Source organism: Streptomyces sp. NPDC030820 (assembly GCF_055572075.1).
The window spans coordinates 125,547-181,890 of sequence record NZ_JBVIEB010000017.1 but is presented as its reverse complement, the minus strand read 5'-3'; the positions used below and the strand labels follow the sequence as shown (position 1 = coordinate 181,890).

Sequence of the window (56,344 nt, the reverse complement as noted above, 5' to 3'; positions counted from 1 at the left end):
AGCCATCAAGGGCAGCCAGCATGAAAACCATCCCTGCCCCACCCGCGCAGTCCCAGAGTCGCGAACTCGCGGGACGCACTCAAGAAGGTAGGGCCACATGAGGGACTCTCGGGCACGCGTACGGGTTGTGGTGGGTGATGATCATCCGCTGTTCCGCGAGGGCGTGGTGCCGCGCCTTGAACAACAGCGGCTACACCGAGGTGGTAGCCGAGGTCGGGGATGGCCGGGCAGCTCTGGAAGCAATCCGCGAGCACCGGCCGGACGTCGCGCTGCTGGACTATCGCATGCCAGAGATCGACGGGCTCGGCGTGGCCCATGCGGTCGTCCGCGATCAGCTTCCCACCCGTGTCCTGGTGCTGTCGGCGTTCACCGACAGTCCCACGGTCTACCAGGCACTGCAGGAAGGTGCCGCCGGTTTCCTGACCAAGGAGGCCGACCGCGACCAGATCGTGGAAGGCGTCCTGGCCTGCTCCCGTGGAGACCACGTGCTGCCCGCCGAACTCGCCGCCGGCCTGGCAGGGGAGATCCATCGGCAGGCCCGTCGCCAGGCACCGCTGCTGACCGAACGCGAGACCAGCGTGCTCCGGATGATCGCGCAGGGCGAGTCCGTGCCCTCCATGGCCCGCAAGCTGTTCCTGTCGCCCACGACGGTGAAGATGCACGTGCAGCACCTGTACGAAAAGCTCGGCGTCTCCGGGGACCGGCAAGGTGACCTCCGCGATGGTGCCGGTGGGGTGGCGGGGACGGATGGTCAGGCTGCCGCCCGCCTCCTCGACCCGGACCCGGTGGGAGGCGATGCCGATGTGACCGCCCGCCATGGCCACGGCCTGCGGTGTCACCGCCGTTCCGACGCCGTCGTCGATCACCTGCAGCCGGGCCAGGCCCGATTCGACGTGGAGCCGGATCTCGGCGGTGCCGACACGCGCGTGCTTGACGACGTTGGTGAGGAACTCCCGGGCGACTCGGTACAGCAGTCGGTCCGCCGTGCCTGCGGTCGGTGCGTCGCAGCGGACGGTGACGGTCATCCCCGTGCGCTGCGACGCCGCCGGCTCCGGCACCGTGATACTCGCGCCCCACTGCACGTACACCCTTGACGTCCCGCGCGACGCGGACCGCGACGGCCTGCCCGTCGTCACCGGCACCGTCACTGTCATCGGGAACTCCGCCACCATCACCCGCGCACCGGCGGCCACCCCGTTCCGCATCCTGAAGGTGGCCAGGCACAGCCGTCTGACCCTGGTGGACACCACCATCAGCGGCGGCAGGGCGGCCTCCCGCCCTGGTCGGGAGAGCCTCGGCGGCGGCATCGCCAACGACGGCCGCCTGGTGCTGCGCTTCAGCACCATCACCGGCAACACCGCCGACCGGGGCGCCGGCCTCCACAACGGTCCGCACGCCCACGCCACCGTCGAAGGGACCACCATCACGGCGAACGACGCCGCCATCGCGGGCGGCGGGATCACGAACCTCGGCACCGTCACGGCGGACCGATGCGTCCTCAGCGACAACAAGGCCGTCGTCGGAGGCGGACTGTTCATCGCCGACCGGACCGCGGCGGTCACCGGTGCGGGCAGGACATCCATGACCCGCTGCCGAGTCACCGGCAACACGGCCCGGGTGCTCGGCGGTGGCCTGTACAGCACCGGCAGCCGCAGCCGGCTGAGCGTCGCGTCCACGACCCTCAGTGGCAACGTATCCGGAGGCGGCGCGGGAGGAGTCTTCGTGTCCGCCGGAAGGGCCGTCCTGAGCCGCTCGATCGTCACCGGCAACACCGCTGGGGCCACCGGCGGAGGCCTGTCCGACAACTTCGCGTCGGTGGCGCTCCTCTCGTCCAGGGTCCTCGGGAACCGCGCACAGAAAGGCGGGGGGATCTACGCCCCACCGGGCGCCACAGTCACCCTGACGGCGTCCCGGGTACGGGACGACACCCCGGACGACTGCGCCCCGCCCGGCAGCATCACCGGCTGCCGGGCCATCGGCCCCCGGCCGCCTCACCTCCCCGCAGCGGCGGGCGTCCGCGGCGCCGTCGTATGCCTGTCACGGCTGCCCCACGAGGCGATCGCGGCCGTCCGGCTCATCCGGCGCCACGGCCCCTTCCCCTCCCCGCAGGACGGGGCGGTCTTCGGCAACTTCGAGGACTTTCTCCCCTATGCACCCAGCGGCTACTACCACGAATACACCGTCATGACGCCCGGCTCCCGCGACCGCGGAGCCCGCCGCATCGTGACCGGCGGCCACGGCGAGGAGTACTACAGCGACAACCACTACGCCTCCTTCCACCGCGTGCTCCCCGCCTGCTGACCCGGCGACGCTCCGCAGCAGGCGCAGCTGGCGGCATGGTCGAGGGATCTCCACCACCGGCCTCCGGAATCCGTGCACGGTCAGGCCGTAGTCCACATGCTGGACCGCGCCTGATCCTGCAGGACGCGCCAGGGGCGACCTGGTGGGCTGCCGGACGCTCGCCGCGTTCTTCTGGGGCGACGCACCCTGCGCGACGTACCCTGCGCCCAGGCAGGCGCCGGACACGGGTGATGCTCCGGGCAACAGTCCGAGTCGGCCAGCCACAGCTTCGGCCAGTCGGTAGGCGACATGGCCCGGCTGCGCGGAGTACGAGGGCGGCCCACAGGTGCGCATCGTGACCACTGGCACGGAAGACACGGAGGCGGTCCAGGCGGCCGGCCAGTGGCGGGCGGAACTTACGGGTCCGCCTGGCCTGCACGTTCATCGGAGGCGGCTGGGAGACCGCCCAGCGGCTGCACGAAGACGGCGTCAGCCCGCGGCTCTGCCGAGACGAGGGATCACACCCCACCGAGCCCGGAATTCCCGGTCAGGGTGAATGACACGCAATCCGTAGCCGTTGTTGAAGGCGTTGGATGCGCAGGTGTAGGGCTCGATGGCCAGTCCCCTTCGTCGACGTGCCTGGTCAGGCAGTGTGTCTCCGGTGTACAGCTGCAGGAAGCCGTGCTGCCGGTCGAGCCACACCGTGAGGGAGACCGGAGAGTGCGGTGAGGTCATCCGCACCCGTGCCTCACCGCTGCCATCGCGGGTCAGATCGGCGAAACCGGTGTCCAGGACCGTGCCTCCGAGGCGCCGCGGCCTCTGGAAGTCGAAGAGGGTACCGGCGACGGGAACAGGCGGCGGCAGAGGGATGGCACGGCTGCTGGTCCGGAAGTAAGACCTGGCGGGCACCGTGAGAACGACGTCGTTGATGAATTCCGTGCCGAGGGTGAAATACGGATGCATTCCCACCCCGTAGGGAACGGGGCCGTCGCCGAGGTTGCGTACCTCGTTGGTGACCACGAGGCCCCGCTCGCTCAGTTCGTACGTCTGACGCAGGCGCAGGACGAAGGGATAGCCCGGCTGGGCGTGCAGCGTCAGCCCCATCACGAGCCGAGAGCCGCGGTGTTCCTCCGCCCGCCAGTTCATCCACCGCGTCAGACCGTGGATGGCGTTCTGCATGGCCGGTTCGCTCCACGGCAGTTCCTGGGTGACGCCCTCGAACACGTACTTTCCGTGATCGATCCTGTTAGGCCATGGGATGAGCAGTTGACCGTATGAGGCCGCTGTGGGATAGGAGTCCGGGGGAAAGGTGTCCAGAAGCTCGCGTCTGCCCAGCCGGTACGACCTCAAGCCCGCGCCAAGCTCGGTGACCACAACTCTCTGGCGGCCCTGCGCAATTTCGTACTGCTTGCCGGACAGTCCCCCGGCCGTGCGACGGTCCGGAGCTGCGTGAGCGGAGGACGTGACGGTGGGCAGCAAGCCCACACCTGCACAGGTCCCGGCTGCCAGAACCGCGCGACGGCTCGGCTCCAGGCGATCGTGTCGGCCGTGTCGCACAGTCATCCCGTTCCCTTCTCGCCGCCTCGCGGCACGCAGGCACGCAGGCACGTCGATTCTGCAAGCTCCACCGGACCATCGCACGCCACGGCCAAGGGCTCTCCCACAAGGCCGGGGCGGCCGACCCGGGGCCGGACGAACAGCTCCAACGCGTGTCAGTGATGCGCTTGACGTGCCAGAACTGCTGGCCGGCGAACCGCCACCTCGCGCCGGGTTGTGCACGGGGAGCCGCGGCTTTGCACGGCTCTACCACACCGGTGCGCCGTGGCCGGAGCCACGGTCTCATGGGGTCGCGTACCACGGCCGCGTTGATCACCGTGTTGCGCTGCTGATGGCGGCGCTCGTGGCTCGGCCTTTTGGATGACGGTCTGGCGCTGCTGACATGCCGCGGCGGCAACGGTTGCGGCAGGAACTGCTGGGACCGGAGTGCCATGCCGCCTGGTGACCTTCCCGCCTTCCCAAGGCAGCGCCACAGAAGATGGTGTCCCGCCGAGTGGTGTGGGCGCTCAGGCGTCGGGAACGCGCTGGTGTCTGCCTGGGCGTACATCCACGGTTGGTGACTGCGCGGTGGCACGGTGAGGATCCCTGTCCGGCGGATGCGGCCGGACAGGGATCCTCGGTGCCGTCAGGGCCGACGTCCCCCGGCCGGCCTCCTGACGGGCGACGCCGGCAGCCCACGATGCCGTGCGAGCCCTGGCCAGCCGCCCCGCTCACCCATACACGCCACAACACGCTCCTGCGCCCTCAACCGGCAGCAGCTCCGAACCCCTCCCGGAGCCGGGCTGGGTCCGGCCGTGCGGTGACCGGCCGTGGGCCCGGCCGTAATCCGCTTGACCTGGCCACGGGGTCAACGCTGCACTGTGGCGGGACACCACGAGTCGTGGTGTCACCATCCCGGGGAGGCAGCGGTGGCAATGGAGATCCGTCACACGACCGGCGAGGACCTCGACGTGTTCGTCGACACACTCCATGCCGCGTTCGGGCGCTTCCCGGAAACTCCGACCGAGGGCGGCGGGGTCTGGTGGTCGGCGCTCGAAATGGACCGCAACCTACTCGCGATGACGGCGGACGGGCGGCCTGTCGGCACCGCCGGTGCGTACTCCTTCGAACTCACCCTGCCCGGTGAGATCCTCGTCCCGGCGAGCGGGGTGACCGCCGTCGGCGTCCTGCCCTCGCACCGACGCCAGGGCGTTCTCAGCGCGATGATGCGGCGTCAGCTCACCGAGCTGCGCGCCCGAGGGGAGTTCCTCTCCGTACTGCTGGCCTCCGAGGCCGTGATCTACCGCAGGTTCGGCTACGGACCGGCCACCTACACGCAGCGGCTGACGGTGCCGCGCCACAAGGCCGCCCTCGCCCTTCCCCGGGCGCGAGGAACGGCCGACGCCCCAGCGACCGGCTCGGACACCGGCACGATCGAGCTGCTGCGGCGTGCCGAGTGCGGCAAGATCCTCGAAGAGGTCTACGACCGCTACCGCCGCGCACAACCCGGCGCGCTGTCCCGGCCGCAGAGCTGGTGGGCATTGGGCGCGGGGCAGCCCCCGGTGTCTCCGGCGCCGCGCTACGTCGCCGTCCACCGTGACGCCGACGGCGTCCCGGACGGGTACGCCAGCTATTCGGTCGAGGGCGACACCTTGACGGTCGACGAGACCATCGCCGCCGACGACGCCGTCTTCACGGCCCTGGCCCGGTTCGTGCTCGGACACGACCTGGTCACTCAGGTCGTATTCAAACACTTCCCGCCCGAGCACCCACTGCGCTGGCAGTTTGCGGACTTCCGCGCCGGCGAGGTGAGCGGCGACACCGACTGGCTCTGGGTGCGGCTGCTGGACGTCCCGCGTGCACTGACCGCGCGTGGCTGGTTCGTGGACGGCGAGCTCGTTCTCGACGTCAACGACCCGTTCCTCGGCGAGCACGGCCGCTACCTGCTGACCGTCCGGGACAGCAAGGCCGAGTGCGTCCCGACGGACCGGGAGCCTGATCTGTCTCTGGACGTAAGCGACCTGGGCTCGGTCTACCTCGGCGGCACCGCCCCGAGCACGCTCGTGCGTGCCGGACACATCCGGGCCCACCACCCGGGCGCGGCCACCCTCGCTGACGCCCTCTTCCGCGCCGAGCGCTCCCCGCACTGCCTGCACTGGTTCTGACCGCGCTCGCCGACCCTGCACACAAGTCTCGTTGCAGGTCGTTTTCTCCCGATGTTTCATCCCGGAATTGGTGTTTGTACCCGCGGTGTGTCGGGGTGCGCCAGGAGATGCCGGCTTCGCCGGTGAGGCGGCGGGCCATCAGATCGGTCATGGTCAGGTGGATCACGGCCGCGGAGCGGGCAGGCACCTACGTCGTCGCCTTCCTTGCCTGACTGACCTAGTGCCGTGTCAGGCAACGTTCGCCCTGTCGACGACGGCGCGTAGGCGCCGCTCGTCGGCATGGCGGTTTCGCCAGATGATGTAGCGGCGGATCATGCTGCCCTGCTCTTTGTGGGTGGCGTGGTCAGTGCCGTCGAGGGTGAAATACCGCAGGGCGGTGAACTGGGCCTCGATGCGGTTGAGCCAGGAGGAGTTCGTCGGGGTGTAGGCGATCTCGACGTTGTTCGCGGCGGCCCAGGTACCGACGCGCTGGCACTTCTTCGTGGTCAAATGCGGGGAGAAGTTGTCGCAGACGATCGCGATGCGGACTTCGGGCCGGTAGAGACTGCGCAGGTAGCGACAGAATTCCAGGAACTGTGTCCGCCTCTTGGCCGGTTTGATGTGGCCGTAGAACCTGTCGCGGGTGAGGTCCAGGGTGGCGAAGAGATGCCGTACCCCGCCGTAGCGATTGTAGGTGGCCCGGCGCCTGCGGCGGGGTTCGCGGTCGGGGTCCTTGCGCCTGCCACTGCGTTCGGCCCACTGCCGCCCCGGGTGCGGCATCAGGTTGAGCGGCCCGAACTCATCTATGCAGAACACCACGTCGAGCTCGCCTTCTTCGGGTATGACCTCGCCGTCGGCGATGGCGTACAGGTGCTCGACACGGACCTTCTTGGCCGGGTAGTCCGGATCGCGGGAGGTCTTCCAGGTCTTCAGGCGTTGAAAGGAGACGCCTTCCTCGCGGAGCAGGATGCGCAGGCCCTCGTGGCTGATGTCGTCGACCACCCCCTCGGCGACCAGGAAGTCTGCCAGCTTGGTCAGGCTCCAGGTGGAAAACGGCAGGCCGTGCTCGGTGGACCTGGACTTGGCCATCTCCTTGATCTCGCGGCGCTCGGGCAGGGTAAAGGTCTTCGGCCGGCCACCCTTGTACTTCGGGTAGAGCGAGGCGAAGCCGTCGGTGTTGAAGTTGTGGATCACGTCGCGGACCCGGTCCGTGCTGGTGAACGACACCTCGGCGATCTTCGCCACCGGCATGCTCTGGGCTGAGAGCAGCACCATCTGGGCCCGCCGCCAGGTCACCACCGAGCCGGTGCCGCGGCGGATGATCCGCAGCAGGCTCCGGCCCTCCTCATCGTCAATCTCGCGCACGCGCACGGGTTCGGCCACCAGGCCAGCATGGCCGATGCGTGCCGCCCACCCCTGCACCCACCGCACGTCACATCTGCCTGGCGCCGCTTACATTCACTTCGGACTCACCCGGTGGGGCCGAGGTCCTCGATGACCTGCCGCATCTCCTCCTCATCGGCTTCGTAGACCGTCTCGCCCAGGCGGGGGTCACGGGCATGAAGGGTGTGGATGAGCGGTCCGTTCGCCGTGCCGAGCTGGACCAGGGAGGCCGAAGGGCCGTGTACGGCGCGCTCGGTGCCGGGCCGGGCGGTCAGGTCGATGCGGCTGACCACCCCGGGCGTGACCCAGACCGTCGCCTGCTCCAGATGCCCCAAGATCTGAAGGTGAAAGTGGCCGCAGAGGATGAGCTGCACATCGGTCCCGCGGATCACTGCGGCCAACTCGTCGGCATTCTGCAGCCCCAGCGCCCGCTGCACCTCGACCTCCAGCGCAATCGGCGGGTGATGGAAGCCCAAGATCGTTCCACGCGGCGCAGGCGCGGCCAGTACCTCGCGCAACCAGTCAAGCTGGGCACGGCTGATCTGGCCGTAACCCTTGCCCGGCACGAGCGAGTCGAGGGTGACCACGCGCCAGCCGTCGATCGTGCTCGCCGCGGCCCGCTCGCCGTCGGGCCCGTCGCAGACCGCGTCGGGGCGGGTGTGGCCGCAGCCGAGCACCTCGGTGAACGCCGCCCGCTCGTCGTGGTTCCCGGTCGCGTAGAACACCAGTGCGCCCCGCTCCTTCGCGTAGCGGCCAAGGAGTTCACGAGCTCGCGAGTACCCCTCACTGGATCCGTCGTCCGCGACGTCTCCCGTAACGATGACAGCATCAAGGTCGCTCAGGTGGACCAGGTCGGCGAGCAGGCGCCGCAGTGCCGCGGTGCCATCGGCACCGTCGGCGTCGGGGCCCCCTGCACGGTCGAGGTGCGTATCGGACAGATGAAGAATCTTCATCTCGTCAACCTAACGGTCCGGGGAGTCCGCCGGGAGATCACCCTTCATCCGAGGCAAACGTTGCCTGACACGGCACTAGTGCTGCGAAGCATGGGTTCGCCGGGTCGGCGGTGGGAGCGGTTGGATGGGCGGTGACGTCCCTTCCAACTGCTGGAGGTGCGGTGGCCGAGCCTGCGCGGGTGCGCACAGTGACCGATCAGGAAGGGCAGAAGCTGCAGCAGATCGTGCGCCCGGGCAATACCAGCTCGGTGCGCCACCGGCGGGCGATGATGCTGCTGGCGTCCGCCGGCGAAAACCGCGTCCCGGAGATCGCGCAGCTGGTCCAGGCCGACGAGAACACCGTCCGGGACGTGATCCACCGGTTCAACGCGATCGGCCTGGCCTGCCTGGGCCCTGGATGGGCGGGAGGCCGTCCTGGCCTGCTCAGCGATGACGACGAGGATTGCGTCATCGAGATGGCCACCACCCGCCCAACCAAGCTCGGCCGGCCCTTCACCCACTGGTCGATCCGCAGACTCGTTGCCTACCTGCGCCGCGTGCCGGGACGCGTCATCCGTCCGGCCCCCACCAGCAAGATCGCGATCTACGCTGGAGCACTGACGGGGATTGACACACGAATGGCCGGAACGCTCGTCGGGGAGCCTGGTCACAGCGGGCCGGGCCTGTGCTGGCAAGAATCACGCTCGGAACAAGCGGCCTTCGGCAACCTCGAACACGGTGAGCACCGGATTGGCGCCGAACCGCCGGAAGAGTTCGGGCGCTGCCGGTGGCTGCGGGCCTGCTCGCATCGCGTCCAGGGCCGCGCGGCTACGCCACAACGTCTGGATCCGCCACTGGCCATCACCGCCGTGTAGCAGCTCGGTGCGCAGCAACCCGTCCGGCACCGCCTCGCCAAGCAGCTCGCGGAAGCCGGCCACCAGGGCGGTCTCGTGTTCCTTGGCGACGACCGCACTAACCTCGATCAAGACCTCTTCGGACACGCATGCTCCTTTCGCAGTCTGCCAGCCACAGGGTCGGCCCCGACCAGTCTGCTCCTCCGGGAACGGGACGTCGCCACGCTCGGCCTCACGTCAGCACCCCGTAAGAGATGATCTCCCGGCGTGCCAACACCATCACAGGCAAGGCAGATCACGATCTACGGCTGGAGTACCAATCCCAGGGTTCGCCCGTGGTGGGGTCCAAGCCCGCCTCCAAACGACGCTTCTCCTCACGCCAGTTGACGAAAGAGTGCTCCTTCGGAAGGACGACGCTGATCGTCTCCTCCTGGAATTCATCATCGGTGAGCAGTCTGCGTAGGAACTCCACCATCCCGAAAGGGTGGACCTGGAAGGTGGGATTCGTGTGCCGACCGTATACGAGCACGGGCCATCGGTCGGGATCGTCGGCCGTGGTCAGCCAGCAGTAGATGTCTGCGCTGCTCGTGACACCCCACGCCACGATGAAATCGGGGTCCACGTCCAGGACCGCTCTACCACCGAGCATCTCCCAGGAGCCACGGACGTTGGCTGTCTCCTGCCGCAGGCCGGACCCGTCCGAATACGCATCGGACCGCGGGACCGGCAACAGTATTCCAACTTCCTGGCTGACGCTGCCTGCCCCGTACGCCTCCATGAAGGCGACGTAGTCGGCCGGAAACCGGGTCCCCCAGATCTCCTCGACCGTACTCCAGTCGATCCGCTCATCCACGCCATGCGTCATTGGCAGAACCTTTGCGAGCGCTGCCACCTGAGAATTTTCGCCCACCGTCGCTCCTTCTCGTGCATCTTCGAGGAGCCACAACCTAAGCAGCCGCCCGCGGGCGGCTGCCACTACCGATACGAACATGGCGAGCCCCTCGAAGACCGGGCATGCACTCCCGGCGCGACCTTCCCGGCCGTGATGATGGCGATTCCAAGAAGCGCCATCAAGGACTTGGATCCATTCGGACCGGACGGCCACGAGGACTCACAGGGTACAGAGCCTGATCCGGTGAGCGAACGGCCGCGGCCCCGAACGAAAGGCGCCGTGAGGCATGGGTAGCCGGCCGGGGTCCGTCCAGGTGCGGGCATGCCGCCTGGCCGCGCGCACCGGTCCCTCCGTCGACAGTGCGGATCGGACGAAGCTGGTGCGCCGTCGGCGGCGGCACGGCGGCGTCCAGGGACACCACATGACAGCTGCGCTCCCACACACAGACCATGACGAGATGGCGGTCAGGCCCGGAGTCACGGAACGCAGATGCGTTGGGCTTGGGAGGCCGTCATGAGTCTTTGGGCGTCGGCGTCCTGAAGCGCCTGTAGCTCGGACTTGTCCGGGTGACCCCCGTCGGCGATTTCGCGGGTGATGCCCTGCTTGAGCGCTTCGGAGTCGTGTTGGGCCGTGTCGGCGGCTGCGAGGGCTTTGCCACAGGCTTTGAGCGGTGACGAGCGCGGCGTGGACGACGGGGGACAGGGCCAACAGCATTACAGCGCCCGCCGCGACCGCCGCGGCGACGTATGGGCGCCATGTGAGGACACCGGGTGCCGGGGGAGTGGGTCAGGACGACAGCGTGATCAGTCGGGTGTTGTCCCGGGTGTCGACGCATACCTGGTAGGGGTTGGGGTCGCCTTGGCGTTCCTGGCATTTCCAGGTGCTTCCTGCGGCGCGCACGTCGGCGGTGGTGCTCGATGCGTTGTGCCAGGTCTTGGTGTAGGCGGCTGCCACCTGTAGAGCAGCGGCACAGGGCACATTCTCGGTGGCGGACACCCCGAGTCCGGAAGCCTTGTCGGTTCCGCAGTATGCGCTGGGTTTGTGATTGGCCGTCCCGGAGCCTGCGAAGGCCTGGGCAGGTGTGGAGAGACACAACGCGGCGACCGCCAGCAGACCGGCGACCGTTCGCTTCCTGTTCGAATACATCGCCTGCCTTCCTCACAGGGGAAGCCCCGGGCATCGCGTCGAGTACCCAGGACTCCCTCCATGCACACTGGTTTCACTTCCGCGTCCGTGACCTGGCCGCTCGTGGAGGAGTCTGCCAGGGTCGGGTTGGGGGACGAGGTCGACGGTGGGGTCGTCGTCGAGGTTGGGGTTCGGATCGGGTGGACTGTGGGCGGGGCGCCGGGGGCCTGGGCGCCGGGCGGCCGAGCTGCGCCTGCCTCGTCCTGTCCTTTTCCTCCCACCTGGCCCGTGGACGAGTGGAAGGTGTGGAGAGTGTCGTGGTGGCGCAGCACGGTGCGCTGCTGGGTCATGAAGCCGATGTTCTTTCCCCAGTTGACGATCACGGCCTCCTGGTGGTCTCAACACCTTGCGTACTTTGGCCCGGGAGCCGTCGGACAGCTCCTTCGTCCTACCCGGCTCGCGCTGCCCGAGCGGGGCGCCGGCGGTGACGGCCATGGCCGCAGTGCCATCGGCGGCGTGCGCGGACTGGGTGAAGGCGCTGGCCGGGGTGCCCAGCGCCACCAGCGAACTCGGGGAGCTTGTCGCGCACAGTCAGGTTGCGAACCGGCGGCCGGTGATGACGGTGGCGGCGACCAATAGGGAATAGCCGATCAGCTCGCCCGCCGCAGCCGCTCCAGCCCCTCGCTCTCACCGGCCGGCGTGGCCCCGACCCGGCGGGCCCGGGACACCCGGTCGGCCAGGGTGGTCTCGCTGATGCCCAGGTCCTTCGCGACCTCGGCGATCGACTTGCCCGTCCCCGTCACGATCCGTACAGCCCCCTCACTGAACTCCGGCTCGAACTTCCATCGCTTCTCCGCCATGACCCCAACTTCCCCTGCACTCACGGTCTTCACGTCACGAGGGGAGGCACCCCCCCGGCACCGAGTCCCACCGCCTCGCCCACACCAAGGCCCAGACGCCGAGGCCGAGTCGGCGTGGTGGAACTGGGACCAGAGCGCGTGGACCCATGTGATCGGGCCCGACACGCAGGACTGGAGCCGCCAGTGGCCCGCACAGGCGTCGCGGGCATGCCGCCCCCGCCTGCTGGCCTACGCCTACCTCCTGGGCGCGCCCGTGGACGAAGCCCTGTTCCTCCGCTTCGAACGGCTGCGCCTGGCCCGCACGGTCTTCGGCCCCTTCCATCCCGCTGACCGAGGACGAACGCGCCGCGGTCGACAATGGCCAAAGCGCTATCGACGCGCTCCTCGCCCGGCTCACGGACATTCCCACACCCGCAGGCCCTACACCACGGGAGCTCGGCCTCCCGGCCACCTCCACGCTGCTACCCATCGTGGAAGTCCGCCAAGGCAAACAGGAGTGAACCCTGCCAAACCTGATCCCGCATCAACTGAACCGGTCACGTTCGGGCACTTCGACTACGCGAAGCTCTGCCCTTGCGGTAGCCGGACACAAGGCCAATGACCATCAGGGACCCCAGGATTACAGCCATCCAGAGGGCATCGTCCAATACGGCGATCAGAATTAGCGCGAGCATGATCACAAGGCTTGCAATAAGGTAGTACAGCTCCCGTTTGTCTTCCTTGCGCTCAACCTCCCTTTTCGCCTGCAGGTACCGAGGGTCGGCGGGGCTCGTTCCGGGAGGGAGCTTTCCGGCACGTAGGATTCGCCGATGGTGATGCCACGGCATCTTTCCGTGCTTGGTTCGGTCACTTGCGCGCCGTTCCTCGCTCCGCCTCTCCCGCGGAGTCAGAGTCTGCAGCCACCTCTGCCTGTCCCGCGTGTAGTGGCGGTTACCGTAGAGCTTGAGGTCGTCCTCTTCCTGACGACGCTGAATGTTGGCGGAACTCATCCCTTGTACAGGCGGGGGCTCATGATATCGCCGCAAACCTTCGGCAATCACCTCCGGAGAGACGGATTGACTAAAGTCGATGCGGTCGGCGTTGTACTGGGGGCCGTTGACCTGCTGACCCTGCTGGTTGAAATTCACCCCCCGCCCCTGGTCGCGTCTGGAGTGGCCGCGGTCACGGTCGTCCGAGTTACCCACCGAGAAACACCCCCACGGCACTGGCAAAGTTGTTCACAATCGCCGCGACCATGCCTCCCATGGTCAGGAGCCCGGCCAAGCGGCCCCGTGCAGCGTCGGTCTCTCCGGCCTCCAGCTCTCCACGCGCTGTGGTCAACTCGGCCGTCACCTGCTCGCGGGTGGCGCCGGGAACCTCCAGCTCCTGCACTGCGGCCATCGCCCGGGCAAACTCCCTCGCCACCGTCCGGGCATCGATGGGGCTGCAGTCCCCGTGCGTGACGTTGACTGTGTCACCCATGTACTGGTTGCCATGCACCGTCTGGTTGCCCTGGTTAAACGTTGCCATGCCAGCATGATGCCCCAACTGGCCCTGCCGCGTGGAGGGTTGGCAACTGCCAGATCCACCTGGTGTCTTCGTCGACCGCGACGCCGTTGCTTCGGAGGCGGTGGCCACCAGGTGAGCCCTGCACCCCTCAGACATCAGCCCACATACCGTCCTCTGAGATCACTGATGCGCGTGCCGAGCCTGCTACGCGTACGGACGCTGGGACGGTGCGGAAGGGGAAGATTACTCGCTTCGACAAGCGCCTACGTCTTTCACGGCGCGGTCACTGTCGCCGCGATCCGGCTGTGGCTCCGGTCTTGAGCCCTCCCCCCGATTACTTCTGATTCGCTGTGGTCCAGGACGGGGAGGTTGGCGGACGTGTACGCGTCCGCGATGCTGAACCCGCTGGCACAGCGTGGGTACTCACCCTTACCGAAGACGTGGGCGATTCCGTCAGCGAGTGCCTCGTGCCCGTCGCGGACGGCAGCCTCGTGCATCCGCCGGCCGGTACCGGAAAGATCCTCGGGGGACGCTGGCCGCAGGCCGCGCCGATCCACGTCGCCCAGTGCCAGTCCCGGATCGCTGCATAGCGCCCGTGTCCCCGATGGCGATCGTCACCTCTACGGCGCAGTGGGGGTAGGCCATGTCGTAGAAGCCGTCCATCAAGTCCCCAGGACGGCACTCCGGTGGTACTGCTCTCTTGCCGCTCTCTCGCCGAGAGCAGATCGCGGAAGGTCGCCAGATAGTCGACTGCCCGTGATCCGGGGCCCGTGACCTGGTGCTTTCGTCGCTGGCGGCCGTGGCTCGTCTGTCACAGTCGGTCGCGGTTGGTCGATCTCGGGCGACCTCGAACGGCCTAGGACGGCCCCAGAACGATCACTCGTCAGACCTCGCATCCTGGCGCCATGGCAGTAGTGGATGCACAGGACAACCTGCGCGGTGCCTGCTCAACGAGCGGGGTGTGGGAGATCTTTCACAAGACGAGTACGACTGTCTCATAAGCCCGATCCTGAGCCAGCTGACGCGCGGAGGCGCCCGAGCAGAGGTGAGGAGTGCCCGTGCCATGAACTGACGGACCACTTCGGCTTGAGCCACCCCTACGACGCGGCTGGCATGGCGGACCGCCTCAACGCTTGGTGGACATCGATTCGATCAGAGGAAGCCTCACAGGCGAGCAGGACCCGGCTATCGTCTGACGCCGGGAGGCCGGCGGCGTCGCTACGACTGAGGCAGCCGCCAGCGATCTGGAAAACCGTCATAGCGCAAGCCACCGTGAGTTCAAATCCCACACCCACCACTTCATAAGTCAGAAGCTTGCAGGGCAGAAGGGGTGCCACGCTGCAGAGCGGCACCCCTTCGGCATGCACCCTGCCTCACCCTGATCCGGCCCACCCGGCCCATTATTAGGCTTGGAGGCTCCGACGGGCCGTCGCCCGCCGCCCGGCGGGAGGTACGGCACTCGTGCGGCTGCCCCGCACCACCACACCCAAGGATGGCAACCGAGTGTCCTTCTTCACCATCGGCCACCGCGGCGTCATGGCCGCCGAGCCGGAGAACACCCTGCGCTCCTTCCTGCGGGCCGAACGCGAGGGGCTGGACGGCATTGAACTGGACCTGCACCTGAGCAGGGACGGCGAGCTGGTCGTCATGCACGACGAGACCCTGGACCGCACGACGGACGGCTCCGGTCCGATCGCCGACCAGAAGCTGGCGGAGCTCAAGGAGCTCGACGCCGGCCTCGGCGAGCGCATCCCCACGTTCGGGGAGGTGCTGGACGTCGTCGGGCCGACACTGCCGATCCAGGCGGAGATCAAGGACGTGGCCGCCGCCCGGTCGCTGGCCAAGGTGCTCACCGACCGCGGCCTGCTGGACCGGGTCTCGGTGCTGTCGTTCCACGACGCGGCGCTGATCGAGATCCACCACGTGCTGCCGCAGGCCCGCACCGTGCTGGTGGCGGGGCCCAGCGCGCACCGCGACACCTTCGTCGGCCGTGCCCAGAAGGTCGGTTCCACCCTGGTCAGCGTGGAGCTGCGCCAGCTGAACCGGGCCATCGTGGAGAAGTGCGGCGCCGCCGGCATCGACGTGATGGCCTGGACCGTCAATGACGAGCGCGACCTGTCGCTGGCCCGGGCGCTCGGACTGGTGGGCTGCGTGACCGACCAGCCCGGCATGAAGCGGCTGGTCGAGGCCACCGCCTGACCTCAGGGGCCCGGAACCGAACCGGCCGCCCGTACGGTCGGACGAGAGCATGAACGCCGTGGTCGCAGTCCCGCGCGCAGGGCCCACCGAGCTCAGGTCGCTGCCTGCCAGGCGTCGACGAGCGAGCGGACGGACGGAAACCGGTGCCCTGGGGAGATGGCGGTTGCTGTCCTGACGACCTCCAGCTGCTCAGGTGTCCCGCGCCATTGCTGCTCCTCGTCGCCGGCGTCCAAGAGGAGGCGGAGCACCCGGCCCAGAGCGAACACGGTTGTCCGGATGTCGATCAGCGATCCGCGCGCGAACTCCTCCGGTGCCATATAGCGCGTCGACCCGGGCAACCGGTCCGCCTTCAGGACGAAGGGCCCTGACCGGTATTCGTCCAAGTCGCACAGCATCATGCGGTGCTCGTCGAAGTCGTACAACATGCATCCGTCATAGAGGTCGACCGCAACAAATCCGGCTTCCTCCACGACCAGGTGGGCAGAGAGGATGGATTCCAGCGCGGCGTGAATTCGGGGAAGCGGCTGGGCCCTGAAGCGCGTCATCGGGCTGTCCGGAGCTGCCCGACCTGCTTGGCATGAGAGGGTCGGGTGGTAGAGAACCTCACCGCTCAACCATGGGTAGATCAGCACGAGGCCGTCGTCGGTGGTGAAGGAACACATCAGGGGCACGATGGCCGAGTGTGAGACGTTTTGGTGAAAGGACACCGCCCGGCGCAGGGAGGAGATCCCCTGCGGTGTCAACGCGCCTTTCACGAACCAACGTTGCCCTGATGCCAGCAGTCCGTATGAGATACAGCCAGAGTCCTGCTCTTCGAACTTCTGGAACACGGTGCCCAACCGGCCGAGAGCGGTTCCGAGAGTCGCAACGTGTATCACTTCATGAAACAGGTGCGTCTTCACTTCGTACATGATGTCACTCGCCCTGACAGGGCTGCCAGAGCGGATCATCCGACACGCAGAGCGAAACAGGCCAGATCCATTGAGACCGGGACCAAGGTCGGCTGAGACGGACAACCACTCCGCGGGACACCGCCCCCGCGCCCCCGGTGATGTGCCGCAGCGAAGCTTGACGTTGCTCAGCGGAGGCTGCTGACCGGGCGCGTATCCGGCTGGAGGTGCGGGTGGCTTCGACGGCGAGGTCCTGGTCGAAGCCACCCGCGAGGTCAGTTCAGCGCTGATCTCGTCGGTCAGTTCGAGCGAGCGTAAGGTGTGCGGCATTGTCCGGGCGGCGTCCGCGATCACTGCGGCGTCCTTCGCGTCGGTCTCTGCCTCGCCCGGATAGAGGCCAGCGATCCGCCGCATGCACAGGCCGGGCAGGCAGACGACCTTGCAGCCGGCGTCCCAGGCGACGGTAAGAGGGAGGGCGCCGATGTACGCGGGCCGCTACTTGGGCTCGCTGTTGCAGGCCATCCCCGTCCGGTCCCTCCGGCGTCGCGGACACCGGCACATCAGGTACATCAGGGGCTTCGTCATGTGGATCCGGGTGCCCGATGGGATCGAGCACCCGGATCCACCCTTGGTTGTCAGGGGTTGCGATCAGTTCTGCTGACACTCAGTCGCCCTAGCCCCAGCCCCAACCGTGGTCGCCCCAGCCCCAGCCGTGGTGGTGGCCCCAGCCCCAGCCGTGGTGGTGGCCCCAGCCCCAGCCCCAGCCCCAGCCGTGGTGGTGTCCTCCACCCCAGCCCCAGCCGTTGTCTTGGTGGAACGAGACGACGTGCTCGGGCGCGGCGTTGGTGGCTGCTTGGGCGGCTCCAGCCCCGGCGGCGATGGCCAGGATCGGTGCCGACGCAACCGCGACAACCACTCTCTTGATACGTGTGCGCGCGCGCATGGTGAGCCCCCTCTCTGAGGGTGTGCTTGATTTTCTGGCGGCCTCGATGGGCCGTCCCCTGCGCTTCAGAGCCTGCGCGTAGCTCTGTGTGTCGCTCGCCGCCCGCGAAGCGCGTTCAGGCGGCGGGACCATCACCTCCGATATCGACTATAAGTGTTTGTGAAACTTCTCGGTTGATATTGTTGCGAGAAGGTTTTGCCTCCTATGAATTCATACGGAAATGACGTTCGTCGGGATTGCTCCGCAGTCGAAATCACAATGCGATGGTTTCTGATTCCGCCGAGCAGGGCCGGCGGTGGGGCATCTGCATAGAAGACCAGGTGCTCGGGCAGGTCCGCCGGGCTCCGGGGTGTGGGGACGGTGCATGACAACAGCGGCTTGCTCGGTGCCGGCGGTGAGGGACGCTGCACCCCTCCAGCACCAGAGTCGACAGCGACACCGCCGTCGCCGGCACGGCGGACCGGAGATGGCGAGTTCAAGACCGACGGCATACGTCCACAGCCTCACGGAATCGTGAACCGTCTCGCAGACGAAGACGCCCAGCTCAGGCTGACGCTGCCCTCAACCTCTCGAAGACAGCCATCGGATCCTGCTGCGTCAGGTACTGGAAGTGCCAGCCCACGACTCCACCGTCGTCAGCGAGTGTCGCCAGCGTGGGGTCGCCGGACGTGAGGAGCCTGGGCTTCGTCCATTGCTGAGAAACCACAGCGAGCGGGGTTGCTCCGCTGATCAGGACCCGGGTCGCCTGGTTCCAGGCGACCCGGGGAAGATAACTGCTCCTGGCGACCGATGTGACCGCTTCCTGGAGGTGCATCCCGGCCGGGAAGTCTCTCTCGTCGTCGTGTGGCGCGCCGACAGCGTCGCCCATGGCGACGCTGTCCCTGGTCAGATGCACCTTCATGCTCGGAGCCTATGGCTGCGAGACGTTGGCCCGGGGTCTGCTTGGCTGACGAGCAGGGCGCCTTCCGTCCGTACGCGTCCTCCACGAAACGCGGAATCGCGGGCGGAGCCATATTTTCAGGAAGCCCCGACAGTGTGGCTTGTATCGAAGGCTGGCTCGTTGGTCCGGTCGGCGTGGTCCTCCGCGGCGACTGATCGTTTTGTTACTGCTTGTCGCGCACGGCGAGCCGTTTGGCGGTCTCGGTCTTGACCGTCTCGTGCAGCTCGTCTGACGTGAAGCCGAGGTTGCGCAGGATCTGCGCTGCTGGGCTCTCCTCGGTGCGGATCAGGCCCAGCAGCGTGTGTTCCGTGCCGACCCAGTCGTGGCCGAGGTCGGCCGACGCGCGGCGTGCCTGCTCGATGGCCTCCTTGCTCTCCGGCCGGAACGCGATGTGACCCCGCAGCGCCTTCGCCCCGGCCGGCGACATCGCTTCCTCGATCGCGCCGCGGATGCGTTGCTCCGATCCGGTTTTCGCCACCAGCACCTCGTACGCCAGGCCCCGCGGTTCGCCGAGCAGGCCGAGCAGGATGTGTTCGGTGCCGATGAAGTCGTGCTTGTGCGTCCGGGCGGCCTCCTGCGCCAGCACGATGCAGTGTCGGTTCAGGTTGGTGAACCGCTCAAACGCGGCGGGCGCGTGGCGTTGCTGGGCGGCCTGTTTGGACACGCCGATGGCGTCGCCGATCTCGGTCCAGGACGCGCCGGTCTGCTTGGCCTTGCTGACGTAGTGGTCGATGAGCTGGTCACCGAGGTCGGACAGCGTCTGGGCGCGAAGTCGCGCCTCGCTGATGCGGGCCAGTTCGTTGGCGTCGGGGAGTTCCTCGTCGAGCCGGGCGATCAGGTCGGCGAGGCTGATGTCGAGTGGGCTCATGCGTCAATCGTAAGTTGACGATCGCTCGGCGTCAACTTGAAATTGACGATTGCTCCGGGTGTGCTCCCGTAGTGCGACGGTCCGGTACGGCAGTCGTGCCCGGTCGCGACCCCACGTCCCTCGCGCCGTTCTGTGAGCCGATGGGCTCGTGGCCGTTTCCGGGAGCTGGAGGAGAGCTGACAGCTTTGGTCAAGGGCCCGGTCCCTTATGTATCCCGTTCAGGAAAGACGCTGGATCGTTGTGTGCATCCCGCCTTACGGTGGCGCCATGACCGATCACTCGGAAGCGCCTGTCGCGCCCGTCGAGGCCTATGAACCTCCCTACTACGTGGTTGTCTTCAGCGCGGTGCGAACCCAGGATCAGAGCGGCTACAGCGAGACCAACGCACGCATGGAAGACCTGGTGAAGGACGTCCCTGGGTTCCTGGGGATGGACCACGCGCAGACTCCTGGCGGGCTGAGCATCACCGTCGGGTACTTCCGCGACGCCGACGCCCTCACGGAGTGGCGGAGCAACGCCGAGCACCGCGCGGCGCAAAAGCGCGGGCAAGCCGAGTGGTACCAGAGCTACACGCTGCATGTGGCGAAAGTGGAACGTAGCCACGGGTTCACGCGAGCGTAGGTCCCGCAGAATCCGGCAACAGGCGGGCCTTGGCAGTTGGGTGCTTGAGTCGGCGCGATTTGTCGTGTTGCCGACCTGGTGCCTGATGATCTGTGGGAAGGTGTGACGCCGTTGCCGCCTGCCCGGAGCATGTTCTGGATCACGATCCGGCTGGGACGACGCCACTCCAACTGCCCTTTTCCCGGACCCGAGCGGGCCCGCACGCCGATCTCGATACCGTTCTCGACCAGCAAACGCAGCACGGCGTTGACAGTGGCCAGCTCATCGAACAGGTCGAAGACCAGCCTCACGAGGGAGGGGGAGCAACCGTCGCCCGCACACGGACAGGTACGAGCAGAGCGGCAGATCCGCCGGGCAGCCCACAGTCGGCCGCGCGAGGTTTTCCAGCACCCGTGGAACCGGCCGCTGCGATGCGCCGCCGGCGACTTGGGACTCTCGCCGACCCCGGTCAGCGCTGCCGAGCACAGGGCGATGGACGACGTCACTGACATCGGCAAGATGCCCGGCCTGCCCGGACGGGATGTCTCACCCGGAACCGGACTGCACGGCTCCGTGCTCCGCGCCGTCCTCTCAGTCGGACGCGTGCGGCGGCTGCTTGGGGCCCGGGCTTCGTCGCGCGGTGTTGGCGAGGGCCAGTTGGGCGGTGACGGGCCGGGCCTGTGCCTGCTGTCACCGGCCCGGTCTTGGCCGTCGGCTCGGTGGGCTTCCTCACTCACCCGCGCTTCGGGCGTTGGCGAGATCGTTCGCCGTGTCGACGACGTGGTCTTCCGCGACGATCCCCAGGCTCGCCGGCGATCCGCTCCATGCGGCCCAGTCGACTCCGAGTCGCCGTCTGCACAAGCGGCCCGGCCTGCCCGGCCGCGTACGGCCGGGCAGCAGGCACCGCGTCCTCGGCGACAGCCGGGGCATGCCACTTGCGGTGTCGTTGACCGGCGGCCTTTCGCCGCCATCCGCCGGGATGGACGCGACGGCATCCACCGAATCTTTGATCGGCCTTGCCATGGGCCTGATCGGCTACCGTCACGCCCAACGTCTTTCTCAGGAGCACTTGGCGGGACCCTGCATCCCCGATGTCGCGCTCGCTGCCTTCCTCGTCGGAGTAGGGGACGAGATGCGGGCATTCGGCCGCAGGGCCAAGTGGGTTGATCATGTCGACGTCCGGTGACAGGCTGCCGCCGTGGATCTGGGACTTGCGGGGAAAACAGCCTTCATCACCGGGGGCAGTAGTGGCATCGGGCTGGCCATCGGCCGGGCGCTGCAGGAAGAGGGAGCTGCGGTCACCGTCTGCGGACGGGATCCGGAAAGGCTGAAGGCGTCGGGTCTGCCCGGCGTCCAGGCGGACGTCACGGATCCGGACGCGCTCGCCCGGGCCGTCGACGAGGCGGCCGACCGGATGGGCGGGCTCGACCTGCTGGTGGCCAATGCCGGCGGTGTGTGCGGGGGCGGGCTGCTGGATTCGACGCCCGAGGACTGGCTGCGGACGTACGAGTTGAACGTGCTGCATGCCGCCCACGCCATCCGCACCGCGGTGCCGCACTTCGAGCGGCGCGGGGGCGGTAGCGCGCTCATAGTGGCGTCGATCACGGGGTGGAAGCCGGGCCCCAGGTCGTCGTACGCCTCGGCGAAGGCAGCGGAGATCCACCTCGCGGCGGCACTCGGCCAGGAGCTGGGCCCGCGCAACATCCGCGTGAATGCGCTCAGTCCGGGTTCGGTGATGTTCGAGGGCGGGGGTTGGGCCTGGTTCCGGGACAACCGCCCGGAGCAGTACGAGGCTTTCTCCCGCGACGACTTCCCCCGTGGGCGGCTGGTCGAGGTGCAGGAGGTGGCGGACGTGGCGTGCTTCCTCCTGTCGGCCCGTGCCGGCGGGGTCAATGGCACCAACATCTGTGTGGACGGCGCCCAGGACCACCCGAGCGCGGGCCGGTTCTTTCCGTAGACGCTGCCGGCCATGGTTGCCACAGTGCCGGGACTCGTCGTCCGGGCCGAAGGCGCCCCGGAATGCTGCTCGCCGGCCGTGGCTGCGGCCGCGACGCGTACCGAGGGCTGGTCTGGGGCCCAAGCCATCACGCCCGTCATCCCCGCCGTGGTGGTCCGCCACGGGAGCCATCCCCGCACATGTGCACCGCTGTCGGCAGTCCTTCCTTCGCCGCTTCGACCTGGAACGCATGTTCTGCCTGTTCAAGCAGACGATCAGGCGGACCAGGCCCTGGCTTCGCAGGCGGGAGGCAGCCGACCGGTGGACGTGGCTGCTGATCGCCGCCCATGCCCAACCCCGACTGGCCTGCCCTTTGGCCGCAGTGAACGGGTACGAGGATCGCGCTGCCCAGCTCTTCGCCCTGCTCGCCGACGCCCCCCCCAGATCTTGATCGTGGGATCTGGGTGCGCACCGGCATCCCGTGGCGGGACACGGTCGACTACCGGGCCCGCTACGAGGCGGCCGTCCTCGTAGCGGCCCTCAACTAGACGATCAAGTCCGATGTGTTCGATCGCCTGCGACGGCCAACTGAAGGGCGGGCGTGCTGGGGCTCGAACTAAAGCACGGGAACTTCCGGCACAGCCGCCGCGTTTCTCCCGCATGCTGGCTATGTGGGGCGCCGCGCTTCCGGCGCTGGCCTTTCTCCTGTTCGTCTGCGGTGCGGCCGAGTTGATGATGCGGCGATTCAAGCGGCGCAGCGTCCTTCACCGCGGCCGCGGTCCTGAGCACCGCCCCTTGACAGGGTCCGCGTTCAACGAATTCGACCTGGTATTTAACGGCAACAAATCGATCGAGATCGAGCAGCAGCGACATGAGGCGAACCGCCGCGACGACCAGGACGACGGCGCCCCGCCACGCACCCGTATCGACCTGGCCAGCGGCACGGCCCGCATCGTCCTCCCGTCCGACCGCGAGGCCGTTCACCGACCGCGAGGGGGTGCGCAGCAACCCTGAGGAGACCCATGGCAAGCTCCTCTGCCCGACATCTGTGAGACCAAGAGGGCGTCCTCTTCTAAGGATCCGCACCTTTCTTACGATGGCGTGCCACGGCAGTGGCATGCTCCTCGCTGTGCATGAAGATCGGCAGAGCAGGACAATGGCGAGGGTGTGGGGGCGTATAGCGTGCGCCTGGGCGGTCGCTTTCGCCACGCTTCATTTCTACTGGGCGCTGGGCGGCAACTGGGGTCTGAGTGTCTCGGCGGGGCCCCTGGCCGAGGAACGTCCGGCGTGGTTCGTGGCGGTGGGCTTGTGGGGTGTGGGGGTGCTGTGCCTTGTCGGCGGGGTGCTGGGATGGCTTCTCGCCCGGCCGAGGCCCCATGGCCTGGCCGGACGGGTGATCAAGGCTCTGGGCTGGTCTGTTTGCGCTGTACTGCTGGTGCGCGGCATCGCGGTTGAGATGCTGTTGCTGACCGACACAGCAGGCCAGGAGGCGGACGTAAGCCCGGAACAGCGGCTGTGGACGCTGGTGCTGTGGAATCCCTGGTTCCTGGCCGGAGGTCTCGTCTTCGGCCTGTCCGCTCGGGAGTTCGGAAGAGCGGACGGTTCGAGTAGCGGAACCGCCTGAATTACATCGGGGATCACGACCAGACCATCCAAGATCATTGTGTGACGAACGACCTGAACACCCTGCTGACCGCACTGTACCGTGAAGATCTACGACGAGTTGGAGACAGGACGATGGATGGGCAGGCCACCGCAGCTGACCGACTCCGAACTGGTCACGCTCGCAGTCGCCCAGGCTCTGCTCGGCTTCTACTCTGAGACGCGCTGGCTGCGGTACGCGAACACGCACCTGGCGTCGATGTTCCCGATCTGCCGCAGCAGTCCGGGTACAACAAGCGCCTCAAAGCCGCGTTGCCGCTGGTGAAGAAGGCGATACGGATGCTCGCCGTCGACACGGACTTCTGGTTCGACACCCACTGGATCGCGGACTCCACGCCGGTGCCGTGCGGGATGTCCCGGCCGACGGCGAAGCGGTCAGAGCTGGCCGGCTGGGCCGGGTACGGGTATTGCGCCTCGCATTCCCGGTTCTTCTGGGGCCTGCGCCTGTACCTGGTCTGCACCCCGGTCGGCATGCCGATCCTGTGGGCGCCGGCCAGCCCCAAGATGGACGAGCGCGAGGTTCTGCAGGCGATGCTCGACGTCGACGCCGACCTGGTCGCCGACCGCCCGGGTCTGCTGATCATCACGGACAAGGGCTTCGCCTCCAAGGAGTTCGAGAGCGATCTCGCGATGCGCGGGATCAGCCTGCTGCGGCCCCCGTTCACGCGCGAGAAGAAGCGACCGGGCGAGAGCCCGCTGAAGTCGGTGCGGCAGCTGATCGAGTCCGTAAACGACACGTTGAAGGGCCAGTTGGACCTCGAACAGCACGGCGGCCGCACCTTCGAGGGCGTCGCCGTCCGCGTCGCCCAGCGCGTCCTCGCCATGGCCGCCGCGATCTGGCGCAACCACAGGACCGACGCCCCGATCACGCGGTCGCCCATCGCGCTTGATCACTGAACACATCGGACTTATTCGTCTACTGGCCGTGACCGGCGCAGAGAAGCCGTGAGAAGGCCATCCGTTGGGGCGGACGCCCGCTCACCATGGCAGCCTGACCACGAACCCGGCAGCCGTTCCCGGTGACCGCACTACCGGGTGGGCTGAAGGCTTGGATGGGAAGGCGGGGATTCGCAAGTGATCAGGCGTACGGCCGGAGCCGAGACCAATTGAGTGTGGGGGACGTCGGGGAGCCGGAGGTTGACGAAGCCTCCCTCGACCGCGAAGTCGACGCCCTCGGCGCGGCCGACGGAATGGCCGTCTGCGTCGATGATGGTGTAGCCGGACACGAGCTCGATCGAGCCCTTGCGCCACTCGCGGTTCATGCGGATACCTCCGGGAAGTCGAGGTCCGGCTGGGCAAGGTGGTTGAAGTAGTTGGACAGGGTGTTGAGTGCGATGTGGGCGACTATCTCGGCCAGCTCGGCATCGGTCACCCCGGCCCGACGGGCGTCGGCCAGCATCGTGTCCTCGACGCGGCCCCCGGTACGCATGACCTCGCGGGCGATGCGCAGCACCGCGTCAGCATGCGGGTCGGTGTCGTCGGCGGCCTCGCGGGTGCGCTTCAGTTCCTCGTCGGACAGGCCCAGCCTGCGGCCCCGGAATGTATGGGCGCTGACGCAGTACGTGCAGTGGTTCTCCTGCGCGGCCAGCAGCGCGAGCTGCTCGCGGAGGCGGGCGGGCAGGACACCGCGGCCGAGGTGATCGCGCAAGGCCAGGTAGCCGGCGAGTGCCGCCGGGCCGTTGGCCATCGCCGCGTACAGATTGGGCAGTCGGCCGAGCTGGCGGCGGGTCTGGTCGAGAAGCCCCGAGGGGTCGTCGGTGAGCTGTGGCATGCGTGGCACAAGTCCTCCAGATGGTACCGATCGGTTCCGTCTTCTGAGCGCAAGACGGTACCGATCGGTTCCGTCATCGTCAAGATCGGGATATCCTGGGGCCCATGGCCACCCACGCACGCGAACGCCTCCTCGACGCCGCCGAGGAACTTTTCTACGCCGAGGGCATCCGCGCCGTCGGCGTCGAACGCATCCTGGCCGAGTCCGGCGTCGGCCGGGCCTCCTTCTACCGGCACTTCGCCAGCAAGGATGACCTGGTCGTGGCCGTTCTGCAACGCCGCGACCAGGCCTGGCGCGCCTGGCTGGCTGAACGGGTGGACGCTCTCGGTGGAAAACCCCTGGACGTTTTCCGCGCACTGGCCGAGCGCTTCGCCGGCGCGGACTTCCGCGGTTGCGCCTTCATCAACACCATGGTCGAGACCGCGGACACCGACAGCGCGGCCTACCGGGTCGCCGGCGAGCACAAGGAGCGTGTCACCGCCTACGTTGCGGGTCTACTCGCCGAGGGTGGTCACGCGGATGCCGAGGCACTCGCACGACGGTTCGTGCTGCTGATGGACGGAGCGATCGTCACAGCGCTGCGGGAACGGACGACGGCTCCCGCTGCGGAGGCACGCGCGGTCGCAGCAGCCATACTGGGCGACGCAGCCTGACTCGGCAGCTACGGAGGTGACGTGATGGCCGGGTCCGGTGAGCTGGTCGACCCGTCAACGCCAAGGCGCGTATCGAGTGTGCTGACAGCCACTCGTTGATGGCCGCTACGAGGACGGTCGCCTCGTAGCGGACCGGGAGCTCGTCATGTCTCGTGGCCATGGCGCGGTGCCTTTTGAGGCGATCGATGCCGCACTTGACCGCGTGCCGAGCCCTGTAGTCCTCCGGGTCGAACCGCGGCGGGCGATCGCCGCGGGAGCCGAGCTTCTTCCGGTTGCGGGTCTGGTCGGCCTTGTCCGGGATGGTGCAGCGTATGCCACGTCTGCGCAGGTGGGTGCGGTTCTTGGGGGACGCGTACGCCTTTTCGGCGCGCACCCGCCTCGGCCTGGTGCGCGGTCGGCCCGGCCCCAGCCCGGGGACCGTGACGCCGGCCAAGAACGGCCTCGAACTCCGGAGGGTCCCCGCGCTGCCCCGCGGTGACCACGAGACCCTGTTCGACGGCCAGGTGCAGCTTGGTGGTCAGGCCACCAGGCGAGCGCCCGAGACCATGGTCGTCGGGCTCTGTGACGACCCCGCCAGGCGGCTCCATTTGCAGGTCCCCGTTACCGTTTTCGTGGCCCCGCCATCGGGGCTTCCGGTCTCCGGGCCCGGTATGACTTGGTCCCCTCGTCGGCATGATCGAAAAGGTGGTGTCGCCGGGACGTGAGGTGTTGGCAGCCCGCTGATCAGGGGCATGACCGCTCATATCCGCACCAGAGATGAGCAGGCCTTCGCAACGTGGATGCCGGCACGCTGGTGCCGCCCCGCGCGAGACCGGGAAGAGCCACCGGAATGCGGCCGGAACCCATTCCTCCTCCAGTGCAACGGCGACACCCCCCACCGCCTTCACTCGCACCTTCGGCTGGACAGCCGTCTGTACGTTCCCCATCTACTGGTTCCCGGTGCGGCTAGCTTGACTCTGTCGGGGATCTTGGGAGGTCGAGGTCAACTGCCGAGCGTCCACCAGGACTTCGACCGGGGGATGCCGTGCTGGTCCAGGAAGGTCAGGGAGGCGGTCGGCGGCCGTGGTAAGGGCTTTTCCTCGGTTGGTGGCAGGCTACTGAGTCGCTCGATGTTCACGGCGATGGCCGTGAGCACATGTTGCAGGTGCGCTTTCGGCTGTCCTCGGTAGCGGCAGTGGCGCATACCGTGTCCGTGGGCGAACTCGTTGATGGTGCCTTCCACTCCGGAGCGGACCGCGTAGCGGGCCTTCCAGTCGGGTTTCTGCTGATCGGTGCGGACGCGGAACTGCAGGTCACGCAGCTCTCGTGGGGGAAAGCGCATGTTCCGGGCGCTCTCGCGGGAGCTGGTGCAGCGAGGGCGGTCCGGACACGGCTGGCACTGGCCTTTGGTGAACCGCGCCACGATCAGCGGGGCGGCGGTGGGCGAGGAAGTCGGGTAGGGGCCGTGCCAGCCCTGGCTTACCTGGCCCCGGGGACAGGTGACCTGTCGGCGGTCGAAGTCGATGTGGAAGTCGTCCCGGTCGAAGCCTTCGTTCCTGCGGTGCTGGCGGGTGGGGTTGCCTGGCAGCGGCCCGCTGACGGTGACCCGGTGTTCACGGGTGGCTCGTTCCAGGTGGACGAGGGAGGTGTAGCCGCCGTCGACCAGGTGCTCCGCGGGCACCAGCCCGCGACGCGCCAGCCGGGTGTGAATACCGGGCAGGGCCTGGGCGTCGTTGGCCGCGGCGGAGGTAGTGGCCACGTCCGTGATCACGGTGGTGGCGGCCAGGCGGTTGGTGGCTATCGGGCGGTTCGGCGGTCGTACACGCTGATTCTCAGGCGCGCGTCGCCGCCGAGTACGGGAAGGGCCCGAGCTTCGGACGGGAGCTCGACCTCACCGATGTAGGAGTCGCCGTCCCGCTGGAATGTGACCGGCTCCCGTTGCGTGGCGGGCAAGCCCTCGGTAATGGGGTCGAAGCAGTCGTAGGAGCCGCCCACCATGGAATTCCACGCCGCCCAGGCCTGCAACCCGGCCCCGTCCGCGCCGGGCCCAAGGTCGACGATGAGCCAGTCCTGCCAATCCGGAACCTGCTCCAGGTGGTCGGCGAATTCGAAGCCAGTGTCTCGCTCATTGAGCTTGAACACCCGCAGGGTCAGTGTGTAGCGCACCCGACCGTCATGCCTGGGCGTGCTGCCCGGTTTCGCTGTCGGCTGCCTGGGCCCCGCGCGGTCTGGTTCGAGGAGGAACGTTGTCACCAGTGTTACCGGGCGTTCGACTGTGTGCTGGACGCTGCGGATCTCCTCGTTGAGCTGGATTGGGCACCAGTGTGCGGCCATCTGCTCGCTCATCACGACGGACAGCCCTCGAATCGACAGGCGCATGTCGGCCTGCCAGACCGGCTCGTCTGCAGCATCCGGGAGGCCGACGAGGGCGACTTGGACCTGCCAACGGCCGAACAGGAACCGCCGCAGATTCTGGTAGCCCTCCTCGGAGTTGACCTCGCCGTAGCGGCCGGAGTGTGACTTGTAGACATATGCTCGATGCGCGCGCCGGACGTAAGCGTTCTCGATGCGCACCAGACCATCGCTTTTGGGTCCGACCACCAGCCGGGAAGGCCCATAGTCCTTCGGGTCGGTGCCGATGAGGCAGAAGATGTCGTCGGCAGCGAACACGTCCTCGGGAACATCCTGTGGATCCCACTCCACCCCGCCAGTGGGTACGTCACCAAAGGACGCCCCCGGAGTGAGGCAGCCGTACATCTTCTCGGGGGCGAAGATGCTGGAACCGATCGGCCCAAACACCTGCTCGGCCCAGTCGAGAGCGTCGAGCTGGAACGCAATCCCACCGTGTGGAGTTCCGTAGGTGAAGAGCTTCGCCACCAGATCCTTCGCTGGCAGGCGGTTACCTCCAGGTTGGCGGCAGATTTTCTGCATCATGCAACGGGCGATCAGGCCGCCCATCGAGTGGGCCACCAGGTAGACCTTCGGCGCACCGGACTTCTCCCGGATGATCATGATCAGCTCGTAGAGGTCCTTCGCCGCGGACTCGATGTCGAAGCCGTGGACAGTGACTAGCTGCTGCATTTTCCCGAAGACTCGCTGCACGACGTTCTGATGGGGCGGCGGCAGGAAGGTCGTCGCAGCCTGGTCGTAGAACCGGTGCACCCACAGCGACGCCATCGGCACATCTGTGGCGTCCTGCAGGTACTGGCGCTGGTCTCCCTGCACGGGAAGCTGGTAGCCCTCATCGGTCATCAAGCGCAGCAGCGGCCCCTCGAACTGATAGAAGAGCGGATCCCCGTCTCCCCCTACCCGCACATGAGTGGCGCCTCGATTGAACCCGTAGAAGGGGTCATCCACCGCGGCGTCGATCCCAGCCGTCGGCCCGGCGTACCCCCGCACGTAGACGATCGGCAGCTTGTCCATCCGCGTCCTCCGGCTACGCTGACCATGACAGCAAGAGATATGCCCGGAATGCGTAAATTTGATCTAAGGGGGGAGAGTCGTCACCCGTTTGAAGGCAGAGGCCTGCGCCAGCCTCTGCCATCCCCAAAACCGACGATCGTCATTAACACCACCGCCCGGTCAAGCAGAAGACAGTCATCGCCACGGCCATCGCGTCCGCCCTGAGCCCGCTGGGAGCGAACCAGGAGTCCGGCCGCTTTCCCGCGCCGAGGTCGCCCACTGCTCTAGGCCTCATGTCGTGCCTCGCCATCTTTCCATGAAGGCCCCAACTCCCTTGCCTCGGCTCGAGGATCAGAAACAGGCACTTAGCTTGTCATTTATGGTCCAGCGTCGAACGTGACCCGAACTTGGTCAGGGTTTTCGCAGTTCAGCGGACACGTAGGCGGCCTTCGTCTGATCCTTTGCTCCGTCACAGAGGCAGAGGAACAGCGCGAAGGCCGTGGTCGTGAGTCTGGAGCATCAAGGTGTCCCGAGGGATGCGTTCGCGGAAGGGTCACGCTTCCGGACGGAGTTGTACGCGTGTCTGACCGCGCGGGGCGACGCGCTGTTCGAGTTATGCGATGCATTGCTGTGCACGGACGGGCCGGTGCGGACGCTGGTCGACCTTGCGCTCGCCCCGGAACACCGCCGTGGGCACGGCGCCCTGTACGGCGGTCTCAACCAGGGACGGATCGACGTGGCCCGGCGGCGCCGCGCATTGGCCTCGATGCCGCTGCCACGGGCTGCGGACGGTCGGATCGTGCTGGCCGCGGACGTTTCACCGTGGCTGCGGCCGGACGCCAACACCTGCCCTGACCGGGCTTTCTGCCATACATTCGGCCGCGGCGGGGCAAAGCACCAGATGGTCCCGGGCTGGCCGTACTCGATCGTGGCTGCTCTGGAGACCGGCCGCACCTCGTGGACGGCGGTGCTGGACGCGGTGCGTCTGGAGCCCGGCGCGGGCGTCGCCGCGGTGACGCCCGTCCAACTCCTTGAGGTCGTCGAGCGACTCGTCGCCACCGGGCAGTGGAAGCCGGGTGATCCGAAGGTCCTGGTCGTACTGGACGCTGGATATGACGCGCCCCGCATCGCTCACCTGCTGGGCGACCTGCCCGTCGAGGTCCTGGGCCGGCTGCGGTCGGACCGGGTGATGCGCAAACCGGTCCCGGTGCCGTGGATCTCGCCGCCGCAGGGAGGCCGACCGCCCAAGCACGGCGGCGAGTTCATCTTCGGCGACCCGGTCACCTGGGGCGCCGAGCAAGCCATGACAGTCACTGATGGCGATTCTTGAAAACGACGCAGGTGCTCTTCGCCCCAGCTCGTGAAATGTTGAAGCGTGTGGGGAGAGCGGGGAGCGACGAGCGAGTGCGTTTCGTGCCGATAGGTCGGCCGTCCCGCCGGTGTTATGGCTCGTTCTAGCCCGTGTCCGACGGGTCTGGTAGTCAGCGAAGGGCCTCCCTTTGCGCCGTGCCCCACTCCCACATGCTGTGCACCACTGACTCCAGCGCCCGGCCCTGACTCGTCAGAACGTAGTGGACGCGGGGAGGCCAGCTGGGAGTGCGGTGGCGCTCGATGACGCCCGCACTGGTCAACTGGGCTAGCCGGTCTGAGAGGACCTTGTCCGAGAGAGCGGGCAGGGCGGCGGAGAGCTCGGAGTATGTGGCCTGGCCGCGGCGTAGGAACTCGCGGAGTACCAGCGGTGTCCATCGGCCGCTCAGCGTAGCGAGGGTGATGTCGATAGGACATCGCGGTTCGGGGCCTGGTGGAACAAGGGCGCTGTCCGGACAGTCCGCCAGCGGGCCGCCCTGGTCATCCGCCGGTGTGTGTCCAACCGTTTGGTGAGTCACGAAGGGCCCTCCTAACGTCCGTCTCGAACAGCCCGCCGACTTGCCTCCAGGGGGCGTTATGCGTATCCACCATCTCAACTGCGGCTCTCTGCGGAAGATTCCACCGCTCCGTGAAGAACCCACGGCCGGCGTCGTGAACCGCGAACTGGCCGCTGTCTGCCATTGCCTGCTCATCGAGACGGACTCGGACGGGCTGGTCCTGGTGGATACCGGCCTCGGCACCGCGGACTTACAGCGCCCTGACCGGTCGCTGGGTGCGGACTGGGTGGCCTACGCCCAGCCAGCGCTGGACCCCGAGCAGAGCGCGCTGCGCCAGGTGGTCCGTCTCGGGTACGCGCCCCAGGACGTGCGGCACATCGTGCTCACCCACCTGCATCGCGACCACACCGGAGGGCTGCCGGACTTCCCTCACGCACGGGTGCATGTGCACCCGGACGAGTACCGGGCCGTCATGGACTCCGCGGCAGCGCACCACCGGCACAGCCTCGACCGCTTCATGCCGGCACACCGGGCGCACAGCCCGCTGCTGGCACCCGCCCCCATGGAGGAGCGCACGGAGTGGTTCGGCTTCCCAGGCGTGGCGCGGCCGCGGGGCCTGGCGTGCGAGCTGCTGCTGGTACCGCTGCCTGGCCACTCCGCGGGACACGCGGGTGTCGCCGTGCGCGACGGCAGCGGGCGGTGGCTGTTGCACGCGGGCGACGCATACATGTTTCACGGCGAGCTTGAGCACACCCCGCCCCTTTCCCACCCCGTCCTTGAGCCGGTCCAGCAGGGAGCACAGGTCGATGTCGTGGCTCGCGTCGTGACCCGCGACCGACTGCGCGACCTGCGCCGCGACCGCGGGGATGAGGTCACAGTCTTCAGCGCTCACGACCCGTGGGAGTTCGCCCGCTTCGCTGCGCCAGCCGGTCGCCAGTCACATGATCGGACAGCCTCTAGGGTGTCGGCGTGAACAACGGCGCTCTTGTCGGTAGTGAGGTACGCCTCGTCCCGTTATGCACCGACCATGCTGAAGCTCTCTTCCCTTCGGCATCCGATCCCGAAGTATGGCGGTGGATGCCGCGGCCACGTCCTGAGTCCCTGACGCAGATGCGTGCGATGCTGAGCCAGATGATCGCGGACCCTGTGCGGCGGTGCTTCGCGGTGCAACGGTGTGACGACGGCGCCGTCGTCGGTTCGACCAGCCTGTATGACATCGATCTGGACGAACGCCGCGCTGAAGTCGGCGCGACCTGGTTCGATCGGTCTTGTTGGGGAGGCCCATACAACGCTGAGTCGAAGCTCTTGCTGTTCAGCCATGCCTTCGATGACCTGCGACTCGCCAGGCTGGCCCTGCGCACTGACAATCTCAATGTGCGGTCCCAGCACGCCCTGGCCCGTCTCGGCCTGGTCTATGAAGGAACCCTGCGCAGCCATATGCGGCGCCAGGACGGCACCCGCCGCGACTCGCTGTACTACAGCCTGCTCGCAGATGAGTGGCCCACTGTTCGTGACACGCTGCGCGCCAGGATCGCTGCCAAGAGGACCGCATGATCCCGCTCGCTGAGCTCATTCGTTGACGGCAATGCCGCTGGCCCGCCGACCGTCAGGTCGGCGGGCCCGGCGATCAGTGACTATCGGTGGACGTCACGGAGTCCTTCGCAGCGGAACGATGTCGGGGATGGCCGTGGGGACAGAGAGCGGGCGGCTTCCGGGGTCGCCAACAGCGCGACGATGGTGACCGCGCCGTTCTCTTCAACGCGCGCGTGGGTCCGCTTCTGGCCGTCTCTTCGGTTGAGGAAATTCCCGGGTAAGTCCAATCGGGGGCATGGGTGCACGGCATGATCCCTATGGATCCAGCAGTCGCAGCCGCGCTCGTCGCCACCCCCAGCGCTGTCCTCGCCGCATGGGCCGCGTACGCCGCTGGACGTGCACAGGCGCGCAGCGCGCAGCGTGGCCCGATCGACGCGGTGCGCCGTCAGCACCAGCGGGACGCGTACGCCGAACTCATCCGCGCCTCCTGGTCCTGCGTGGGGAGCACTGAGAAGGTCGTGCGCCTGGTTGATCAACTGCACGCTTTCCGCGTCTCCAACGACCCGGAGGTAATGGTCCGGATGGAGCGCATGATGCGGAACCTGTCTGGCCGGCGTCTCGGCAGAGCCGATCAGGCCGCCGTCTTTGCTCCGGCCGAGGTTCCGCGGTCCGTCGAACGTACCTTGGCGGTGCTCGAAAATTTCTCGCCGACCTGGCATCAGGACATCAACGACGCCGCAGAGCGCCGCCAGCTCGACGGTCTGGCGCTCGCCGAAACCGTGGTGGCGCTCGAAGGCCCTGACCATCTCGCAGAGCTGGCCGAGCAGCTCAGCCGTCAAGCCGCCTCTGTTCAACGCTGCTGGCGTCAGGTGGCGGTGTCCCCTTCTATCGATTCGGGCCCATCGACAGTGACAGGGTGGACCCTGAGCGGGAGATCACTCCGCACGAACTGCACGGGCGTCTGAAGGAAGCCGTTCAGGAGTTCACCCGGGCTGCGCGGCTCTCTCTCAACGCCCATTAGAGAACCGAACCGGAACCGGCGCTACCGCCGTCCACGGTGCCGTCGTTCCTGAACCCTGATCCTCCAACGGGCCAGAACGGCGGCCTGGGCCGGACGGTGGGGCTGCAACTGCGACATCTCGCGAGTTCTCCCGGCCAACGAGCCACCGGCCCCGCTGGGCATGGAATAAGCCAGCAGGATCGGTGACACGGTTCTTACCAGCACCCGGTGCCGGCGGCGCATTAGGGCGGTGGAGATACGCGTGCGGCCCCTTACGCGCAGGGCCAGCCGAGCGTGCTGTACAGGTTCTGCAGGACTTGCCGGTCATGTGCGGGGAGATGGGGGGAGAGGCCGACGCCGATGTCGAGCAGGGGTGCAGCCCCTGCCACGGTCAGCGTTTGATGCGTCCGCGGACAGCGAGGGCGCCGAGGGCAAGGAGGGTGGGTTCGAGGAGCCGGGAGGCCATCTCGATGTAGGTGCCGGCGGTGGTGAGGTTCTGGCCGCTGGAGCGGAAGACGACTGAGTTGACGGCGACGCGGGTGGCCTTCTCCGCGCGCGCCCAGGTCATTCGCTGCGGCCATCCGCCGTGCAGAGCCGGGTCGGGGGTGCTGGTGTTGAGGCTGATCTTGCTGCCGTTCAGGGTTCCGGTGGTGGCGGGGTCGGGGTCGTGGGTGGGCAGGCCGACGCCCACAAGGAGCAGCACGGTCACGCTCATGGCGGCGAGGAGCCAGGTGAAGGCGCGGGCGGCGTGCAGACCGTAGCCGGACAGCAGCCAGTACCCCCACAGTAGGCGCCGTTCGCCTTTCGTGGTGCCGGTGGTGTCGTGGCGGCGCATCTCGCATTCGCCGTAGTAGAAGTCGGCTGCGCCGGGTTCGTTCTTGCCGTCCTCGAACGCTTTGCGCAGCTGCCGGTACAGGGCGGCGACGTCTTCTGGGTCGGGGGTGCGGGCGGGGTCAGGGTGATGCGGTCCGGGACGCCATGCAGGGGGCCTGGAGCCGGCGGTTTGGGCGCGCCAGTGGTGTTCCTCGGCGAGGACACGCCGGCTGGTGAAGCGGACGGGCAGCATGCCGCGGCGGTGCCAGCCGGTGGGGGCGTCGGCGAAGGTGGTGCGGCCTTCCAGGCTGATCTGGTCGAGGTGGAAGGCCCCGGAGAACAGACAGTCGGTCAGGTCGGTGTCGGTCAGTACCAGGTGCGCGGCGTCCACACCTTGCACCGACTCAATCCGCACCCGCTCCGAGACGCTCGGTTGCAGGCCTGGGTTGGCTAGAACGTCCTCGCTCACAGCCGTGTTGTTGTGGATAAAAGGGGTGGGGTGGGTGTGGACAGCGGCGGGTGCGGTCAGGACCGCATGACTGAGGTCCACGGCCGCGTACCGCACCCTCAGGATCGCCGTCGACTCCCACCGCGTCCGCTCACACACCAGCCTCCGCGCCGCTATCTCCAACGTCACCGGCATCACAAAGACCGCCCCAGATAACGCCACCCACTCCGCGCACACCAACGGCCCCAACACCGACACACCCTCAAACCGCACCCCGTCGAACCGGGCGGCGCCGGAGAACTGCGCTCCGCCAAACAGGGCGGCGCTGGAGAAGTGCGCCCCGTCGAACCGGGCGGTGCTGGAGAACTGTGCCTCGTCGAACCGGGCGGTGCCGGAGAACTGCGTCCCGCCGAACCAGGCGCTGGAGAACTGCGTCCCGTCAAACACGGCGGCGCTGGAGAACCGCGCCCCGCCAAACTGGGCGGCGCCAGAGAACTGCGCCCCGCCGAAAAAGGCAGCGTCGGAGAACTGCGCCCGGCTGAACCCGGCGCTGGAGAACTGCGCGCCGCCGAAATGGGCGGCGTCGGAGAACTGCGCCCCGTCGAACCCGGCGCTGGAGAACTGCGCGCCGCCGAAATAGGCGGAGGCGGAGAACTGCGCCCCGCCGAAATGGGCGGCGTCGGAGAACTGCGCCCCGTGGAACACGGCCCTGCCGGAGAACTGCGCCCCGCTGAACCAGGCGGTGTCGGAGAACTGCGCTCCGTCGAAATGGGCGGTGTCGGAGAACTGCGCTCCGTCGAAATGGGCGGCGTCGGAGAACTGCGCCCCGTCGAAATGGGCGGCGCCGAGGTGAGGTTTGCTGGTGGTGGGGTCGGTGAGGGCGCTGAGGAGGGTTTCCAGCAGGGCTTGAGTGAAGGTGGTGGCGCGGTGGTCGATGGCGGCGCCGGGAGCCAGGCCGGCCAGGTAGGCGGTGCGGCCGGTGTCGGTGAGGTGGGCCAGGCATGCGGTGTGGCCGGGGACGTGCATACCGCGGCAGCCGACCGGGTCCGTGGCCGGGTCCGCTCCGTGCCCGCAGTGGGGCCAGAAGGGCGGTGAGAGTGTGCTCATGGTACGGCGGCTCCGCAGGTGTGTGTCGAGCAGGCACGGGCAAAGACGTACTGTCGACCGGTTCCGGTTCGAGCAACGGCCGTGATGAGGGTCGTCCGCCGCCGGGCAAACAGCAACAGGGAAGCCCTGGGAGCGATGCCGCCGTGCTGGTCAAGGGCCAGTGCCCGTTCCGAACGTGCCGTACGTGCCTTAACAGCCCACAGATATCTGTCAGGCACCGGCGCTGAGGGCTACTTCCCCCACATCCCTGTCGCCTTCTCGGCACCCGAGATAATCTTCAACGTGGCCGTGGTCCGTGGCCTGAGGGAGCGGCCAGCCCACCTCGGTCGAGGTGGGCCAGAGTCGTCTTGCCGTACAGCCAGCGCAACCGCCCGGCCGGCGGCGTCTCCCAATAGGACTGGTCGAGGTCCTCTTGCCCAGCTCTCCGCCGATTTCCGCGAATCCAGCCACGACCGCGAGTTTGGTTCCTGCTGTGTCCACGACGAGGCCGAGGTCGACGGTTCCTTTCTGGATTGCCAGGCCGACTTCGTGGGTCTTGGCCCGGTCGTGGCAGTCAGCAGATCGGCCCTGAGCGCAGCAAGGACTTCCTTCAGACAAGGGCGGAGGGTGTCGAGGAGCCTTGTGTCATGTCTCGAAGGATCTGCCCTCACCGGGGAGGGGCAAGCCTGACGGGGCCACCTGGATGATCCAGCCAAGGGAGAAGGCCTTCCCGGACGCCACTGACCCCGCCGATCACCCGCCTGTACTACCCATCACTTGGTTCGCCGTTCGTTTACGGCACCCCACCTTGCAGCGTCTACGTCATACACATGCTCACGACGTAAAGCCGCCGTTCAACACGTCAAACTCGACGAGTCCGTTCGGGAAAGCGGACTCCTTTTCGTTGGCGCCCCGCATGTTCCAGGTGATCAGTGGCGTGCTCTCAAGTGGGCGGTCCGCGGCGGCGGCCGTCCCGGCCGGCAGCGTCCCCACCGCCACGACGGCCGCGAGCAGGGCGAGGACCACGCTGGTCGCCCAGGTGCGTCGCCCGCGCGGCCACGCGGCTCGCCTCGGTGCCCCGCCGGTTCACCGGTCGCCGCCATTGTTCAGGTAACCGTCCACCGGACCCGTGCCGCCCACGGACAGGTCGTGGCCGCTGTTCCCCATCACGGTCAGCACAGCAGCCCAGCGGCGCATGCCGGGCGGCGGAGAGAATGCGCTTGCCCAGGCCGGGGATGCGGCCCGTAACAATCCAGTCAAGGCAATCTCCTCGAAAATCGGAAGGAAGTCGGCTTCGAATCAGGCCGGTAGGTGCCGTCATGAACGTGTCTGTTGGCCCCGCTTCGGAAGGAATCTGGGCCCCAGGGGCAGATTGCGGCGGGAGCCGATGACGCGTGAGAGAGCATGGGCGCCATCCCGCGGCTGCTGGCCCCGGTGAAGTTCTTGACTGAACCGACTTTTTGACGTCGTTTCTCGTAGCACACGATCCGGCACCGCTTCGGCTGCGATTCGCGGCTGCGGCCGGGCTGGGGTGGCGGGGCCTGTTGTGGCCGTCGAGCAGGCAGTGGCCGTGTCCGACCGGGCCGCCCGCCGGCGGGAGAGCGAACGGCGGGCGGCCTGTTCGGGGGCGGTCAGGGTGTGATCAGGGAGCGAGCATGACCGTCTTGCCGGGCAGCCGCCCGGCGCCGGCGTCCTCATGCACGGCGGCCAGCTCGGCCACCGGGCGGCGGGCGGCGATGTGGAGCCGGAGCTTGCCGGCATCCACCTTGGCGACCAGCTCGGTCAGCTGGGCTCCGTCGCTGCGGACCCACAGGCTCGCGCTGCGCACCCCCCGGGTGGGGTCCTCAGGAATCGGGCCGGCTGTGCTGGCGGCGATCCCGCCGTCGGCGACGTAGTTCGTCAACTGTGCGAGCTCCTCCGGGGAGACGCGCACGTGGTTCACCACGACCTGGAACGGACCGCCCACGGCGGCCGGACCCGCGGCGAGGTCGAGGGGGCCGACGACCCTGTGCGCGCCGTAGCCCCGAAGGCGGTCGGCGTGCTGCGGCGCGTCCACCGTGGTCACGTGCGCTCCCGCGTCGGTGGCGAGCTGCACCACGAGGCTGCCCACCGCGCCCCCCGCCCCGTTGACCAGGACGGTCTGGCCGGGCTTCAGCTCGGCGAGCTCGAACGCCGTCTGCCAGGCCGCCAGGCCGGTCAGCGGCAGCGCCGCGGCGTCGACCAGCTCGATCGTCCGGGGCGCCGGGGCCAGGGACTCGGCCGGGGCGAGCACGTACTCGGCGGCGCCGCCGGCGGAGTCGAGGGGCAGCATCGCCACGACCCGGTCGCCGACCTCCAGGCCCCTGACGTCCGCGCCGAGTTCAGCGACGGTGCCCGCCAGGTCGATCCCCGGCACGTACGGGAGAGTGATCGGGATCATCTCGGCCAGGACACCGGCGCGGATGTGGTCGTCGACCGGGTTGAACGATGTGGCCGCCACCCGCACCAGCACCTGCCCGGTGCCGGGCACTGGACGGTCGACGTCCTCGTAGCGCAGGACCTCGCTGCTGCCGAACTCGTGGAAACGCATTGCCTTCATGGCACTTTCCTCCAGGGTGTATCGATGTCGTGGCCAAGGGATGAGGCGAACAGGCGGGAAGATGATGCGCGTCGGGGTGCTCAGGTCAGCTGCACCGATCGGGTGGAGTTGCCCATCACCATGCGGTCGGTGGCGCTCACGGCGCTGCCGGGGTCATCGGCGGCGCCGACGGTGACCAGCAGCGGTACGAAGTGGTCGGCCGTCGGATGGGCGACCGCGGCGCCGGGTGCTTTGTTGCGGTAGTCGGTGAGGGCGTCGGCGTCGCCCCGGGCGAGGGCGTCAACGGCCCATTCGTCGAAGGCCGTGGTGTCGGCGGCGAGCTCCGGCCGGCGGAAGACGGCGAAGCTGTGCGTCATGAAGCCCGAGCCGAGAACGAGGACGCCTTCTTCGCGCAGGGGCCGCAGGCGTGTACCGAGGTTGAGCAGAGCGTTGGGGTCGAGGCTGGGCATCGACAGCTGCACGACCGGGACGTCGGCCGCGGGGTACATGGCCATGAGCGGGATGAAGGCGCCGTGGTCGAGGCCGCGGTCGGCGAACTCGTGCACCGGCGTCAGGCCCAGCAGGCCCGTGAGTCGCCGAGCCAGGTCGGTGGCGTCCGGGGTCGCGTAGGGAAGGGTCTTGTAGCGGGGGTGGAAGCCGCTGAAGTCGTAGTAGAGCGGGGTGCCGGCCGCGGCTGCGGATATCGCGACCGGTGCCCGTTCCCAGTGGGCCGAGATGACGACGATGGCCCGGGGCTTGGGCATCGACTGGGCCCAGTCGAAGAGGTCGCTGAGCCACTGCGGATCGTCGAGGGTGAACGGGGCCCCGTGGCTGACGAAGAGGCTGGGCAGGGGACCGTCGGAGGGGTTCCACACCCGCTGCTCGCGCGCCTGTGGCAGGACCCGGGCAAGGAGGTCGTCGTACGCCGCGGCTGGTGTGCGCGACGGTAAGGGGGAAGTCAGGCCGTTCGGGGAGGCCAGGCTGCTCGTGGAGGTCATGAAATCAGCTCCTTCACTTGCCTTGGCAAGTATCTTCACTTGCCAAGGCAAGTGAGACGGTAGCTCGCCAAGAGTTGCCTCGGCAAGTGAGGCGAGTTGCCTGGGCAAGTATGATGGGGCTCATGGACACCCAGTCACCCTGGCTCGACGACGACCAGCAGGACCTGTGGCAGGCGCTCCTCACAGTCGTCATCGCCCTCCCGGCGACCCTCGACCGCCAGCTGCAGCGAGACGCAGGCATCTCCAACTTCGAGTACGGGATTCTGGCCCGGCTATCCATGGCCGACGAAGCCACGATGCGGCTCAGCGACCTGGCCCGGGCCTGCGACAGCGCCCAGCCCCGCCTGTCGAAAGTGATGGACCGCTTCGAAGCCCGCGACTGGGTCGCCCGCCGACCCGACCCCAGCAACGGTCGATACACCCTCGCCACCCTGACCGACGCCGGCCGGCAGAAGCTCGTCGAGAGCGCACCGGGACACGTCGCGCAGGTGAAGCGGCTCGTGTTCGATCCGCTCAGCGCCGCTCAGCGCCGCCACCTCGGGGTCGCACTCACCCGCATCGCCGCTACCGTGCGCCGGGAACTCGAAGGAGGCTGAGCGCCGTACTCATGCGGGGTCTTCGGCCAGCTCTGCGACGCCGGTGATGCGGTGTACGGGGAAGGTGCGGACCTCGTCGTCGACGGTGTGGTCGTACGCCGTGACGAAACCGCCCTCCACCCGGACCGGGGCGATGACGCGCCGACCGGTGGTGCCCTCGGCGCCGACGTAGCAGATCCAGACCGTGCCGTCGGCGAGGGCAGCCGCCTGCGGTAGGGCCAGGGTCTCGGCGGAGTTGGTGCGGCGCAGCGTGCCGGGGGAGGACCTGTTCGCCGGGCGCACGGGGCGGTGGCGGCCCGGTCGCCGGCGCGCACTGCCCGTACGGCGGCGGCGAGCAGGATGCCGTACGGGGGCGGCGGGGCCCTCGGGGACAGGCTCCGGCGCCGATCGCATCACAGCCCTCACCGAACACCTCACTCCCACCCAGTGCACGCAACTCACCCGGCTCGCGGCAGTTCTCGTCCGCGCCCAGCACCGGGCCCCTGAAGCGCGCATCGGCTGACCACCTCGTCCGCTCCAGTGACGGGCGCGTGGTGATCAGCCATGCCAGGTCGCGGTTGCCGGCCGACAGTGACAGCCCGGTGCAGCGTTCGGCGAGGATCTCGGCGAACGCGCGCACGCTTGGCGATCAATCGGCATGCCGGTCCTGAGACGGCCACCGATGCAAGGGGTGGGCCGGATGCGGTGGGGATCGGCGCTGCGATTCCACGCCGCCCGGGATGGCTGACACTCTCGGAGAGGGCGAAGTCAGCTCTGTGTACGGCAGCCGTGGCTGCTTCGGTCTCTTCGACGCCGATGCCGCTGTCAGCGCGGGCGGGGATGGCGGCGTATGCATCCGGCCGGGGCCTGGCCGCATCGTTCAGAGGCGGCAGCTGATCTCCATGCCGTCCTCGACAGGGAAGGTCACGCTCTGATAACCGTTCGCCGGGTCGCGTACGTAGGCGAGATACGGACGAAGGCTGCTCAGGTCGATGTCGTCGGCCACGACGAGTGTGCCGGGCTGCAACCGCGGCTCGAGGAGCCGCAGTACGGGCAGGCACAGGTCCTTCCAGCCGTCCAGGAGGACGAAGTCCGCGGGGCCGTCGAGTGTGCGGAGGGTGTCGCGGGCGTCCCCCTCCAGCACCGTGATGAGGTCGTCCAGACCTGTCTCGGCGAAGGTACGGCAGGCTGCGGCGATCTTGTCTTTGCTGAGTTCCGTGGTGACGACTCGTCCGGCGCCGTTGTCCCGTAGGGCCGCGGCCAGGTACAGGGTGGAGATCCCGAAGGACATGCCGAACTCGACGACCGTGGCCGGCCGGACGGCTCGGACCAGGTTGTAGAGCAGCTCTCCGCCCGCGGCGGAGATCGGCATGTAGATCTCCGCCGCGGCATCGGCGTGCTGCTGGGGCGTCATCGGCGCGAACCCGCCGGGCAGTTCCGCGCTGATGCGGGCGGCTGTGGCGTCGTCCTGCTCGGCTCGTTCGAACATGCGGCTGAGGGCCGCCTGGACCCGAGGGTCGGCGAGTGTGTGGGTGAATGTCATGGGCGCTAGAGTAGACGCAACGTTGCGTTCTTTCTATGGGGAATATGCTCAACGAGGGGAGGCGAGATGGCACCTGCGACACACGCTGCCGAGGCAAGCAGCACCAGCGGATCGGGACAGCGTCACCACGGCAACCGGTACGGACGCAGCGAACAGGCCCGACTGGCGGTACTGGAGGCCGCCGACGACCTGCTCGTCGAGAAGGGTTTCGCCGGCGTCACCATGGAGGGCATCGCCGCGCGGGCCGGTGTGGCCAAGCAGACCATCTACCGCTGGTGGAACACCAAGACCGACGTCCTGATGGATGCCTTCCTCCAGGACGCGACCGAGGACCTGACCCCGCCCGATTCCGGCGACATCGGCCTCGACCTGCGTGACTACCTGCGCCAACTGGCGTGGTTCCTCAACGAGTCCGACCCCGGCGCCGTCTTCAAGGCGCTGATCGCCCAGGCGCAGCACGACCCAGTATTCGCCCAGGACTTCCAGTCCAGATGTCTCGGCGCGCAACGCCGCCGCGACCGCCTGCCACTGAAACGTGCCGTGGACAGGGGCCAGCTCCCAGCCGACCTCGACATGGCGGCCGAAACGGACCAGCTCGTAGGCCCTCTCTACTACCGCGCGCTGGTGACCGACGAGCCGATCGGCCAGGAATTCACCGACAGGCTCGTCGACGCATTCCTCCACCGACATGGGCTGCCGACGCGCGCCAGGTCTTGAGCACATGTGGCCCGATGCGCGGGCACGCGAGACGACCGCGGCTGCGGCTGTCGCCGCCACATCCTCCTTCCGTAGGTCACGGGATCATGAAGCAGGATGATGCCGCTCGCCTTTCGATTGGCTTGGATGGGGTGGGGGCCTGCCCGAGACGAACTCCCAGCCGACAGAGAGGACTCCTGACCGCGCCCGGTGCTCACGGCTGCGCGGCGCCCGGGCGCCTCCCACAGAACGCACCGGGGAGGGTGGGTCGTGCACGAGCCGACCGACGCGCAGTAGTGCATTGCACCTGCGGCCTCGATAGCGGCATCGTGGCGGAGACCCAGGCAGTGCGGATCGCCGACGATCACCGCCGGGCTGTCGCGGAAGCCCGCAGCGCCATGGGCTGCTCCGCTGGAGCCGGTGCGGATTGTGCTGAAGCGGGCAATGACGGTGCCGAAAGCTGTCCATGAATTGCTGTGGGTCCGGGGCGACTTGGACGCCCGGCGACAATGCCAGGCCCGCGCTGCCCTCAGCGTCAACCCAGCCGGAGATCGTCACCAGCATCGGTCGGAAGTGACCGGTTGAAACCCCAAATGGACAGCAGGGCCGTTCGCTCAAGCGTCAATTCGGCGCTTCGGCGAATGCGGTACCGCCCAGGAGCCGAGCGGTTCACCTCAAGGACAGCTGAAGCGTCAGTCAGTGGCTGGGTCAGACCCCGAGCGGTGCCACGACCAAGTCTCAATGTCAGAGGCAGGCTGGATCGGCAGGGATACGTCGGCAGGCATGATCTCCCACTCGGTTCAGGGAACGCAGAGAACCGGATGTCAGGCGACTACGCCGAAGCCCTGCGGCCAGGATTCGCACCCCTCTGCCGATGGCATTACTGCCCGGATGCCCGCTGCGGCGGGTTCGGCCGGGTCTCGGGCGCGCCGCGCGTGCCCGTCGGTGCGTGCTGACCGATGTGACTGAGACCGTCGAGGATGAGGTCGAGTCCGAACTCGAACTCGTCGGCGAAGTTGAACCCCGTCTTCGCCAGTTCTGTGACCACCTCGGCAAGGTAGGGATAGTCGTCGAGCTCTGAGGGCTGTCGGTCGACAACGGCCTCCCGTCGCCGCGCCGCCTCGGCCGGAATGTCTCCGGCGAGGGTTTTCTCCTGGAGGGCGAACCCGTAGATGTAGGCGTCCATCAGGTTGTACGCGTGCACGGCCATGGGGAACGGGAAGCCTGCGTCGCGGCGGAGGCACCGCATCACGGCGTTGTGGTGGCACAGGTTCGCCGGCCCTGGAGTGCCCGTCTCCATCCGGCCGACTGCCCACGGGTGACGGAGCAGCGCCTGCCGCATCGACGAGGCGCGGGTGCGCAGAGCGGTACGCCAGTCGACGTCGACGGGCATCTCGACCTCGGCGAAGACCAGGTCGACCATGCCGTCAAGCAGTTCGTGCTTGTCCGCCACGTGCTTGTAGAGCGCCATGGGCACGACGCCGAGCCGGGCCGCCAGCCTGCGCATGGTGAGCGCGTCGAAGCCGCCCTCGTCCGCCAACTCGGTGGCCGCGCGCAACACCTTGGCGCGGTTGAGCCGCTCCCGGCCGGCGGTTGCAGCGGTGTCCTGCATCGGGTCCTCCATGGCCTGGCTCGTGTCCGGCCTTGACAGGTGTACATAGTACACCTAGCTTGTGCCACAGCAGAGGTGTACGTCGTACACCACTTGGAGGAGGTACAGCATGAGCTCGACGCCAGGACCGAGGAGAACAAGAGGACCCCTCGTGACCGTCACCGCCACGAGGCTCACACGGGCCGCCGGAATCTCTGCCGCAATCGCCGGACTGCTGTTCATCGGCGTCCAGGTCAACCACCCACCCATGGACGTCACGTCGGTCACCACCACCGACTGGGCCGTGCGCAGCACCGCAAAGGCGCTCATGGCCGCGCTGGCACTGACCGGCATCACCGGCATGTACCTGCGTCAAATCCGGCAGACCGGGATTCTCGGCTTCATCGGCTACGCGTTGTTCGCCGCCGGCTATCTCCTCATGCTGAGTATCGAGGTCGTCGCGGCCGCGGTTCTCCCCTCGCTGGCGCACACCGCGCCCAACTACGTCAAAGACGTCCTTACCGTTGCCTTCGGCGGCACCGCCACCCATGGCATCGGCGCCATGCACACGGTCTTCATCCTCAGCTCCGTCGGTTACCTGGCGGGCGGATGCATGTTCGGTATAGCGCTGTTCCGGGCGCGCGTCCTCGCCAGGTGGGCCGCGGCGCTCCTCGCCGCAGGCACCGTCGCCACTGTCGCGCTCGCAGTACTTCCGGAGTCGTTCAACCGGCCGTTGGCCGTTCCGACCGGAGTGGCCTTGATCGGCTTGGGCATCTCGCTATGGCGCAGCCAGCCGACCACCGTCGGCGACAACCCAACCAGTGCCAGCGCCGAATACGCCGCCGCGCGATGATCATCCCGCATCCGAGGGACCAGCGACGCGCCAAGCGGAGCTGGCCCGTGTCGGCGGCCCGCGCATAATCAACACGAGCCTGGCTTCGGCAGACCGATGACCCCAAAAGGTCTTCCCGGCAGCCGCCATGCCACCTGTTGACGATTGGCACTGCCGCGCTGCTGCTCAGGACCCCTACCGTCCGCCCATGCGGATCAGAATCGTCGACGCCTTCACCGAGCGACCGTTTGCCGGCAACCCCGCGGGCGTCGTGCTGCTCGACACGGACTCCTTTCCCGAGGACCGGTGGCTGCAGCGGGTCGCTGCCGAGGTCGGCCTTCCGGAGACTGCGTTCGTCCATCCCCTCTCCAAACCCGCCGAAGCCGACTGGGCGCTGCGCTGGTTCACTCCGGCCACAGAGGTGAACATGTGCGGCCACGCCACCCTGGCTACTGCACATGTGCTGCACACCACGGGCCTGGCCCGGGGCACCGTACGCTTCACCACACGCAGTGGCATTCTGCGCTCGGCCAGCGCCGACGACGGCACCATCACCCTGGACTTCCCCACCGCCCCGCTGCATGCCATCGCACCGCCCAGCGAGATCGCCGCTGCCATCGGCACCGAGGTTCTCTCCGTCCACGAAACAGGCCCGGATGTCGGCGAGCCCCTGGTAGAGGTGGCCGATGAGAAGACCGTCCGCCAACTCACCCCCGATCTGGCCGCAGTGGCCGCGCTGCGCTGGCGGGGCGGTGTGATCGTCACCGCACGCGCCGACGACCCCACGGCCGGCTACGACTTCGTCTCCCGCTGCTTCTTCCCCGGCATTGGGATAGACGAGGATCCCGTGACCGGAGGCGCCCACACTGCGCTGGCGCCCTTCTGGTCCGCTCGGCTCGGTGGCACCACGCTCACCGGTCTCCAAGCATCGGCCCGCGGTGGCCTGGTACGCACCGAACTGCGCGGCAACCGCACGCTGCTCCATGGCGCCGCAGTCACCGTCATCGACGGGAAGCTGCTCACCACGCCGTGAAGCAATACGAACAGGAGGGGAGCAAGAGCAAGAGCAAAGCAAAGGTCACCTTCACGCAGGCGGCGCGAGCGGCAAGACATACACCAGTCTCAATCGGCCCAGCCTGTACGCGACCTTCGTCGGCAAGCAGGAGCTGTCGCGCGGCCCTCGAACGGTACGTCCCAGGACCGGTCACGGCCTCTCATTTGGTCGACTAGGACAACCAGGGCTGCTGAACCGGCGAACATGCCCAGTGGGGCTGCCTGATCTCCAACGCCCACGCGGGTACCGGGAACGGCGACCCCGCCGTGCGTGCCATCCTCGACCGGCGGCGCCAGCGGCTGCGCACCGCCCTGCACACCGGGCTCCCGTCGGCACACCGGCAGCGACAACTCGCCGAGGAAGCCGATCCGGACTCCGCGGCCGATGTCCTGGCCCTCATGGCACACGGTGTGAACCTTCGCTCCCGCGCCGGCGCCCAGCAGTTGCGGAAAACTGGTTAATGGCTGTGGGTGGCTCGGTAGCGGGTGGGTGGGGTGCCGCGGTGGCGGGTGAATGCGCGGGAGAAGGCGAACTCCGAGGTGTACCCAACAGTGTTGGCGATGCGGGCGACGGAGTCGTTGGTTTCTCGGAGCCTTCGTGCGGCGATCTCCAGACGCCAGCGTGTGAGGTAGCCCAGTGGGGGTTCGCCGACGAGACGTGTGAAGCGGCGGGACAGGGTGGCCCGGGAGACGCCGACTTCGCGGGCCAGGGTGTCTACGGTCCATGCCCGCCCGGGCTCTTCGTGGATGAGGGAGATGGCGGCGGCGACTTCGGGGTCGCGCAGGGCCGCCCACCAGCTGGCGCTGCGTTCCGGGACGTCCCCCAAGGCCGCCCACTGGCGCAGGATGTGGACGAAGAGAACGTCGACCAGCCGGTCGGTGATGGTCTGGGAGCCCGGTGCCTGGTCGGACAGTTCGGCGGTCAGCATGCGCAGCGTCTCGGTGAGGTCGTGCCGGCGCGCCGAGGGGTCGGCGCGCAACAGCAGCACCGGTGGCAGGGTCAGCAGCGGGTGGGAGGCGTGGGTGTCGAAGCGGTAGCCGCCGCAGACGACGCGGGTCTGCGCTCCGGGGCCGGGGAAGTCGATCGGTGCGCCCGGCCCGCCGCTATGTGCCTGGGTGAAGTCTTCGAATCGGATCGTCGGGCCCGTGGGGTCACTCGCCATCGCGTGGCCGCTGCCGGCCGGGAGCAGGACGAGGTCGCCCGCCGTCAGGGGGAGTGGTTCGGCGCCGGGGCGGCGCAGCCAGCAGGTGCCCTGGGTGATGTGGTGAAAGACGGCCGAGGGCAGGTGCGGGAATTCGATTCCCCACGGCCCGGCGGCATGCACCCTGGCGGTGACGGTGCCGCCGATCTTCGTGGCGGACAGCACATCGGCGAGGACATCCATACCCGCACACTACAGGTGATGAGACGAACAGCTAGGAATCTGGGTCAGATAGGCATGGAACAGCTCAGTCGTACTGACATAGCGTCGCAGTCATGGCACACACCACAGTCATCCCGATACCGGTCATGGGCAAACGGAACGTCAACGCCTTTCTGTTGCTGGGCCGTCGGGCCGTTCTGGTCGACACCGGTATCCCGGGCAGCGGAGCGAAGATCCTGGCGCGGATCGCCGAGCACGGCATCGAGCCCGGCGACGTCTCGGCGATCGTCATCACCCACGCCCACATCGACCACTTCGGATCCGCCGCGGAACTGCGCCGGGCCACCGGAGCTCCGGTGGTCGCGCACGTCGCGGATCTCGGGCCCTACACAACCGGCCGGATCCGGGAGCCTTACCTTCCCACCGGACGGTTCGGCCGCTTCCTGAACCGACTGGACGCCTTCCACGAGCATACGGAACCGTTCCGGCCGGACCTGCTGGTGGACGGGCCCACCGCGCTGCACGAGCACGGCGTCAACGCCCGGATCATGCCCACCCCGGGGCACACCGCCGGCTCGATATCGGTGCTGACGGATGACGGCGATCTCGTCGCGGGCGACCTGGTCGCCACCTCGTTCCTCGGCATGGCCCACCGAAGGCCGGCCAACCCGCCCTTCCACGACGACCCGGTCGGCAACCTGGCCAGCCTGCGAGCGATGCTCGCGCTCAAGCCGACCAGGCTGCACGTCGGCCACGGCGGGCCGCTGGACCCGGCACGGGTGGAGCACTGGGCGGTCAGGGAGCAGCACCGGCTGGAGAGGCTCGCTGCACGCGGCCAGCTGCGCACCCGGGCAGAACTGTGCACCGCAGAGGGGTCGACGAGCAGTTACTGACGTGGTTGTCGTGATGTCGTCAAGGTGAGGCCTGTTCCGGCGAGACATCCATCGACGAGGTTGCTGCGGTACCCGCCGTCGATGTCCGCGCGGCGCATCCAGTTCGACAGCGTCATCGCGTGGAGTCCGCAGTCGGCGGCCACCTGCTCGAGTGTCACGCCGGGGCCGTGGTTCCTCGCGACCCGCACGACGTCCTCGGGGAACTCCTGCCCGGCTCCGTGCCGAGGGCCACGACATCAAGGACGAAGACGTCGCCCGCCTCTCCCCGCTCAAGGACCGGCACGTCAACTTCCTGGGCTGCGACCTGTTCAACATCAAAGCCAGCGGTCCCGGCCAGGGCCTGCGCCCCTTCCGGGACCCGGACGCCTCTGAGGACGACGAGGATTGACGGCCAGTGCTACCCGACCGACCTGGCCACTCGTTGCGCCCCGCGGGGGGCCTCGCACCCGACGTGTTGTGACGCCTTCGCGGCAGGCGTCACAACACGTCGGGTGCACTCTCCTGGGCGGGCTCCTTGGATGCCGGGTGATCTGAACCGCCGGCCGGGGCGGCGGCACGCAGCGCAGCTTCGACCCGGCGGTTGCTGGTCATGGATGCCGTCACGGCCGTCATCGCCAGGAGGAGGACGGCTGCGGCGTAGAGCGGGGTGCGGACGTCGTAGGTGGTGGCCAGCCAGCCGCCGAGGAAGGCCCCGATGGGGGCCGCGCACATGGCCAGCATGCGGGAGGTGGAGGCGACCCGACCCATGAGGTGGGCCGGGACGATCGCCTGCCGGAGGGAGGGCCCGAGCACCATCGTGGCGCCCATGCCGGCCCCGCAGACGGCGAGCGCCAGCCCGGCCACGTACGGGTTCGGGGCAGCGGCCAGGCCTAGGACGGCAAGCCCTTCGACGGCGGCTGTGCAGGTCAGTGCGGTGCCGGTGCCAAGTCGTCGGCCGAGGTAGGAGGCGATGCCCGCACCGAGCAGGCCGCCGGTGGCCTCCGCCGTGAGGAGCAGGCCGAAGCGGTAGGTGTCGATGCCGAGGCGGTCGTGCGCGAAGAGGGCGAGGACGGTCTCCACAGCGAGGAAGGCGACGTTCCCGACCGCCGGGCGGAGCGCGAGGCCGAGCAGCACCCGGTCCCGGAAGACGTACGAGGCCCCGGCCCGCGCCTGCCGAAGCAGCGACTCGCGGACCTCCGGCACAGGCTGGGGCATGGCGGGCAGCGTACGTACGAGCAGTGCGGAAAGCATGAACGACACCGCGTCGGTGAGCAGCGGAACCGCCCGCCCGAGCGCGAGCAGCGCACTGCCCGCAGGCGGCCCCGCGAAGCCGGACATGGCGGTCTGGGCTCCGCGCAAGCGGGAGTTGGCGCGTTCCAAGAGTGCGGGGTCGCGGCGGAGCAGATCCGGCAGGTAGGCCGTGGCGGCCGTATCGAAGAAGAGTCCGCCGAGGCCGAGCAGGAAGGCGACGGCCGCGAGCAGCGGAATGCTCAGGACGTCGAGCACGGCCGCCGCCGCGGGTATCCCGAGCAGCACCGCACGTGCCGTGTCCGCGATCCACATCGTGCGCCGGCGGTCCCAGCGGTCCACCAGTGCACCGCCGAGCACCCCGAAGAGCAGCCACGGCAGCGTCCCCGCGGCCGTGACGACGGCGAGCGCCATCGGATCCCGCGTCAACGTCAAGGCGAGCAGTGGCAGCGCGGCCTGCGTTACCCCGTCACCGAGCGAGGAGATCGTCTGCGCGGTCCACAGCCGTCCGAACCCGGTCGGCAGCTTCCTGGCCCCTTGGTTCACTTGGAGCCCCCGTCGGCCTGCTCGCGCGGCGCCGGCCGGAACAGCGCGAAGGCGAGAGATGCGTCCGGCAGCGACGGATCGGACAGCTCCTGGTACTCGTCCGCCAGAGCCTGCAACCGCGCCCCCAGCTGTGCGAACTGCTCCTCGGTGAGTCGCAGATGCGCCATCCGTACGTGCCGCTCGCCATCCACCGGCGACGCCTCCAGATCCGCCACCGCATGCCGCATCAGCACATCCGGCCCTCCCTCGCCCGGATCCGGCAGCACGATCGCCCGCGCGGCCAGCGCGTAATACCGCTCGGTGACTCCCCGCACCTTCCGCGTTCGTACCACCTTCACCAAGCCGGCCCGCTCCAGCAGCCGCACGTGATAGCTGGAACTCCCCTTCGCAAGGCCAACCCGCTCGGCGATCTGCGTAATCGTCGCCGGCTCGAAGCGGAGCACGGCCATGATCCGGTGACGCGTGAGATTGGAGACGGCGCGTAGCTGCTCGTCAGTGGTGACGTGGAACGTCTCGGGAAGATCATCGGTAGGCATGCGAGTAATGGTCAACGATTCTTGACCATTGGGCAAGGGGTTTTCGCGCGGGCTCCCGGAATCTGCTGTCCGGCGCGCGAGACCTTCTGCCAAAGCCCTCCACCTGCGTGTGCACCGAGATCAAAGTCGGGTACGTCCGGGTGTCGACCGGCGGGCAGAAACTGGAGCGGCAGCTCAACGCGTTCACCGCCGCCGGGTGCCGGAAGATCTTCGCGGACAAGAAGTCCGGGAAGGACGCGCTCCGTCTCGAGCTGAAGGCATGCCACGCGTTCCTCGACGCGGGCGATAGGCTTGTCGTCCCCTCGCTCGACCGCTACGGCCGCAGCCTCCAAGACCTCATCAACATGGTCGCCGAGCTGCACGAGCGCGGCATCGGCTTCACCTCGCTGCACGAGAACCTGGACACCACCACCCCCGGCGCTCGACTCGTCTTCCACGTCTTCGCGGCGCTCGCGGAGTTCCTTCGCGAACTCATCGTCATCGGCGCCAAGGAGGGCCTCGCCGCCGCCCGCGCCCGCGGCCGGGTCGGCGGACGCCCCAGCGTCACCACCGAGGAGATCGTCCGGGCCGCCCGCGACCTGCTGCCCGACCCGGGCCGCTCGATCACCTCGATCGCCAAACTGCTCGGCGTCTCGCCGGGCACGCGCTACAACCACATCCCGGACTTGCGCGAGCTGCGCGCCGGCGTAATGCTCCGCCAGCTCGAAGCCCCCACGCAGTAGGCAGATCAGACCGAGATCAATCTCAGCGGCACTTTCTGTACCTCAACTACTCACACCCGCTGACGGACATGCCGGGTGTTGTGTTGTACCTCCTCGCGGTGCGCAGGAACTCCTCGATGCCCAGACCGGACTTGTTCCATCGGATCCGGCATCCCGAGCAGAGCGGGCCAGAGCGCTCAAAGCCCATGTCGCAGCCCCCGACATGACATTCCGACATCCCAAGGACGGGGTGGTTCCGGGGGTAGAAAACCCAGGTTCCAGTCCCAGCCGACGACCTTCAGGAACTCCTCGTCCAGGGCGGCGATGAGCTCCTGCGTTCTAGCGTCGTCCTGCACTGCAGGCAGTACAGGCAGGACCACCGCTGCCGGGCGCGGGGCTGCCTGTGGGGACCGATCAGCAGATGTTGCGGTAGGGCAGTTCCGGGACGTACTCCTTCCACTCGGCGTGCGTGAGTCCGTGCCCGGCGCGGCGGCAGGTTCGCGCCGCCAGGGAGGGCAGATCCGTGGGATAGGAATGCAGCGGCACATACCAGCCCGACGTTCGCAACGTCCTGCCGTCCGTGTCGAAACCCAGGGACAGGATCGGCTCGTCGGCCGTGGGCAGAGCCGAGCCGAGCCGTTGGCCGGAAGGGACCTCCCATAGCTGGAGGGTGCCGTCGCTGCCTCCTACGGCCAGTGTCCGGCTGTCGGGAGAGAAGGCCAGGGCCGACACGGCTGCGCCGGAGTCCTGCCGGTCGTCGGTGAAGGTGCCGGCCAGCACCGCGAGGCGATGCGCGGCCCGGCCGTCCCAGAGTGTCACCCGGCCGGACTGGTCACCGGCGGCCAGGTACCGGCCGTCGGGGCTGAAGGCCAGTGCCCTGGTCGAGACCTCCGCCAGCCGACGGCCGATGACATGCCGCGAGGACAGATCGCCCAGCTGGCCGCGGGAGGTTGCAAGGAGGCGGCCGTCGGGCCGGACAGCCAACCAGTCTCCCCCGGCACCGGGCAGCGTCCCGGTTCTGGCGCGGCGAGCGATGTTCCAGATCTCGGTGCGGGAATGGTCGTAGCTCAGCCGGGAGGCCAGCAGGGTTCGGCCGTCCGGACTGAGCGCCACGGCGTTGACCGTACCGCGTGTGGGGGTGGGGCGGCCGAGGTCCAAGGTCACACGGACGCGACGGGCACGTACGTCCCACACGGTGGCCCGCTGCGTCGTGTGTGAGAACTCACCGCCGCCGGCCGTGTAGACGAAGGTGCTGCGGTCGGCACTGAAGGTCATCAGCTCTCCGCAGTCCTGCGGGCCGCCGCCTTCCGGATCGACGGAGTCCATTGGGCAGGGTATGCCCGGCAGATCGGCTTGGTCCCGGCCGGTCAGGGCGTCCGTCAGGCGAAAGTGACTCACCTGCCTGCTGCGCCAGGTCGTCGCCAGTGCCCGGCCGTCCGGGCTGAATTGGGCACCCGCCGACATTGCGTCGTGCCAGCCGCGGGTAGTCGCGTCATGCGCCGACACAGTGCGCACCACGATTCCCTTGGCGGCGTCCTCTGCGGTGTGGACGGTGTAGCGGACCGTCCGGCCGTCCGGGTCCAGGCCGAACTGACCGAGCCTGTTGGCGCCGCCGGTCGGCAGACGGTAGCGGAAGACGGGGCCGGAGGCGTCGGCCGACAGCCGCCACACCCGGACCTCCTGGTCATTGACGGTCGCCAGAAAGCGGCCGTCCCGGCTGAACGCCATGTCCGAGACGTTGGAGTAGGTCACCTCGGATGCGTCACCGAAACTGTCGGGGACGTCCTGGACCCTGGACGCGCCGGGGGTTCCAGGCGTGAGGTTCCACAGACGCAGTCTCCCCTCGGGCATGCCCGCCACGATTCGGTGACTGTCCGGGCTGAAGAGGAGGGCACCGCATCCGATGCCGTCGACGACCTTGGGCGCGCCGGGCGTGGGCAAGGTTCGGTGCTGTGCCATGTCCCACACCTGCATGGGCCGGTCCGTCTCGCACAAGGCGGCCAGGCGGTCGTCGGGGCTGACGATGGCGCCCTGGACCCGCGGTCCGCGCCGCTCGAACAGCAACCGGTGCCGTCGCCAGTCCCAGAGCTGAACGTGGTTGACGTGACTGGGGCCGCCGACGATGTTGAGCGTGCGCCCGCTGGGGCCGAACTTCGCGTACGCGGTGCTGTCGAGGTGGACGGCGGCCCCGACGTACCGGCCCGCGGCTATGTCCCATACGCGTGCGCTGTCCGAGCCCGCCCGCAGCAGGTACCGCCCGTCGCGGCTGATGTCACTGACGCCCAGCGCAAGATCCCCCAGGCCGGGGAAGGTGCCGGTCCTACGGTGCGTCCTGACGTCCCAGCGCACCACGTGGTCGCTGCCGGTGACGACCAGGGTGCGGGTGTCGGCACTCATGAAGTACTCACTGTCCACGTGGCCGGAGGGGGCGAAGGCGTCCTCCTCCTTCTGGGCCAGGGCACCGATGAGGGCGGAGCGCGTCTCGATCGTGTCGGCGATCCGCCAGGCGGCGACGCTGAGCCGCATGGCCGTGACCGGGTCGGTGTAACGCAGGCTCTCCGCGAGGGCGGCGACTCGGCGGGCGGTGGCCTGGGTGCGCTGCACGGTGCTGGTCCGGTTCTGCTGCCAGGCGATCACTCCCGCCGTCAGGGCCAGCGCGACCAGGACGGACAGTACGCCGGCCAGGATGCGCGCGCGGGCGCGCTCGCGGCGCTGGGCCTGCAGGCTGGCGGAGAGGAACGCACCTTCGAGCACTGTCAGGGCCTGCCCTCGGTCCTGGGCGGGGAACGCCTCCTGCGTGGCGGCCAGGAGCGTGCCCCGGTACAGGGCCCCGGGATCGTGGTCGAGCGCGTCCCAGGCGGTGGCTGCCTCGGTCAGCCGCCGGTGGACGCGTAACCGTTCGCGGTCGGTCTCGATCCAGCTCCGCAGGCGGGGCCATGCGGTGATGAGCACCTCGTGAGCGAGGTCGACGCGGTCGTCGTCCAGGGTGAGCAGCCGGGCCCGCGCCAGCCGCTCGATGACCGTCGCGGTGTCCGTGGCGTCACCGAAGTCGAACTCCTCCCGGCCGGCAGGTCTGCGAGTGTCGGGGGCGCCGTCACCAGGAGTGACCAGACGCAGCAGGATCCGGCGGGCGAGGGCGGCCTGGGTCGGCGTGAGCCGGGCGTGGACGGCCTCGGCGGTGCGGGCGATGGCACCCTGCAGGCCGCCTGCGGACTCATAAGCCTCCAGGGTGAGAGCTCGGCCCTTGCGGCGCCGCCAGGTTTCCAGCAGCGCATGAGACATCAACGGCAGCGCGCCGGGCTGCCCTTCGACCTCGTCGAGGATGCGGGCCGTCAGACCGCGTTCCACGATCAGCCCCGCGGCCTGTGCGGGTCTGACCACGGCTTGACGCAACTCGTCTCGGCTCATCGGCCCGGCGAGCACGGTGTCGTCTTGCAGGGCGGCTGTCAACTGCGGGTGTTCGGCGCAGCGGCCGAGGAAGTCCGCCCGAACGGCGATGACCACACGCAGCCGGCTCCCCGGGTCGGTGGCGGTCAGGAGCCGGTCGATGAACTGATCGCGTTCGCCCGGGTCGGTGCACAGGGTGTAGAGCTCTTCGAACTGGTCCACGATCAGCCAGGTGTCGCCGTTCCCGTCAGCGGGCAGCAGGCGCTGGGCGTGGCTGAGCGGGTGCTCGCCCGGCGTGAGCACGCGCAGGGCGGCCGGGTGGGGCCCCGCGGTGTCGGGGCTGCTCAAGCGGGGGATGAGCCCGGCGCGCAACAGGGAGGACTTCCCGCTCCCCGACGGGCCGAACACTGCGGTGAACCGGCCGGAGCAGGCCTGCCGGAACAGACGCTCTGAGAGTTCGTCACGGCCATAGAAGAGATCCGCATCGGCGGGTTCGAAACGGGCCAGGCCTCGGTACGGGGGCTCGGCCACCTCATCCTCGGCCAAGCGTTCGGTGGCCTCATCCGCGGCCGCCTGACGCCAGCGTGCCTCCCACTCGGCCGCATCGCCGTCGCACGCCTTCACATATGCCAGCACGACCGGCAGCGTCGGCAGCCGCTCCCCGGCAGCCGCCTGCGACAGCGTGCTCGCCCCCTGACCGGCGCGCTGCGCCATCACCCGGTATGTCGGACCACCGGCCTCCGCCCGCAGCTTGCGTAACTCGGCAGCGAACCGCGCAACCGGCCCCTCGCTGGGATCCAGTGGGCTTTCTGGACGCCCCGCCATCAACGGCTCCCTCTCATGTCCCGCTTCCCCCGTGGATGCGGCGCTGTGGCCGCAAAAACTAGGCGCGCCCGTGGCAGAAGGGCAAACGAGAGGCTCCTTCTTTGGTCAGGACCGCATGTCGAGCCCTGTGACCTGCGGTGCGGCCATTGATCAGGGTGGCAGAAGCGGCTGCCCATTCAATACCCCAACCGCTGAACTCGATGGTGCAAGACGGTCGTTCGCTCTCAGTGCGGGCTACGCCCCGGACGGAGGGATCGCTGTCTGGACCAGGGCCGGCGCGCCCCCACGGGGGTGGCTGGCGCGCCGGCTCCACGTTCGCCACCAACGAAGGGAAACGGAAAATGAAGAAGCCGCGAAGGCTTACCGCGATCCGCTTGGCACTCTGCGGCGCTCTGGCCGTCGCCGCGGTGGCCACCACCACCACAGCAGCCTCCGCCAATGGCTGGGTGCACTGGAAGAGCGAGAAGTACGGCCAGTACCTCTACAGCCGCGCGAAAGGGAACGGCGCCCGCTTCGGCCTCACCTCCAACAGCGCCAAGAACATCTACGACATCCACCTGTCGAACGGGCACTGGCTGGAGGTCCCCTACAACGGGACCCAGTGCATGGAGGTGAACGGCTCCAACGGCAACCTCGACACCTGGAGCTGCGCGTTCAGCAACCAGTCAAACGAACAGTGGGACGAGCACCAAGCGGGCGTCCCGGGAAACAGCTGCTGGAATCTGCAGAACGTCCGCACGGACCAACTCGTCGACGCTGATGCAGCCACCGGAAACCTGGTGGGAGTAAGCGACTTCGGCGACGGATGGGGCTGCGGCTCAGTGTTGGACCACGCCGGGATCGCCTGGAAGTAGCTGATCGCCGGCGGGGGGGTTTTCCCCGGAGTTCCTCTCTCTGGACCCCCGCACCCCCATCCCCAAACCAGAAACACCCCCCCA

48 protein-coding genes and 9 pseudogenes are annotated in these 56,344 nt (G+C 68.3%); 26 read left to right on the top strand and 31 right to left on the bottom strand.

What is annotated here, in order from left to right; genetic code table 11:
- Positions 1-137: 137 nt before the first annotated feature.
- A pseudogene (locus ACZ418_RS36430) lies at positions 138-644 on the top strand (response regulator); the annotation flags it as partial.
- Between the two features lie 111 nt (positions 645-755).
- On the opposite strand, the pseudogene ACZ418_RS36425 reads toward ACZ418_RS36430, so the two are convergent.
- Positions 756-1,025 (bottom strand): annotated as a pseudogene (locus ACZ418_RS36425) (ATP-binding protein); the annotation flags it as partial.
- 4 nt (positions 1,026-1,029) lie between these two features.
- Between ACZ418_RS36425 and ACZ418_RS36420 the strand changes: the two are divergent.
- Entirely contained in the window at positions 1,030-2,301 is a 1,272-nt protein-coding gene (locus ACZ418_RS36420) for a guanyl-specific ribonuclease (RefSeq protein WP_468371498.1), read from the top strand.
- A 468-nt stretch (positions 2,302-2,769) separates the two neighbouring features.
- Here ACZ418_RS36420 and ACZ418_RS36415 read toward each other — a convergent pair whose 3' ends face one another.
- Positions 2,770-3,759: an aldose 1-epimerase family protein gene (locus ACZ418_RS36415; RefSeq protein ID WP_468371496.1), complete on the bottom strand. Its 990-nt coding sequence runs from the start codon at positions 3,757-3,759 to the stop codon at positions 2,770-2,772.
- Positions 3,760-4,751: 992 nt separating this feature from the next.
- Between ACZ418_RS36415 and ACZ418_RS36410 the strand changes: the two genes are divergently transcribed.
- Positions 4,752-5,981 (top strand): GNAT family N-acetyltransferase, encoded by a 1,230-nt coding sequence (locus ACZ418_RS36410; protein ID WP_468371512.1) that lies wholly within the window; start codon positions 4,752-4,754, stop codon positions 5,979-5,981.
- A 228-nt stretch (positions 5,982-6,209) separates the two neighbouring features.
- Here ACZ418_RS36410 and ACZ418_RS36405 read toward each other — a convergent pair whose 3' ends face one another.
- Both ACZ418_RS36405 and ACZ418_RS36400 read right to left on the bottom strand, forming a co-directional pair.
- Positions 6,210-7,343 (bottom strand): IS630 family transposase, encoded by a 1,134-nt coding sequence (locus ACZ418_RS36405; RefSeq protein WP_468371494.1) that lies wholly within the window; start codon positions 7,341-7,343, stop codon positions 6,210-6,212.
- A gap of 86 nt (positions 7,344-7,429) precedes the next feature.
- On the bottom strand, positions 7,430-8,296 hold the full coding sequence (locus tag ACZ418_RS36400) for a metallophosphoesterase family protein (protein WP_468371492.1): 867 nt from the start codon (positions 8,294-8,296) through the stop codon (positions 7,430-7,432).
- Positions 8,297-8,457: 161 nt separating this feature from the next.
- On the opposite strand from ACZ418_RS36400, the pseudogene ACZ418_RS36395 reads away from it, so the two are divergent.
- Positions 8,458-8,853, top strand: a pseudogene (locus ACZ418_RS36395) (helix-turn-helix domain-containing protein); the annotation flags it as partial.
- Positions 8,854-8,973: 120 nt separating this feature from the next.
- Here the strand turns inward: ACZ418_RS36395 and ACZ418_RS36390 are convergent.
- The 6 genes from ACZ418_RS36390 to ACZ418_RS36365 all read right to left on the bottom strand — a co-directional run bounded on the left by ACZ418_RS36390 (position 8,974) and on the right by ACZ418_RS36365 (position 13,515).
- On the bottom strand, positions 8,974-9,180 hold the full coding sequence (locus ACZ418_RS36390; RefSeq protein ID WP_468371511.1) for a hypothetical protein: 207 nt from the start codon (positions 9,178-9,180) through the stop codon (positions 8,974-8,976).
- A 244-nt stretch (positions 9,181-9,424) separates the two neighbouring features.
- Positions 9,425-10,120, bottom strand: a complete 696-nt coding sequence (locus ACZ418_RS36385; protein ID WP_468371491.1) for an SMI1/KNR4 family protein — start codon at positions 10,118-10,120, stop codon at positions 9,425-9,427.
- A gap of 687 nt (positions 10,121-10,807) precedes the next feature.
- Positions 10,808-11,167 (bottom strand): hypothetical protein, encoded by a 360-nt coding sequence (locus tag ACZ418_RS36380; protein ID WP_468371489.1) that lies wholly within the window; start codon positions 11,165-11,167, stop codon positions 10,808-10,810.
- A 629-nt stretch (positions 11,168-11,796) separates the two neighbouring features.
- The gene (locus tag ACZ418_RS36375) at positions 11,797-12,006 is read right to left on the bottom strand and encodes a transposase (protein WP_468371487.1); all 210 of its coding nucleotides are present in this window, start codon (positions 12,004-12,006) and stop codon (positions 11,797-11,799) included.
- A 536-nt stretch (positions 12,007-12,542) separates the two neighbouring features.
- Positions 12,543-13,133 carry a hypothetical protein gene (locus tag ACZ418_RS36370; RefSeq protein ID WP_468371486.1) on the bottom strand — a complete coding sequence of 197 codons (591 nt, stop codon included), beginning with the start codon at positions 13,131-13,133 and terminating at the stop codon, positions 12,543-12,545.
- Positions 13,134-13,182: 49 nt separating this feature from the next.
- Positions 13,183-13,515, bottom strand: coding sequence for a hypothetical protein (locus ACZ418_RS36365; RefSeq protein WP_468371484.1), 333 nt, complete (start codon positions 13,513-13,515; stop codon positions 13,183-13,185).
- 419 nt (positions 13,516-13,934) lie between these two features.
- On the opposite strand from ACZ418_RS36365, the gene ACZ418_RS36360 reads away from it, so the two are divergent.
- Together ACZ418_RS36360 and ACZ418_RS36355 are read left to right on the top strand one after the other, a co-directional pair.
- Positions 13,935-14,084 carry a hypothetical protein gene (locus ACZ418_RS36360; RefSeq protein ID WP_468371482.1) on the top strand — a complete coding sequence of 50 codons (150 nt, stop codon included), beginning with the start codon at positions 13,935-13,937 and terminating at the stop codon, positions 14,082-14,084.
- A 913-nt stretch (positions 14,085-14,997) separates the two neighbouring features.
- On the top strand, positions 14,998-15,693 hold the full coding sequence (locus ACZ418_RS36355; protein ID WP_468371481.1) for a glycerophosphodiester phosphodiesterase: 696 nt from the start codon (positions 14,998-15,000) through the stop codon (positions 15,691-15,693).
- Between the two features lie 92 nt (positions 15,694-15,785).
- On the opposite strand, the gene ACZ418_RS36350 is transcribed toward ACZ418_RS36355, so the two are convergent.
- From ACZ418_RS36350 to ACZ418_RS36330, 5 genes and pseudogenes are all read right to left on the bottom strand, one after another.
- Positions 15,786-16,604, bottom strand: a complete 819-nt coding sequence (locus tag ACZ418_RS36350; RefSeq protein WP_468371479.1) for a protein kinase family protein — start codon at positions 16,602-16,604, stop codon at positions 15,786-15,788.
- Positions 16,605-16,794: 190 nt separating this feature from the next.
- Positions 16,795-17,078 (bottom strand): annotated as a pseudogene (locus ACZ418_RS36345) (IS110 family transposase); the annotation flags it as partial.
- Between the two features lie 178 nt (positions 17,079-17,256).
- Positions 17,257-17,526, bottom strand: coding sequence for a hypothetical protein (locus tag ACZ418_RS36340; RefSeq protein ID WP_468371478.1), 270 nt, complete (start codon positions 17,524-17,526; stop codon positions 17,257-17,259).
- A gap of 544 nt (positions 17,527-18,070) precedes the next feature.
- Positions 18,071-18,427, bottom strand: coding sequence for a hypothetical protein (locus tag ACZ418_RS36335; RefSeq protein ID WP_468371477.1), 357 nt, complete (start codon positions 18,425-18,427; stop codon positions 18,071-18,073).
- A 202-nt stretch (positions 18,428-18,629) separates the two neighbouring features.
- Positions 18,630-19,334 (bottom strand): Clp protease N-terminal domain-containing protein, encoded by a 705-nt coding sequence (locus tag ACZ418_RS36330; RefSeq protein WP_468371475.1) that lies wholly within the window; start codon positions 19,332-19,334, stop codon positions 18,630-18,632.
- Positions 19,335-19,601: 267 nt separating this feature from the next.
- Between ACZ418_RS36330 and ACZ418_RS36325 the strand changes: the two genes are divergently transcribed.
- The 6 genes and pseudogenes from ACZ418_RS36325 to ACZ418_RS36300 all read left to right on the top strand — a co-directional run bounded on the left by ACZ418_RS36325 (position 19,602) and on the right by ACZ418_RS36300 (position 24,429).
- Complete coding sequence (locus ACZ418_RS36325) at positions 19,602-19,955, top strand: antibiotic biosynthesis monooxygenase family protein (protein WP_468371474.1); 354 nt, start codon at positions 19,602-19,604, stop codon at positions 19,953-19,955.
- A gap of 907 nt (positions 19,956-20,862) precedes the next feature.
- The gene (locus tag ACZ418_RS36320; protein WP_468371472.1) at positions 20,863-21,120 is read left to right on the top strand and encodes a hypothetical protein; all 258 of its coding nucleotides are present in this window, start codon (positions 20,863-20,865) and stop codon (positions 21,118-21,120) included.
- 12 nt (positions 21,121-21,132) lie between these two features.
- Positions 21,133-21,891 carry an SDR family NAD(P)-dependent oxidoreductase gene (locus tag ACZ418_RS36315; RefSeq protein WP_468371471.1) on the top strand — a complete coding sequence of 253 codons (759 nt, stop codon included), beginning with the start codon at positions 21,133-21,135 and terminating at the stop codon, positions 21,889-21,891.
- Between the two features lie 540 nt (positions 21,892-22,431).
- Complete coding sequence (locus tag ACZ418_RS36310; RefSeq protein ID WP_468371469.1) at positions 22,432-22,884, top strand: DUF6191 domain-containing protein; 453 nt, start codon at positions 22,432-22,434, stop codon at positions 22,882-22,884.
- A 151-nt stretch (positions 22,885-23,035) separates the two neighbouring features.
- Complete coding sequence (locus tag ACZ418_RS36305) at positions 23,036-23,494, top strand: DUF3995 domain-containing protein (RefSeq protein ID WP_468371468.1); 459 nt, start codon at positions 23,036-23,038, stop codon at positions 23,492-23,494.
- Positions 23,495-23,535: 41 nt separating this feature from the next.
- A pseudogene (locus ACZ418_RS36300) lies at positions 23,536-24,429 on the top strand (IS982 family transposase).
- A gap of 131 nt (positions 24,430-24,560) precedes the next feature.
- On the opposite strand, the gene ACZ418_RS36295 reads toward ACZ418_RS36300, so the two are convergent.
- Both ACZ418_RS36295 and ACZ418_RS36290 read right to left on the bottom strand, forming a co-directional pair.
- Positions 24,561-24,794 carry a hypothetical protein gene (locus ACZ418_RS36295; RefSeq protein WP_468371467.1) on the bottom strand — a complete coding sequence of 78 codons (234 nt, stop codon included), beginning with the start codon at positions 24,792-24,794 and terminating at the stop codon, positions 24,561-24,563.
- Positions 24,791-25,303 carry a carboxymuconolactone decarboxylase family protein gene (locus ACZ418_RS36290; protein ID WP_468371466.1) on the bottom strand — a complete coding sequence of 171 codons (513 nt, stop codon included), beginning with the start codon at positions 25,301-25,303 and terminating at the stop codon, positions 24,791-24,793. Before ACZ418_RS36290 ends, ACZ418_RS36295 begins: the two co-directional genes overlap by 4 nt.
- Before the next feature lie 104 nt (positions 25,304-25,407).
- Here ACZ418_RS36290 and ACZ418_RS36285 point away from each other — a divergent pair, with 104 nt between their 5' ends.
- Positions 25,408-25,956 carry a TetR/AcrR family transcriptional regulator gene (locus ACZ418_RS36285; RefSeq protein ID WP_468371464.1) on the top strand — a complete coding sequence of 183 codons (549 nt, stop codon included), beginning with the start codon at positions 25,408-25,410 and terminating at the stop codon, positions 25,954-25,956.
- 982 nt (positions 25,957-26,938) lie between these two features.
- Here ACZ418_RS36285 and ACZ418_RS36280 read toward each other — a convergent pair.
- Together ACZ418_RS36280 and ACZ418_RS36275 are read right to left on the bottom strand one after the other, a co-directional pair.
- On the bottom strand, positions 26,939-27,706 hold the full coding sequence (locus ACZ418_RS36280; RefSeq protein WP_468371463.1) for a transposase: 768 nt from the start codon (positions 27,704-27,706) through the stop codon (positions 26,939-26,941).
- 26 nt (positions 27,707-27,732) lie between these two features.
- Positions 27,733-29,358 (bottom strand): esterase/lipase family protein, encoded by a 1,626-nt coding sequence (locus ACZ418_RS36275; protein ID WP_468371462.1) that lies wholly within the window; start codon positions 29,356-29,358, stop codon positions 27,733-27,735.
- Positions 29,359-29,842: 484 nt separating this feature from the next.
- Here ACZ418_RS36275 and ACZ418_RS36270 point away from each other — a divergent pair.
- Positions 29,843-30,655: pseudogene (locus ACZ418_RS36270) on the top strand (transposase); the annotation flags it as partial.
- A gap of 163 nt (positions 30,656-30,818) precedes the next feature.
- On the opposite strand, the gene ACZ418_RS36265 reads toward ACZ418_RS36270, so the two are convergent.
- Positions 30,819-31,397: a winged helix-turn-helix transcriptional regulator gene (locus ACZ418_RS36265; RefSeq protein WP_468371461.1), complete on the bottom strand. Its 579-nt coding sequence runs from the start codon at positions 31,395-31,397 to the stop codon at positions 30,819-30,821.
- On the opposite strand from ACZ418_RS36265, the gene ACZ418_RS36260 reads away from it, so the two are divergent.
- The 3 genes from ACZ418_RS36260 to ACZ418_RS36250 all read left to right on the top strand — a co-directional run bounded on the left by ACZ418_RS36260 (position 31,357) and on the right by ACZ418_RS36250 (position 33,700).
- Entirely contained in the window at positions 31,357-32,175 is an 819-nt protein-coding gene (locus ACZ418_RS36260; protein WP_468371459.1) for an MBL fold metallo-hydrolase, read from the top strand. The genes ACZ418_RS36265 and ACZ418_RS36260 overlap by 41 nt on opposite strands.
- On the top strand, positions 32,172-32,756 hold the full coding sequence (locus ACZ418_RS36255; RefSeq protein WP_468371458.1) for a GNAT family N-acetyltransferase: 585 nt from the start codon (positions 32,172-32,174) through the stop codon (positions 32,754-32,756). The genes ACZ418_RS36260 and ACZ418_RS36255 overlap by 4 nt, the downstream gene beginning before the upstream one ends.
- 296 nt (positions 32,757-33,052) lie before the next feature.
- Entirely contained in the window at positions 33,053-33,700 is a 648-nt protein-coding gene (locus ACZ418_RS36250; RefSeq protein ID WP_468371456.1) for a hypothetical protein, read from the top strand.
- A 426-nt stretch (positions 33,701-34,126) separates the two neighbouring features.
- Here ACZ418_RS36250 and ACZ418_RS36245 read toward each other — a convergent pair whose 3' ends face one another.
- The 4 genes from ACZ418_RS36245 to ACZ418_RS36230 all read right to left on the bottom strand — a co-directional run bounded on the left by ACZ418_RS36245 (position 34,127) and on the right by ACZ418_RS36230 (position 39,490).
- A complete protein-coding gene (locus ACZ418_RS36245) occupies positions 34,127-36,103 on the bottom strand; it encodes a pentapeptide repeat-containing protein (RefSeq protein ID WP_468371455.1) in 1,977 nt (658 codons plus the stop codon).
- Positions 36,104-36,916: 813 nt separating this feature from the next.
- Positions 36,917-37,108: a hypothetical protein gene (locus tag ACZ418_RS36240; protein WP_468371454.1), complete on the bottom strand. Its 192-nt coding sequence runs from the start codon at positions 37,106-37,108 to the stop codon at positions 36,917-36,919.
- Positions 37,109-37,724: 616 nt separating this feature from the next.
- Positions 37,725-38,660, bottom strand: a complete 936-nt coding sequence (locus ACZ418_RS36235) for an NADP-dependent oxidoreductase (protein ID WP_468371452.1) — start codon at positions 38,658-38,660, stop codon at positions 37,725-37,727.
- Positions 38,661-38,740: 80 nt separating this feature from the next.
- Positions 38,741-39,490 (bottom strand): DODA-type extradiol aromatic ring-opening family dioxygenase, encoded by a 750-nt coding sequence (locus ACZ418_RS36230; protein ID WP_468371509.1) that lies wholly within the window; start codon positions 39,488-39,490, stop codon positions 38,741-38,743.
- Positions 39,491-39,759: 269 nt separating this feature from the next.
- Here ACZ418_RS36230 and ACZ418_RS36225 point away from each other — a divergent pair, with 269 nt between their 5' ends.
- Positions 39,760-40,233, top strand: a complete 474-nt coding sequence (locus tag ACZ418_RS36225; RefSeq protein ID WP_468371450.1) for a MarR family winged helix-turn-helix transcriptional regulator — start codon at positions 39,760-39,762, stop codon at positions 40,231-40,233.
- A 9-nt stretch (positions 40,234-40,242) separates the two neighbouring features.
- On the opposite strand, the pseudogene ACZ418_RS36220 reads toward ACZ418_RS36225, so the two are convergent.
- Together ACZ418_RS36220 and ACZ418_RS36215 are read right to left on the bottom strand one after the other, a co-directional pair.
- Positions 40,243-40,635 (bottom strand): annotated as a pseudogene (locus ACZ418_RS36220) (hypothetical protein); the annotation flags it as partial.
- Between the two features lie 457 nt (positions 40,636-41,092).
- Positions 41,093-41,755 (bottom strand): O-methyltransferase, encoded by a 663-nt coding sequence (locus ACZ418_RS36215; protein ID WP_468371448.1) that lies wholly within the window; start codon positions 41,753-41,755, stop codon positions 41,093-41,095.
- 66 nt (positions 41,756-41,821) lie between these two features.
- Between ACZ418_RS36215 and ACZ418_RS36210 the strand changes: the two genes are divergently transcribed.
- A complete protein-coding gene (locus tag ACZ418_RS36210; RefSeq protein WP_468371446.1) occupies positions 41,822-42,472 on the top strand; it encodes a TetR/AcrR family transcriptional regulator in 651 nt (216 codons plus the stop codon).
- A gap of 859 nt (positions 42,473-43,331) precedes the next feature.
- Here the strand turns inward: ACZ418_RS36210 and ACZ418_RS36205 are convergent.
- On the bottom strand, positions 43,332-44,063 hold the full coding sequence (locus tag ACZ418_RS36205) for a TetR/AcrR family transcriptional regulator (protein WP_468371445.1): 732 nt from the start codon (positions 44,061-44,063) through the stop codon (positions 43,332-43,334).
- 151 nt (positions 44,064-44,214) lie between these two features.
- Between ACZ418_RS36205 and ACZ418_RS36200 the strand changes: the two genes are divergently transcribed.
- From ACZ418_RS36200 to ACZ418_RS36190, 3 genes and pseudogenes are all read left to right on the top strand, one after another.
- Positions 44,215-44,895 carry a hypothetical protein gene (locus tag ACZ418_RS36200; RefSeq protein WP_468371443.1) on the top strand — a complete coding sequence of 227 codons (681 nt, stop codon included), beginning with the start codon at positions 44,215-44,217 and terminating at the stop codon, positions 44,893-44,895.
- A gap of 187 nt (positions 44,896-45,082) precedes the next feature.
- The gene (locus ACZ418_RS36195; RefSeq protein ID WP_468371441.1) at positions 45,083-45,907 is read left to right on the top strand and encodes a PhzF family phenazine biosynthesis protein; all 825 of its coding nucleotides are present in this window, start codon (positions 45,083-45,085) and stop codon (positions 45,905-45,907) included.
- A gap of 239 nt (positions 45,908-46,146) precedes the next feature.
- Positions 46,147-46,389 (top strand): annotated as a pseudogene (locus ACZ418_RS36190) (TetR/AcrR family transcriptional regulator); the annotation flags it as partial.
- On the opposite strand, the gene ACZ418_RS36185 reads toward ACZ418_RS36190, so the two are convergent.
- On the bottom strand, positions 46,386-47,312 hold the full coding sequence (locus ACZ418_RS36185; protein WP_468371439.1) for an AraC family transcriptional regulator: 927 nt from the start codon (positions 47,310-47,312) through the stop codon (positions 46,386-46,388). The pseudogene ACZ418_RS36190 and the gene ACZ418_RS36185 sit on opposite strands and share 4 nt — an antisense overlap.
- Positions 47,313-47,404: 92 nt before the next feature.
- On the opposite strand from ACZ418_RS36185, the gene ACZ418_RS36180 reads away from it, so the two are divergent.
- Complete coding sequence (locus tag ACZ418_RS36180) at positions 47,405-48,184, top strand: MBL fold metallo-hydrolase (protein WP_468371437.1); 780 nt, start codon at positions 47,405-47,407, stop codon at positions 48,182-48,184.
- A 208-nt stretch (positions 48,185-48,392) separates the two neighbouring features.
- A pseudogene (locus ACZ418_RS36175) lies at positions 48,393-48,572 on the top strand (hypothetical protein); the annotation flags it as partial.
- Between the two features lie 89 nt (positions 48,573-48,661).
- Here ACZ418_RS36175 and ACZ418_RS36170 read toward each other — a convergent pair.
- The gene (locus ACZ418_RS36170; RefSeq protein ID WP_468371507.1) at positions 48,662-49,936 is read right to left on the bottom strand and encodes an MFS transporter; all 1,275 of its coding nucleotides are present in this window, start codon (positions 49,934-49,936) and stop codon (positions 48,662-48,664) included.
- Positions 49,937-49,953: 17 nt separating this feature from the next.
- Positions 49,954-50,493: an ArsR/SmtB family transcription factor gene (locus ACZ418_RS36165; protein WP_468371435.1), complete on the bottom strand. Its 540-nt coding sequence runs from the start codon at positions 50,491-50,493 to the stop codon at positions 49,954-49,956.
- Between the two features lie 107 nt (positions 50,494-50,600).
- Between ACZ418_RS36165 and ACZ418_RS36160 the strand changes: the two genes are divergently transcribed.
- On the top strand, positions 50,601-51,215 hold the full coding sequence (locus ACZ418_RS36160) for a recombinase family protein (RefSeq protein ID WP_468371433.1): 615 nt from the start codon (positions 50,601-50,603) through the stop codon (positions 51,213-51,215).
- A gap of 393 nt (positions 51,216-51,608) precedes the next feature.
- Here the strand turns inward: ACZ418_RS36160 and ACZ418_RS36155 are convergent, their stop codons facing one another.
- Entirely contained in the window at positions 51,609-55,406 is a 3,798-nt protein-coding gene (locus ACZ418_RS36155) for an nSTAND1 domain-containing NTPase (RefSeq protein WP_468371431.1), read from the bottom strand.
- Positions 55,407-55,780: 374 nt separating this feature from the next.
- On the opposite strand from ACZ418_RS36155, the gene ACZ418_RS36150 reads away from it, so the two are divergent.
- The gene (locus ACZ418_RS36150) at positions 55,781-56,260 is read left to right on the top strand and encodes a hypothetical protein (RefSeq protein WP_468371429.1); all 480 of its coding nucleotides are present in this window, start codon (positions 55,781-55,783) and stop codon (positions 56,258-56,260) included.
- Positions 56,261-56,344 lie beyond the last annotated feature (84 nt).

Excerpts from the sequence above, each read along its gene's own strand:
- ACZ418_RS36155 (WP_468371431.1), bottom strand. The coding sequence starts at position 55,406 with ATGGCGGGGCGTCCAGAAAGCCCACTGGATCCCAGCGAGGGGCCGGTT.
- ACZ418_RS36245 (WP_468371455.1), bottom strand. The coding sequence starts at position 36,103 with ATGAGCACACTCTCACCGCCCTTCTGGCCCCACTGCGGGCACGGAGCG.
- ACZ418_RS36380 (WP_468371489.1), bottom strand. The coding sequence starts at position 11,167 with ATGTATTCGAACAGGAAGCGAACGGTCGCCGGTCTGCTGGCGGTCGCC.
- ACZ418_RS36290 (WP_468371466.1), bottom strand. The coding sequence starts at position 25,303 with ATGCCACAGCTCACCGACGACCCCTCGGGGCTTCTCGACCAGACCCGC.
- ACZ418_RS36275 (WP_468371462.1), bottom strand. The coding sequence starts at position 29,358 with ATGGACAAGCTGCCGATCGTCTACGTGCGGGGGTACGCCGGGCCGACG.
- ACZ418_RS36265 (WP_468371461.1), bottom strand. The coding sequence starts at position 31,397 with ATGAGCAGGCAATGGCAGACAGCGGCCAGTTCGCGGTTCACGACGCCG.
- ACZ418_RS36350 (WP_468371479.1), bottom strand. The coding sequence starts at position 16,604 with ATGTACGAAGTGAAGACGCACCTGTTTCATGAAGTGATACACGTTGCG.
- ACZ418_RS36225 (WP_468371450.1), top strand. The coding sequence starts at position 39,760 with ATGGACACCCAGTCACCCTGGCTCGACGACGACCAGCAGGACCTGTGG.
- ACZ418_RS36385 (WP_468371491.1), bottom strand. The coding sequence starts at position 10,120 with ATGTTCGTATCGGTAGTGGCAGCCGCCCGCGGGCGGCTGCTTAGGTTG.
- ACZ418_RS36195 (WP_468371441.1), top strand. The coding sequence starts at position 45,083 with ATGCGGATCAGAATCGTCGACGCCTTCACCGAGCGACCGTTTGCCGGC.
- ACZ418_RS36215 (WP_468371448.1), bottom strand. The coding sequence starts at position 41,755 with ATGACATTCACCCACACACTCGCCGACCCTCGGGTCCAGGCGGCCCTC.
- ACZ418_RS36235 (WP_468371452.1), bottom strand. The coding sequence starts at position 38,660 with ATGAAGGCAATGCGTTTCCACGAGTTCGGCAGCAGCGAGGTCCTGCGC.
- ACZ418_RS36285 (WP_468371464.1), top strand. The coding sequence starts at position 25,408 with ATGGCCACCCACGCACGCGAACGCCTCCTCGACGCCGCCGAGGAACTT.
- ACZ418_RS36330 (WP_468371475.1), bottom strand. The coding sequence starts at position 19,334 with ATGAGCCCACTCGACATCAGCCTCGCCGACCTGATCGCCCGGCTCGAC.
- ACZ418_RS36400 (WP_468371492.1), bottom strand. The coding sequence starts at position 8,296 with ATGAAGATTCTTCATCTGTCCGATACGCACCTCGACCGTGCAGGGGGC.
- ACZ418_RS36365 (WP_468371484.1), bottom strand. The coding sequence starts at position 13,515 with ATGGCAACGTTTAACCAGGGCAACCAGACGGTGCATGGCAACCAGTAC.
- ACZ418_RS36410 (WP_468371512.1), top strand. The coding sequence starts at position 4,752 with ATGGAGATCCGTCACACGACCGGCGAGGACCTCGACGTGTTCGTCGAC.
- ACZ418_RS36325 (WP_468371474.1), top strand. The coding sequence starts at position 19,602 with ATGACCGATCACTCGGAAGCGCCTGTCGCGCCCGTCGAGGCCTATGAA.
- ACZ418_RS36180 (WP_468371437.1), top strand. The coding sequence starts at position 47,405 with ATGGCACACACCACAGTCATCCCGATACCGGTCATGGGCAAACGGAAC.
- ACZ418_RS36295 (WP_468371467.1), bottom strand. The coding sequence starts at position 24,794 with ATGAACCGCGAGTGGCGCAAGGGCTCGATCGAGCTCGTGTCCGGCTAC.
- ACZ418_RS36375 (WP_468371487.1), bottom strand. The coding sequence starts at position 12,006 with ATGGCGGAGAAGCGATGGAAGTTCGAGCCGGAGTTCAGTGAGGGGGCT.
- ACZ418_RS36165 (WP_468371435.1), bottom strand. The coding sequence starts at position 50,493 with ATGCCTACCGATGATCTTCCCGAGACGTTCCACGTCACCACTGACGAG.
- ACZ418_RS36320 (WP_468371472.1), top strand. The coding sequence starts at position 20,863 with ATGCCACTTGCGGTGTCGTTGACCGGCGGCCTTTCGCCGCCATCCGCC.
- ACZ418_RS36205 (WP_468371445.1), bottom strand. The coding sequence starts at position 44,063 with ATGCAGGACACCGCTGCAACCGCCGGCCGGGAGCGGCTCAACCGCGCC.
- ACZ418_RS36310 (WP_468371469.1), top strand. The coding sequence starts at position 22,432 with ATGTGTTCGATCGCCTGCGACGGCCAACTGAAGGGCGGGCGTGCTGGG.
- ACZ418_RS36210 (WP_468371446.1), top strand. The coding sequence starts at position 41,822 with ATGGCACCTGCGACACACGCTGCCGAGGCAAGCAGCACCAGCGGATCG.
- ACZ418_RS36340 (WP_468371478.1), bottom strand. The coding sequence starts at position 17,526 with ATGCGCGCGCGCACACGTATCAAGAGAGTGGTTGTCGCGGTTGCGTCG.
- ACZ418_RS36250 (WP_468371456.1), top strand. The coding sequence starts at position 33,053 with ATGGATCCAGCAGTCGCAGCCGCGCTCGTCGCCACCCCCAGCGCTGTC.
- ACZ418_RS36185 (WP_468371439.1), bottom strand. The coding sequence starts at position 47,312 with ATGGATGTCCTCGCCGATGTGCTGTCCGCCACGAAGATCGGCGGCACC.
- ACZ418_RS36335 (WP_468371477.1), bottom strand. The coding sequence starts at position 18,427 with ATGAAGGTGCATCTGACCAGGGACAGCGTCGCCATGGGCGACGCTGTC.